We start from the raw sequence: 55314 nt of genomic DNA on the forward strand, positions 1-55314 counted from the left end.
GGCCGGTGAGGCGGTGCACCTCCACGTCCCGGTCCATCGCGGCCCGGCCGGCGCCGCCGGGTGCCCGCCGGGCGGCGTCGAGCTGGTCGGAGACCTCGGCGATCGCCTGCTCCAGGCTCGCCGCGACGGCCGCGAAGTGCCGCTCGTCCCGGGAGACCAGGGCCGGGTCGGCCTTGGCACGGAGGCGGTCGGGGAGGGCGAACGCGCTGGTGGCGAGGGAGGTCATGGCGGCGGCTCCGGTCCGGGATTCCGACAGAAGGGAAGGCACTACGTCAAACTCCCCGAGGGGCTGGTTTCGGTTCAGGTCGACGATTGTGCGCCAGGACCGGGGCCTTGCGGCAAGACCCCCCGTGCGCTATAAGTTGAGAGTGGCAAGAGGAGCGTGACGTTCCACCGCTTCCGCCGCCCCGCTCCCTCCCCTCTCTCCTCCGCTCACCCGGCTCACGTCCGCGCGCGGAAACCCGCCGGTGAGCGGCGTGACGACCGGTCATACTGGCTGGTGCCCAGGCCCGGGCGCCGACGCCGCGCGCTCCGGACCCGCGCCGATGGACCGCGCGACCGCGCAACGCCCGAGACCGGAGGACCTGATGAGCCGCGACCTGCCGACCACCGTTCCGCCGGTCCCCGTGCCGGCGCAGCCGTGGAACCGGCAGCGGTTGCGCAGCAACAACGAATGGCTGCTGCTCGAACGGCTGCGCCTCGGCGGCCCGTCCTCACGCGCCCAGCTCGCCCGCGACACCGGCCTGTCCAAGCCCACCGTCTCCGCCGCCCTGGCCTCCCTCGAACACGCCGGGCTGGCCCGCGAGGCCGGGCGGTTCATCCCCGAGCGCGGGCGCACCGCCGTCCTGTACGAGCCCGACCCGTGCGCCGGGCACGTCCTCGGAGTCGACATCGGCCGGGCCCGGCTGCGGGTGGCCGTCGCCGACCTCGCCGGGGACATCGTGGCCCGCCGGGACGTCCCCAACGAGGGGCGGACGGCGAACGCGGTGGCCGACGCGGTGGTGGCGGCGGCCCGCGAGGCCACCACCGAGGCCGGCCTGGCGCCGGTGGACATCGTGCACGCGGTGATCGGCACGCCCGGCGTCTGGGACGAGCAGCGGCGCGGCGTGCGGTACGCCACCAGCCTGCCGGGCTGGGGCAGGCCGGGGCTGTTCGACCGGATAGCGGACGGGCTGTCGACCACCATCACCGTCGGCAACGACGCCAACCTCGCCGCGCTCGGCGAGTACACGCTCGGCGAGGGCCGGGGGAGCGGCAGCCGGATGTTCGCCTACGTGCTCGTCGGCACCGGCCTCGGCGTCGGCGTCGTCAAGGACGGCGAGCCGCTGATCGGGGCGCACGGCGCGCTGGGCGAGGTGGGCCTGGTCCCGCTCCCGCCGTGCGCCGACGGGACACCGGGCGGCACCGTCGAACAGGCCGCGGCGGCCGACGCCGTCGTCCGCACGGCCCTGGACCTCGGCATGACCGGCCCGCTGACGGCCAAGGAGGTCTTCGACGCGGCGCGCTCCGGCGACCCGCTGGCCGCCACCGCGGTGAGCCGCGCGGCCGACCAGCTCGCCTACGCGGTGGCCGTGCTGTCGGCGGTGCTCGACCCGGACCTGATCGTCCTCGGCGGCGGCATCGGCGCCAGCGCCGACCTGCTGCTCGAACCCCTCGGACAGGCCCTGAACCACCTCAGCCCGATGCGGCCCACCCTGGCCCCGAGCCGCCTCGGCGACGAGGCCGTCCTGCTGGGCGCCGTCGCCACCGCCCTCGACCGCGCGCGCCCCGAGGTCTTCGAACGCCGCTCGGCCCTGGTGGACTGAGAGGTGGCGCAGGATCAGGCGGTGCACGAAGTCGCGGCGGGGCGCCGGCCGGCGGTGAACGCGGCCGGCGGAACGCCCATGAGGCGGCGGAACTCGGCCGTCATGTGGGACTGGTCGTAGTAGCCGGCCGTCGCGGCGATGTCCGCCCATGGGCCCGCACCGGCCGCGAGTACGGTGCGGACGCGGTCGATGCGGGCGAAGTGCTTGGGGGACAGGCCGGTGGCGTCGGTGAACAGGGCGTGCAGGCGGCGCTCACTGATGTGCAGCCGGGCCGCGGTCGCGGTGACGGTGCTGCCGGCCAGGAGACGCGCTGCCTCGTCGAGCCGCTCCGACGGCTCCGGGCGGTCGGCCAGTGCCTCTGCGAGAGCGGTGACCGGATCGGCGGCGAGCTGGTCGACGTCCAGGCCCGGTAGTTCACGCAGTGGCAGGGCGCCGTCGGCGAGACCCTTCAGCGAACGGCCGAGCAGGGCTTGGGCCCGGCCCGGCCGCATACGGACCCGCACGCACGAGCGGCCGGGCGCGGCGAGGTGATAGGCGGCCCGGGTGCGGGGGCCCATGACGATCAGTTCGCGCTCGTCCGCGCGCACGATCAGTGTGGTGGCGTGGTCGGGCGCGTCGACCGCCGCCGACCCGGCCGCCGTGGCGACATCGATCCCGGCCACCCACCGCAGAAGGGCGGGCGGCACGACGAGAGAACTCACGCGGCCCACGATAGTGGGCCCGCGACAGTGCCGAAACTTCCTATCACGGGCCGGGGGAGCGCTGTCATCGTCGGGACATGATCCTTGTAACCGGTGCCACCGGCACCATCGGAAGTCACGTCGTCCGCCTGCTCACCGAGCGGGGCCTGCCGTTCCGGGCGATGTCCCGCCGCGAGCGGCCCGGCGGGGTGCGGGCCGACTTCGGCGACCCGGCGTCGCTGGCGCGCGCGGTGGCCGACGTCGACACCGTCTTCCTCGTCACCGTGCCCCCCGTACCGACCGCGGACCACGACCTCGCCCTGGTCACGGCCGCGCGGGCGGCAGGCGTCCGTAAGATCGTCAAGCTGTCCGCCATCGGCAGCGGCGAGCGGTTCGACGGGGCGACCGTCGGCGCCTGGCACCTCGCCGCGGAGGAAGCGATCGAGGCCGGCGGGCTCGCGTGGACGATGCTTCGCCCGCCGAGCTTCGCCTCGAACCTCTTGTGGCACCGGGCCCTGATCCAGGCGGGAGAACCGATCCCGAACCTGGTCGGCGACTCCCGGCAGGCCGTCGTCGACCCGAGGGACGTCGCCGAGGTCGCCGTCGCCGCCATGACCGGCAATGCGCACGACGGGCAGCGGTACGACCTGACCGGGCCGGAGCTGCTGACGTTCGCGGACCAGGCGGCGATCCTGGAGGGCGTGCTGGAACGGCCGGTCAGGATCGCCGACGCGCCTGCGCTCGACGGGCTGCCGGCCGGGATGGTCACCGGTATCGGCTGGGCACGCGCCGGCGGTGCGGCCTACGTCACCGATCACGTGCCGCGGGTGCTCGGCCGGCCGGCGGGCACGTTCGAGCAGTGGGCACGCGACCACCGGGAGGCGTTCGCGGCAGTGCCGTAGCCCCCTGCTCCGCCGCCCAGGTCCGCAGCCGGGCCGTGGCCTCGTCCCGCGAGAGCGGGCCGCCTTCGAGGTGCAGGTCCTGCAGGTGGCGGGTGGCGGCACCGATCAGTGGGCCTGGGGGCAGGCCGAGCAGGTCCATGATCGCCTTGCCGTCCAGCGGCACCGGAACGTCCGGGAGCCTCCTGCGCTTCTCGGCCTCCGCGGCGGCCCGCGCCGCTCTCGCGTGCTCCTCGTGCCACTCGTCGTAGCTCGCCGCCCACCGAGCGGCCAGGCCGGCCGACCGCCAGCCGTCCATGTCCTGTTCCCGGCCGAGCCCCACCTCCAGGAACAGGTCACGGTGGCTCGCGTCCTCGGCGCTGGTCGGAACGACGCCGAGCAGGGCGAGCGCGGCATTGACCGGCCAGTCCTCCCGTGGACCGGTGAAGTCCCGGGTGTGGGCCGGGCCCCAGACCTTCGCGCCGGCCCGCCACACGGCAGCGGTCTGGTGCCCGCCCCCTCCGTGGAAGTCCGCCTCCACGTGGGCGATCGGCCCGCCCCGGGCCCAGTGGCCCAGGGTCTGCTCGAAGGCCGCCGGACCGGTCAACTCCTCGACGAGCCGTCCGGTGACGGGCAGCAGTCCCATGCGCTGCCGGAGCGGGGCGACGGCCGCCTCCCGAATCCCGGCGGTCCGGCTCCTGAGCAGGTCGAACCGTCCTATGACGGCGTTGAGCTCGTACGGCATTCCCGCAGCGTAGCCGCGGGTGCGACATCGGCACCTCGCCGTCACACTGAGGTTGTCGGCGAGCAGTGGGGTGAACACGATGCCTCTTGAGGGAGAGTACGAACCGAGCGCCGTGCCGTGGGTGCGCGAACAGGTCGAGCTGTACGAGAGCTCGGGCGGCGCGCAGGGCAACACGCTCTGGGACACGGGCCTGCCGGTCGTCATCGTCACGATGCGCGGCGCGAAGAGCGGCAGGATCCGCAAGACCCCGCTGATGCGGGTGGAGCACGACGGGCGGTACGCGGCGGTGGCCTCGAACGGCGGCGTCCCGACCCACCCGGGCTGGTATCACAACCTCAGGGCGGACCCGCGGGTCGATCTCCAGGACGGCGCCGAACGCCGGGGCATGACGGCCCGCGAGGTCACGGGGGAGGAGAAGGCCCGGTGGTGGCAGCGCGCGGTCGCGGCGTATCCGCCGTACGCCGAGTACCAGGCGAAGACCGACCGCGTGATCCCGGTCCTCGTCCTCGAACCCGACCCCCCGGCCGCCCCGGCGTGACGGTGGCGAGTCCTGCGGCCCCGCACCGGCCCGGTGCGGGGCCGCAGGGTGTCAGCGGCGGGAGGAGAAGTCCCCGGCGCGCACCCCGGCCACGAAGGCGAGCCACGCATCCCCGGAGAAGGCGAGCGCGGGCCCGTCGGAATCCTTGCTGTCGCGGACCAGAACGGAACCGCTCAGCTGCCCGAACTCCACGCAGTTCTCGTTCGGATTGCTCGCGCTTGCCTTCGTCCACGTGACCGGCAGGGCGGAAGCGATGGGGTAGTGGGTCACTTGAGCTGATCTCTCTTCTCTCGGATGACGTTGAGGGATTCGCCGAGGCTCAGGGCGGTCGCCATGATCTCGTCGAAAGCCGTTCGGTAGAGATCGACGTGACCGGGGCTCTCCACCCAGTTGCTGGCGAGCATGTCGCTGAGCAGGACGAGGTCCAGATCCCGCTGCCGGAATTCCAGGAGCGTGAACGGACCGCTCATGCCGGGGTGGGGAGGTGCGAACGCCGGCATGATCTGGATGCTGACATTGGGAAGGTCGCTCCACTGGATCAGCTTGTCGAGTTGGTCGGCCATGACACCGTCGGGGGCTCTCATCGTCAGGGCCGATTCGTGGATGACTGCCCATAGTTTGAGTGGCGATTCGGCCCGCGTCAGTACCGACTGGCGGTTGATCCGCACATCGACCCGGGCCTCGACACTGGGCGTGGTGAACACGCCGCTTGAGATGATGGCGTGCGCATACCGGCGCGTCTGCAGCAGGCCGGGGATGTAGGAGGACTCGTACGACTTGTTGCCGACTGCGGTCTCTTCGAGCCTGATCAGATCGTGGTAGAGCGAGTTGAGCTGGTCGAATCCGGCGGCCCAGCCCGGGCGGTGCTTGTCCCGGAGGATCTCGACGAGTACTTCCTTGAGCTCGGCCTCGCACTCGTAGAAGTCGAGGAGCTTCCTGACGACGTCGGGCTTCAGCTGGACCCTGGCGTTCTCGTACCTGCTCAGCTTCACCAGGTTGACGCCCTCGACCTGGGCCGCGACCTCCTCCGCCGAGAGGTTCCTCAGCTCGCGGAGCCTCCGCAGCTCTGCCGCGATGCGCCGGTATCGCACGGCCGGCACTGCAATTGCCATGTCTGTAGCCCCTCCTGAGCGGTGCGTAGACCAGTGTGCACGGTTGCGGCTGTGCTCCGCCACCGCCAACTCGACTCCAGGGGAGGCACCTTGCGCTAGAGGATGAAAGTTTTCATATTTGCTCGACATGGCTTGCGATGAAGCCCTCGCCTACTCCATGCTCATCGTGACGAGCTTATGACTCATCGTGACCGGGTGCTGCTGGAGCTGTTCGCCGACCCGGCCCGGCTGCGCATCGAGGTCCACGACGCGCGCGGCGACCGCGCGCCGCTCCTCCGGGACGTCGACCGGGACGACGAATCCGGGCGCGGCCTCGTCCTCGTCAAGTCGCTGGCCGAGAAGTGGGGTTGTTGCCCCCGAAGCGGCGTCGGGAAGATCGTCTGGTGCGAGATCGGTCCGGCCTCCGACTGCTCGGAGGGTGTGGCGTGAAGGACGACCAGCCGGTCACCGTCGAGATCACGGGCGGCATCGTGCCGCCGACGACGTACGTGCTGCTCCCGAAGGCGCTCACCGCGCTCTGGTCCGCCCTCCGGTTCCGGCCGATGAGCCGCAGTGGGAGTGGTTCGAGCGCTGTCTGACCGGTCCGTGCTCCGAGCGGCTCGCGCGCGAACACCTGGACGGCACCGGGCCCTTGTCGCTGCCGGCCATCCTTCCCGGCGCCGTGCACCACTTGCGCGTCCGGTGGACCGTCAGGGGGCGGACTCCGGGGATCGCCGGATGAAGACCCCGGTGCTCGGTCGGCGCTCCGCGAACAGGCCGGTGGGGGAGGCGTCGTGCAGCGGGTGGCGCAGGCCGCTCCGGCCGAGCGGCCGTCACGCGGGCGGCTTCCCGGGGTGTCCGATGCCGCCGGTGTGGGCGAGTGCGCTGGGGGTCAGGCGGCCGACGATCGCCGGGGCCTCCTGGACGAGGGCGTCCGTGGTCAGCGCTTCCACCATGAACAGCGCGAAGTCGATCCGGCGCGTCAGGTTGCTCGCCAGCACCGGGTCGCCCACGTGCTGGCTCCACACCGGCAGGCCCTGGCTCGCGCCCTCCTCCAGGTCGCTGCCGCGCACCACGGTCCACCGGGTGCCGCTGGCGAACACCCGCCGGCACGCCTCCACCTGGTCGTCGATCTCGACCGCGCGGACGAGCCTGCCCAGCACGGTGGCGATCCGCAGGCCCAGGCTGAACCGGCGCGAGTACCGGTCCCTGCCGTCGCGCGTGATGTGCCAGCCGCAGGAGAACACCAGACGCGCGCCCGGCCGGGCGTGGTCGAGGACCGCCTGCGCCGTGCCCGACGCGTACTGCCGCACGCCCCAGGGCATCAGCACCGTCAGCACCCCGTCGCACCCGGCGACCGCCCGGCGGATCACCTCCGGGTCGTTCGTCGCCCCGGGGACGACGGTGATCCGCCCCTCGAACGCGGCCAGCTTCGGCACGCTGCGCTCCCGGCAGACGCCGACCACCTCGTAGCCGCGTTCCAGCGCGTGGCCGACCATGTACTGCCCCAGCTTCCCCGAAGCCCCGATGATGCAGACCTTCTCCACGCGATCCCCGCCCATGGCGCAGCCCCCTCGCGGACCTGGCTACCTTATGTTGTAAGGCACGTTAGCCTTACCTTGTAAGGCAGTCAATGGACATGGAGGAGGGGCCGGGATGCCCGAGGGAGGCAAGGGCCGGCGCGGGACGCCGGACCGCGCGCCGCTGAGCCGTGAGCGCGTGATCCGGGCGGCGGTGGAGGTCGCCGACGAGAAGGGATCCGCCGCGCTCACCATGCGGGCCGTCGCCCAGCCGCTGGGAGTCCAGGCGATGTCGCTCTACCACCACGTGACAGGCCGCGAGGACATCCTCGACGGCATGGTGGACGCGGTGTTCGGCGAGATCGAACTCCCATCGCACGGCACCGACTGGAAGAGTGCCATGCGTCGGCGCGCTCTCTCCGCGCGCGCCGCCCTCCTGCGCCACCCGTGGGCGATCGGCCTCATGGACTCCCGCGCCCAGCCCGGCCCGGCGACCCTGCGCCACCACGACGCCGTCATCGGCGCCCTGCGCGCCGGGGGATTCTCCGTGCAGATGACCGCGCACGCGGTCTCACTGATCGACAGCTACCTGTACGGCTTCGTGCTCCAGGAGGTCGGCCTGCCCTTCAAGGACGGGGTGGAGTCGGCCGAGGTCGCGGGTGCCATCCTGCGCGGGACGCCCGCCGACACCTACCCCCATCTCGCCGAGCTGGCCACCGAACACGTCCTCAAACCCGGCTACGACTACGCCGACGAGTTCGCCTTCGGCCTCTCCCTCATCCTCGACGCCCTTCACCCGGACGGGACCGCGCACGCGTAGCCGGTCGGCGTCTCGTGTGCGGTGCCGACCGAGGCGGTCGGAGGTTTCGATCCGGCGGCGGGCGATGCGGGCGGCCTTCTGCTCAGGGTTGTCGCGGCGAACATGAAGGACGTCGGTGGAGGGAAGCACGTAAGGGACCGTCACCAGAACCCGGAGGCCCGATGCGCCCACGGTCCGCTCTCCTTGCCGCTGCCTCGGCGGCGCTGCTGCTCGGCTTCTCCGCCGCTCCCGCCTTCGCCGCGCCCGTCGTGCAGGTGGTGGACGTGGCCACCGCCGTGCAGTTGAGGGCCGCGCTGGCGGCGGCCGTGCCCGGGCAGACGATCCGGCTCGCGCCCGGGGAATACCACGGCGCCTTCGTCGCCCAGCGGGCCGGGACGGCGGCGCAGCCGGTCACGCTCACCGGGCCGGCCACGGCCGTCCTCGTCAACGACGGGCCGTCCGGCTCCGCGCCCTCCTGCCCCGCCCCGGCCTCCGGGTGGGATTCGGGTTACGGGCTCTGGCTCTACGGCGCGCCGTACTGGAACCTCACCGGGTTCACCGTGAAGGACTCCAAGAAGGGCGTGGTGCTGGACAGTTCGCCGCACGTGGTGATCGACGGCCTGTACGTGCACCATGTGGAGGACGAGGGCGTGCACTTCCGCCGCTCCTCCGCCGACGGGGTGCTGCGCAACTCGGTGGTGGAGTACACCGGCCGGGCCCAGCCGGGCTACGGCGAGGGGGTGTACCTCGGCTCGGCGAACTCCAACTGGGGCTGCCACGGCAACACCGGCGGCGCGGACCGTTCGGACCGGGTGCTGGTGGAGGGCAACCGGATCGGTCCGTACGTCACGGCCGAGGGGATCGACGTCAAGGAGGGCACCTCGGGCGGCACGATCCGGGGCAACACCTTCGACGGGCGCGGCATCAGCGGCGAGAACTCCGCCGACTCCTGGGTGGACGTCAAGGGCAGCGGCTACCTCATCGAGGACAACAGGGGTACCTTCGCCGCGCCCGGCACCTTCGCCAACGGGTACGAGACCCACAACCCGGCCACCGCACCCTCCTTCCCGAACGGCTGCGGGAACACCTGGCGCGGCAACACCTCGGACCTCGGCGGCGTCGGCGCCTACGCGATCAGGATCACCTCCGTGTCCGCCTGCGCCGGCCGGCCGAACGTGGTGTACGCCTCCAACACCGTGACCCGGGCGACCGCCGGCCTGACCAACATCCCCGTCACGCCGTGACGGTGGGCGTTCCCTTTCGGCGGAAAGTGATCGAAATCTTCCGGTGGACGACGCTCCGTGATTGCCAGATCTCGATCTGCTTACAAGTGTTTGAACTATGGACGGATCGTGTGACGGGCCTGGTTGAATCGCGAACCTCTTCCAAGCGGAACGGAGTGTTCACGTCCATGCCTTCACGGATGCGCGGCGGTCGTCGCGGCCTGGCCGCCGTCGCCGGACTCGTCTTCACCATCGGCCTCGCGCTGACCGGCTGCGACCCCACGACGGGTGACACCGCCACCGTCGCGGTCTCCTCGCCCGCCGTCACGGCCGAGGCCACCACCCCGGCCGCGCCCGCACCGGCGCCGCCGGCTCCGGTGGTCACCACGCCGCCGGCCGAGCCCGTCCAGACGCCGCCGCCCGCGCCCCCGGCGCCGGAGCCGACCGCCGCCGCGCCCGCGCCGACCGCCCCGGCGGCGGCCACGCCGAAGACGCAGCCCAGCAAGGCCGCCACCACGCCCAAGCCGCAGCCGACGCCGACCAAGGCCGAGCCGCAGCCCAAGGTGACCACCGCCCAGCCGCCGACCGACCCCGACCCGGCGCCCGCGGAGACCAAGCCCGCGGCGGCCACCGGCGACTGCGAGATCAAGTCGAACGCCGGCAACTGCTACAAGGCCGGCCAGTTCTGCCGCGACGCCGACCTCGGCAAGAGCACCCACGAGGCCGGCGGCCGGGTGATCACCTGCCGGATGGTCAGCGGCAAGCCGCACTGGCAGGCGTGAGCCAGGCCCGCGCCCCAAGCGGCCCGCGCCCCAAGTGACTCAGGGAAGTTCGGCGAGCGTGATCCAGAACAGCCGCTCGTACGCCTGGAGCAGCCGGCCGTACGCGCGGGCGGCGTCGAGGTCCGGACCGGCGGTCAGCCCCGCCGGTCCGAGGGCCTCGGCCGCCGCCCGCTCCAGCGCGGTCGCGGGCTGCGCGAAGAAGTCGAAGAAGGCGCACGCCTCCTCGCCGAACCCGTGGAACCGGCGCAGCGCCCCGGCCAGCGTCGCGCAATACCCGCCCCAGGCAGCGAAGTTGGCCACCAGTGCCGCCGCCACGGCGGCCGGCCGGCCGTTCAGCGCCAGCCAGGCCAGGTACGCCGGGTAGGCCTGGCAGCCGGGGAGGGGAGCCCCGTCGGGGACCGGTCCGCAGGCGGCCGCCAGGGCGGGCAGGGTGCGCAGCGCGGCGCTCTCGCCCTCGGCGAGGCCGGCGAACCACGCGCCCAGCGGGCCGTCGGCGCACCGGGTGGCGAGCAGCAGCAGACTGCGCCGGTCGGAGACGATGATCCGCTCCTGCTGCGCCGCCAGTTCGGCGAGCGCCGCGAGCCGCCCCCGTCCTGCCGCGAACTCGGTGACGACGACGGGGTCCGTCTCGCCCGCCAGGGTCAACTCGGCGCGCAGGTCGCGGAGCTGCTGCTCGGCAGCGAGCTCCGGCTGGTCGATCGGCATGGACGCCCTCCGTATCACTGGCCCGGTCCGCCCGGCTCCGGCTCCGCCCCGTCGGTCAGCCGCGGACGACGGCCCGGAGGCCGTGCTCGGCCACCGGCCGGGCCTGCGGGGCCCAGGCGTCGCCGTTCAGGGGCCGGCCGTGGCCGATCACGACCGGCCGGCCGCTGCCCCGGTCCTCGGAGAAGACCGGGGTGCCGTCCTCGGCGGTCGTGAAGGACATGGGCGGAGGATCCTCTCGCTGCGCGGGTCCGCCCGCGGCGGACGCGGGAGTCCGACCGCAGGGGCGGCTGCCGTCCTCACGCTAACCGAGCGGGCTGAGGCGGGCACTTCGTGGCGTCCGCCGTCTGCCGTCTGCCGTCCGCCGCGCGGCGCCCCGGCGGCGACGCGGATAGTCCGTGGTGGTCCGGACGGTGTTCCGTCTACGATCCGGTCATGTTCCACGCCGAGTTCCGTGATCCGCTGCTCGTGGCCGTGTACGACGCCGAGTTCCCGTGGTCGTACCGGGACGACTTCTTCCTCTCCGTCGTCGAGGAACCGGCGCAGCGGCTGCGCGTCCTCGACCTGGGCTGCGGCACGGGCCGGCTCGCCCTCGGCATCGCGGCCGCCGGGCACACGGTGACGGGAGTGGACCCCGCCACGGCATCGCTCGACGCGGCCCGCGCCAAACCCGGTGCCGAGAAGGTGACCTGGCTGGAGGGCACCTCGCGCGACCTTCCCGACGAGGCCTTCGACGTGGCCGTGATGAGCAGCCATGTCGCACAGTTCTTCGTGACGGACGAAGCGTGGGCCGAGGTGCTCGCCGATCTGCGGCGAAGCCTCGTCCCGGGCGGCCGGATCGTCTTCGACGCCCGCGATCCGCGGCCCCGGGAATGGGAGGAGTGGACCCCGGCCGGGTCGCTGCGCCAGGTCACCCTGCCGGACGGCCGCGAGGTCACGCTGTGGGACGACACGACCGAGGACCGGCCCGGCGTGGTGAGCTTCACCCAGCACTACCGCTTCCCGGACGGTGGGGAACTGCTGAGCACGGGCACGCTCGCCTTCCGGGGCGAGGACGACCTCCGCGCCTCGCTGCGGGACGCCGGCTTCACCGTCGAGCGGATCTACGGAGGATGGCACCGCGAACCCGTCGGCTCCGGCGACGGAGAGTTCCTGGTGGTCGCGCACACGTGAGCCGTCCGGTCCGGTCGCCCGTGGGGCCGTCGACAGGGCACCACGATGGTGCGACGTCGCACGGCCGGGGCCCTGCCCGTGACAGCCGGTCGCACCGGGTGATCGGTGCGCCATCACCGCAGCGCCGCAGAGCCGCAGAGTTCGCAGAACCGGCCGTCCGGAGGCCCCGTTCGGGTGACTCGGGCCGCGAGGAGCCGGCCCCTCGGCGATCCATGCCGTCGCCTCTACCGTCCTCCCGGGCGTCCCGGGCGGCTATCCCCGCCGCGTCCGTTTCCCCGCCGCGCCCGCCGGGCCGGGGAACTCACCGGGGGAGGGGGACCAGGCCGGACTCGTAGGCGAGGATCACCAGGTGGACGCGGTCGCGGGCGGCCAGCTTGGTGAGCAGGCGGGTCATGTAGGTCTTCACGGTGGCCGTGCTGAGGACGAGTTCGGCGGCGATCTCGGTGTTGGACAGGCCACGGCCGACGAGGGTGAGGATCTCGCGTTCGCGGTCGGTGATGCCGGTGAGGCGGTGGTCGGCCCGGGGCGCGGCGGCGGGGCGGGCGGCGAACTCGGCGATCAGGCGGCGGGTGACGCTCGGGGCGATGAGGGCGTCGCCGGCGGCCACCACGCGGATCGCGGCGAGGATGTCGTCCAGGGCCATGTCCTTGACGAGGAATCCGGAGGCCCCGGCGCGCAGGGCGGCGTGCACGTTCTCGTCCTCGTCGAAGGTGGTGAGCACGACGACCCGGGCCGTGCCCGGTGCGGCCGTCACCCGGCGGGTGGCCTCGATGCCGTCGAGGACGGGCATCCGCAGGTCCATCACCACCACGTCGGGCCGCAGTTCGCCGACGAGCCGGACGGCCTCGGCGCCGGTGGCGGCCTCGCCGACCACCTCCAGGTCGGGTGCCTCGGTGATCACCATCTCCAGGGCGGCGCGGACGAGCGGCTGGTCGTCGGCGAGGAGGACGCGCACCGGGGGAGTCATCGGGCCTCCTCCGGGACCGGCAGCCGGGCGGCGACCCGGAAGCCGCCGCCCAGGCGCGGCGCGGCGTCGAACTCGCCGTGCAGCAGGGCGACCCGTTCGCGCAGGCCCGCCAGGCCGTACCCGGCGCCGGGTGCAGGGGCGGTGCCCCGGCCCCGGCCCCGGTCGGTGACCTCGATGGCGAGTTCGGCCGGCCGGTGGTCGACGGTGACCCGGCAGGACGGGGCGCCGGCGTGGCGGACCACGTTGGCGACCGACTCCTGGACGATCCGGAAGGCCGCCAGGTCGATCTCGGCGGGCAGCGGCCGCCGTTCGCCGCGCCGGCGGACGTCGACCCGGACGCCGGCGGCCGTGGTGGCGGCGGTCAGCCGGTCGAGGTCGGCCAGGCCGGGCGGATGGAGGGAGGCGGCCGCGGCGGTGCCGGGGTCGTCGGCCCGGCGCAGCGCGCCGAGCATCCGGCGCAGCCCGGCCAGCGTCTCCCGGCCGGCGGACTCGATCTCGGCGAGGGCCTCGCGCGCCCGGTCCGGCCGGGTGTCGATGACCCGGCGGGCCGCGCCCGCCTGGAGGGCGACGATGCCGATGCTGTGCGCCACGGTGTCGTGCATCTCGCGGGCGATCCGCAGCCGTTCGGCGGTGACCGCCTCCGTCGCCGCCCGGGCGCTCAACGCCTCGGCGTGCACCCGGGACTGGTGCACCGAACGGCCCACCAGCCAGGCGATCACGGCGATCAGCACGCCGGCGTCGTTGGCGCCGATCCGGGTGCCGGTGAGCAGCAGGCCGCCGCCGAGGGCGGGGGAGAGGATCAGATGGAGGATCAGCACGCCGAGCACCATGGTGAGCACGGCGCGCGAGGTCCGGCGCGGTTCGGCGGCCGTGACCAGGCACAGGGCGGCGGCGACCGCGAGCAGCGCGGTCGGCGGCAGTTCGAGCTCCCAGCGCCAGGCCTTGGTCTGCGCCACGGTGGCGGCGAGCAGGAGGGCGACGGCCGTGCGCGGCCGGCGGCGCAGCAGGGCGGCGGCGAGGAACGCGACGGGGGTGGTGAGGGCGGCGCTCGCCCAGTCCTGCCGGACGGCCGGCGCGGGGCCGCCGTCCGGGGCGGTCCCGCGGAGGGAGCCGGCGCCGGGGGCGAGCGACGGGTAGAGCAGCGAGACGCACCACGCGAGCGCCGTCCAGGCGCCGGGCGGCACCTGTCGTAGGCGGGGCGGGAGGATCGGCGGGGACGGGGGCGCTTCGGACATGCGGTGATCGTAACGAGGCGGCGTGCGGCGCGGCATCGGACCACGGGTGTACGACCACGGGTGACAGCGGGGCCCGTCACGGTGTCGGCCCTGGTCCGATGCGCCGCCCGGCCGTCCGGCGGCACCGTGGACGGCATGATCGAAGTGCACCGACTGACGAAGCGTTACGGCCGCACCACCGCCGTCGACGACCTCACCTTCACCGTCCACCCGGGCCAGGTCACCGGGTTCCTCGGCCCGAACGGCGCCGGGAAGAGCACCGCGCTGCGGCTGATCCTGGGCCTGATCGAGCCCACCGGCGGGACCGCGACCGTCGGCGGACGCCCGTTCCGCGAGCGGCCGCGCGGTCTGCGGCACGTCGGCGCGCTGCTGGACGCGGGCGACGTGCACGGCGGTCGCAGCGGACGCGCCCATCTGTGGGCACTCGCCCGGGGCAACGCCCTGCCGCGCGGCCGGGTGGACGCGGTGCTGGAGGAGGTCGGGCTCGCCGGGGCGGCCGGACGGCGCATCGCCGGGTACTCGCTCGGCATGAAGCAGCGGCTCGGCATCGCGGCGGCGCTGCTCGGCGATCCGCCGGTGCTGCTGTTCGACGAGCCGTTGAACGGGCTGGACCCGGAGGGTGTGCGCTGGGTGCGCGGCCTGTTCCGCCGACTGGCGGCGGAGGGGCGGACGGTGTTCGTCTCCAGCCACCTGATGAGCGAGATGGAGCACACGGCGGACCGCCTGGTGGTCATCGGGCGCGGCCGGCTGATCGCCGCCGAGACGGTGACCGAGTTCGCCGCCCGGGGCGCGGGGCCGGACGGCGCCCGGCCGGGGGCGAGCGTCCGGACGACCGAACCCGGGGCGCTGGCGGACGTCCTGACGGCGGCCGGGGCGGCGGTGGCACCGGGTGACGGCGAGGGCGCGCTCGTCGTCACGGGCCTGGACGCGGCCCGGATCGGCGCGCTCGCCCTCGACCACCGGATCCCGCTGCTCGAACTGACCGCCCGCACGGCCTCCCTGGAGGAGGCGTTCATGGCGCTGACCGCCGACCGCGTCGACCACCCCGCAGGAGGAGCACGATGACAACGAGCACGACGACCGGCAGTACCGCGACCGGCAGCGCGGCGACCGGCGCCGCCACCGACCCCCGGCCGCGCTTCGGCGACCTCCTCGCCGCCGAGTGGATCAGGTTCCGGTCGCTGCGCCCGATGCCCTGGGTGCTCGGCGCCGGCGCGCTCGTCCTCGTCGCCGTCAACCTCAACGCCGCGCGCTACACCTACCAGCACACCGGGCCCGACGGCCCGCCGCCCGGGTCCGGGTACGTCGGCGTGGCGGTGAACGTCTCGTTCACCGGGATGTCCGCCAACCTCCTGATGCTCCTCGCGGGCGGCGTCGGCGCGGCGGTGATCGTCGGCGAGTACACGACCGGGATGATCCGCACCACCTTCGCCGCCGTCCCGGACCGCCGGGCGGTGCTGCTGGCCAAGGCGGGCGTGCTGGCGGTGGTCATGCTCGGCTTCGGCGTGCTCGTCTCGGGGGTCTCCTTCGGGCTCGCCCAGGCGCTGCTGGGCCGGCGGCACGCCGGGGTGTCGCTCGCCGATCCCGGCGTGCTGCACGCCGTCGCCGGGGCCGCCGCCCTCGCCCCGGTCTGCGCGCTGATCGGGTTCGGGCTGGGGACGCTGGTCCGGCACGCCGCGGCGAGCGTGGTCACCACCGTGCTGGTGCTGTTCCTGCTGCCCGCCTCGTTCAACGAGGACCACCGCTGGTCGGCGGCGATCGCGCACGCCATGCCGTTCACCGCGTGGCGCCGGCTGGCCGAGGCCGACCCGACCCACGTCCTCCAGCCGCCGTACCCGGCGACGGTGACCGGATCCTGGCTCGCCTTCGCGGGCTGGGCGGTGGCCTCCGTCCTGGCAGCGGCGGCCGTCGCCCACCGCCGGGACGTCTGACCGCCCGCCGGCACGGACGGCCGGGAGAAGCGTGCCGCACCGCCGCGCGGCGCGGCCGGACGATGACCCCGGGGCGCCCGGGCCCGCGGTGCGGCCCCGTGCGCTCGCGGGGCACCGCCCGTGCGCTCAGGGGCATGCCGGGGTACCCGGCCCGTCCTAGCCTGCGGAGCACCGACGCAGGGCCGCCGCACCCCCCGGCCGCCGTACCGTCGGGCCCGCGCCCCCCGCCCCCACCCGCAACGGACCGGTATGAGCACAGAGACGACCACCCCCGCCCGACGCCCGGCGGACGACTCGGCGTGGGCCCCGCTCGCGTCCCGGGTCTTCCGCGCCCTGTGGATCGCCCAACTCGTCTCCAACGTCGGCAGCTGGATGCAGACCGTCGGCGCCCAGTGGCTGCTGGTCGGCCACGACGCGGCCCTGCTGGCCCTGGTGCAGACCGCCGCGAGCCTGCCGGTCGTCCTGCTGGCACTGCCCTCCGGCGTGCTCGCCGACCGCCACGACCGGCGCTCGGTGCTGGTCGCCGCGCAGCTCGCGATGCTCGCCGTCACCACCGCGCTCGCGGTGCTGGCCTTCGCGGACGCGCTGACCCCCGGCCCGCTGCTCGGCCTCACCTTCCTGCTCGGCTGCGGCACCGCCGTGATGGGCCCGGCCTGGCAGGCCGTCCAGCCGGAGCTGGTGGAGCGCCGGCAGCTGGGGCAGGCGGCCGCGCTCGGCGCCGTCAACATGAACCTGGCGCGGGCGGTCGGTCCGGCGGTCGGCGGCGCGGTGGTCGCGGCGGCCGGCGCGGGCTGGGTGTTCGCCTTCAACGCCGTCTCCTACCTCGGCGTCCTCACCGTGCTGCTGCGCTGGCACCGGAGCGCGCCGCAGGACGGGCCGGCCGGCGGGGACGAGGGACTGCTGGCCGCCGTCCAGGCCGGCCGCCGCTACATCCGGCACGCGCCGGGGGTACGGCGGGTGCTGCTGCGCACCGCGCTGTTCGTGCCCGGCGCGGGCGCGCTCTGGGCGCTGCTGCCACTGGTCGCGAGCCGCTCGCTCGGCCTCGGCTCGGGCGGCTACGGGCTGCTGCTCGCGGCGGTCGGCGTCGGCGCGGTGGGCGGGGCGTTCGCGCTGCCGCTGCTGCGGCGCCGGCTCGGGGCCAACGGCACCCTGGCGGCGGGCACGGTCGTGCTCGCCGGGGTGCTGGCCGTCCTGGCGACCGTCCGGCTGCCCTGGCTCGTCGGCCTCGCCCTGCTGCCGGCCGGCGTGGCCTGGATCGGTGTGCTGTCCACCCTCAACGCGGCGGTCCAGACCCGGCTGCCCGGCTGGGTGCGGGCCCGCGGCCTGGCCGTCCAGCTGCTGGTGTTCCAGGGCGGCCAGGCGCTGGCGGCCCCGCTCTGGGGCGTGCTGGCCGACCGTCACGGGCCGGGCACCGCGCTGCTCGCGGCCGGCGCGGTGCTGCTGGCGGGGGCGCTGGGCGCGCGGCGGCTGCCGCTGTACGACGGCGACGGGGTGGACCCGACGCCCTCCGACCACTGGCCGAGCCCCCCGCTGGTGGTCGAACCGGACCGCGCCGACGGACCCGTGCTGGTCACCGTCGAGTACCGGGTGGAGCCGGAGCAGCGGGCCGCCTTCACCGGGCGGATGCGCCGGGTCGCCGCCGCGCGCCGCCGCACCGGGGCGCTCAGCTGGGGCCTGTTCCAGGACGGCGGCGAACCCGAGCGGTTCGTCGAGACCTATCTGGTCTCCTCCTGGGCGGAGCACCTGGCCCAGCACGGCGGCCGGCTCACCGCCGCCGACCGCCGGGACGAGGAGGCCGCCCGGGCCCTGCTGCGCCCGGGGACCGCACCCGAGGTGACGCACGCCTTCGACGTCTCGGCGGGGCCACTGGCGCCGGCGGCCTCCGCCCCACCGCTCCCGCGGTGATCGTCGCCCGGCCGCTCTCCCCGCCTCCCCGGCCCTGACTGACGACCGTCGGGGGACGTCAGTCGTCCCGCACAGGGACGGCCCGGGCGGCTGCGCCGCCACCGGCCCGGGCATCCGCCGCGTCCGGCCCGCGCCGCAGCCGGCGCAGCGCGCCGACGGCGACCACCAGCCACACCGCCGCCGCCACCCACAGCAGCGCCCGGCCGAGCGGGTCCAGCCAGTCCACCCCGGCGGCCGCCGAGGCCGACAGCGAGGCGACCGCCGTCATGCCCAGCGGGAAGACCGTCGACCAGCGGCGCAGGTCGTAGCGGAGCCGGGGCCGCAGCACCTCGGCGACGGCCAGCACCGCGTACCAGGCCAGCGCGACGCCCAGCAGCACCAGCGTCACCACCCGCAGCGCGGTGTGCCCGCCGCCGTCCCACACCCCGGAGGCGAGCAGTTTGGAGGCGGCCAGCGCGGAGATCGCCATCGCTCCGCCGGCCACCCAGTGGTCGCCCGAACCCGCCGTCACCTGGCGCAGGTCGAAGCGGACGAGCGCGTCCCCGTACAGCACCAGGCCGAGGGCGAACACCGGCAGCGCCGCCCAGGCCAGCCAGTCGGCGGTGTGCGGGGCGAGGGTGGCGGCGAGCACGGCCAGGCCCTGGGTGGCGACGCAGATCAGGAACGCCGCGCCCGGCAGCCGCCGGCCGAGGTGGCGCAGCACGGAGGTCAGCAGCACCGGCCAGGAGGCGGCGGCGGCGACGAGCAGCGCCGCGGCGGCGGCCGTCCAGCCCAGCTGGTCGAGGCGGACCCCGAGCACCGTGGTGGCGGCCACCGCGGTGAGCGCGGGCGGGGTCTGCGCCCGGGCCGTCCAGCCGCGCCGGTCGCCGAGCAGCAGGGCGGTGAAGGCGAGGGCCAGCAGCAGCCAGAGCAGCCCGGCGATCCAGAGGTCCGCGACCGACAGGGCGTCGAAGCCGGCGAGGTGGAAGCCGACCGAGACGATGCCGGTCGCCATCACGGCCGCGCCGGTCGCGGGCGGGACCGCGTCCCAGCGCAGGCCCCGCCGCCCCGCCGGGGCCGGGCCGGTGCGTTCGTCCATGGCTCCATGGCACCGCCCGGACCCGGGCCCGGCCACCGGGCGGCGCCGGACCGGGGCCCCGGCGGCGGCCGGGTCACCCGGTGGAACCCCTTCCGGGTGCGGCGGCGCACCGGCGCGGTTTCGATGGGCAGACGGTCCGGCCCGGAAGCGGAGGGTGTCAACGTGCGCGAGCCGACGAGCGAGCCCGGTGCCGCGTTCCTGAAGGCGGGCCGCTTCTTCCGCCCCGGGACGCCCGCGCCCGACCTGCACAGCGTCCGGCTCACCGGCGGGCGGGCGGCCGACGCCTTCTACCGGGACCGCTGGAGCCACGACAAGGTCGTGTACTCCACCCACGGCGTCAACTGCACCGGCTCCTGCCGCTGGAAGGTCTTCGTCAAGGACGGCGTCATCACCTGGGAGACCCAGGCCACCGACTACCCCTCCGTCGGCCCCGACCGCCCCGAGTACGAGCCGCGCGGCTGCCCGCGCGGCGCAGCCTTCTCCTGGTACACCTACTCGCCGACCCGGGTGCGCTACCCGTACGTGCGCGGCGTGCTGCTGGAGCTGTACCGGGAGGCGCGGGCCCGGCTGGGGGACCCGGTGGCGGCCTGGGCGGAGCTCACCGGCGACCCGCGGCGCCGCCGCGCCTACCAGCAGGCCCGCGGCAAGGGCGGCCTGGTGCGCACCGGTTGGGACGAGGCGGTGGAGATCGTCGCCGCCGCGCAGGTGCACACCGTGAAGGCCTACGGCCCGGACCGGATCGCCGGGTTCTCGCCGATCCCGGCGATGTCGATGGTCTCGCACGCGGCCGGCGCCCGCTTCCACTCGCTCATCGGCGCCACCATGCTCTCCTTCTACGACTGGTACGCGGACCTGCCGGTGGCCTCCCCGCAGGTGTTCGGCGACCAGACCGACGTGCCCGAGTCGGGCGACTGGTGGGACGCCGCGTACCTGATGATGTGGGGCTCCAACGTGCCCGTCACCCGCACCCCCGACGCGCACTGGATGGCCGAGGCCCGCTACCGGGGCCAGAAGGTGGTGGCGGTCTCCCCGGACTACGCGGACAGCACCAAGTTCGCCGACGAGTGGCTGCACCCCCACCCGGGCACCGACGGCGCGCTCGCCCTCGCCATGGGCCATGTGATCCTGCGGGAGTTCTTCGTCGAGCGCACCACCCCGTTCTTCGACGACTACGTCCGCCGCTTCACCGACCTGCCCTTCCTGGTCACCCTGACCGAACGGGACGGCGCGTACACCCCCGCCAAGTTCCTGCGCGCGAGCGACCTCGGCGACACCGGCGAGGGCGCCGACTGGAAGCTCGCCGTCCTGGACGGGGCGACCGGCCGCCCGGCCGTGCCCAACGGCTCGCTCGGCTTCCGCTGGACCGCCTCCGGCGAGGGCCGCTGGAACCTCGACCTGGAGGAGCTGCGCCCGCGGCTGACCCTGCACGGGGAGGCGGGCACCACCCCCGTCGAGGTGCTGCTGCCGCGCTTCGACACCGACGGCGGCGCGCACGGCCAGGGCCGCGGCGACACCGTCCGCCGGGGGGTGCCCGCGCTGCGCCTGGAGGGCGGCGCGCTGGTCACCACCGTCTACGACCTGCTGCTCGCCCAGTACGGCGTCGGCCGTGAGGGGCTGCCCGGCCGCTGGCCCGCCTCCTACGACGACCCGGACACCCCCGGCACCCCCGCCTGGCAGGAGCGCCACACCTCGGTGCCCGCCGCCCAGGCCGCCCGGGTGGCACGGGAGTTCGCCCGCACCGCCGAGGAGTCCCGGGGCCGCTGCATGATCCTCATGGGCGCCGGCACCAACCACTGGTTCCACTCCGAGACCATCTACCGCACCTTCCTCGCCCTGCTCGCCCTGACCGGCTGCCAGGGCCGCAACGGCGGCGGCTGGGCGCACTACGTCGGCCAGGAGAAGTGCCGGCCGATCACCGGCTGGGCGACCCTCGCCGGGGCCTCGGACTGGTCCCGCCCGCCCCGGCAGGCGATCGGCACCGGCTGGTTCTTCCTGCACACCGACCAGTGGCGCTACGACACCTACCCCGCCGACGTGCTGGCCTCCCCGCTCGGCACCGGCCGCTTCCGCGGCCTGGCCACCGTCGACCTGCTGGCCCGCTCCGCCCGCCTCGGCTGGATGCCCTCCTACCCGACCTTCGACCGCAATCCGCTCGACCTCGCCGACGAGGCCCGCGCCCTCGGCCGCGACCCCAAGGACCACGTCGTCGCCGAACTGCGCGCCGGGCGCCTGAAGTTCGCCTGCGAGGACCCGGACGCCCCGGCCAACTGGCCCCGGGTGCTGACGCTGTGGCGGGCCAACCTGCTCGGCTCCTCCGCCAAGGGCGCCGAGTACTTCACCCGGCACCTGCTGGGCACCCACTCCTCGCTGCGCGCCGAGGAGGCCGGCGAGGACGTCCGCCCGCGCGACGTCCGCTGGCACGCCGAGGCCCCCGAGGGCAAGCTCGACCTGCTGCTCTCGCTGGACTTCCGGATGACCTCCTCCACCCTGCTGTCCGACGTCGTGCTGCCCGCCGCCACCTGGTACGAGAAGCACGACCTCTCCTCCACCGACATGCACCCTTACGTGCACTCCTTCGCCCCCGCCGTCGACCCGCCGTGGCAGGCCCGCACCGACTTCGACGCCTTCCACGCGATCGCCGCCCGCTTCGGCGAACTCGCCCAGGGCCACCTGGGCACCCGGCACGACCTGGTCGCCACCGCCCTGCAGCACGACACCCCCGGCGAGACCGCCCAGCCCGGCGGCACCGACCTGGACTGGCGGGACGGCGCCTGCGAGCCCGTCCCCGGTGTCACCATGCCGAACCTCGCCGTCGTGGAACGCGACTACACCGCGGTGGCGGCCAAGATGGCCTCCCTCGGCCCGCTCGTCGAGCGACTCGGCCTGCCCGCCAAGGGCGTGGTGCTGCACCCGGGGGAGGAGGTCGAGCAGCTGAAGGCCCGCAACGGCGTGGTGCGCGGCGGCCCCGCCGACGGCCGACCGGCCCTGGACACCGCCGTCAAGGCCGCCGACACCGTGCTCGCCCTCTCCGGCACCACCAACGGCCGGCTCGCCACCCAGGGCTTCCGCACCCTGGAACGGCGCACCGGACGGGAGCTGGCGCACCTGGCCGCCGAGCACGAGGGCCGCCGGATCTCCTACGCCGACACCCAGGCCGCCCCCGCCCCGGTCATCACCTCGCCCGAGTGGTCCGGCAGCGAGTCCGGCGGGCGCCGCTACAGCCCGTTCACCCTCAACACCGAGCACCTCAAGCCCTGGCACACCCTCAGCGGACGCCAGCACTTCTTCGTCGACCACGACTGGATGCACGAACTCGGCGAGGCCCTGCCGGTCTACCGGCCGCCGCTCGACATCCGCCGCCTGTTCGGAGAACCGGCCCTCGGGCCCGACGGACAACGCGAGGTGACGGTCCGCTACCTCACCCCGCACAACAAGTGGTCCATCCACTCCGAGTACCAGGACAACCTGTTCATGCTCGCGCTCTCCCGGGGCGGGCAGGTGATCTGGATGTCGGTCGAGGACGCCGCCGCGATCGGCGTCGCCGACAACGACTGGATCGAGGCGGTCAACCGCAACGGCGTCGTCGTCGCCCGCGCCGTCGTCTCGCACCGCATGCCGCCCGGCACCGTCTACATGCACCACGCGCAGGAGCGCACCGTGAACGTGCCCCGCGCCGAGACCGGCGGGCGGCGCGGCGGCATCCACAACTCGCTGACCAGGGTGCTGCTCAAACCCACCCACCTGATCGGCGGCTACGCCCAGCTGTCCTGGGCGTTCAACTACCTCGGACCGACCGGCAACCAGCGCGACGAGGTGACGGTGATCCGCCGACGCGGCCAGGAGGTGCGGTACTGATGCGCGTGATGGCCCAGCTCGCCATGGTGATGAACCTCGACAAGTGCATCGGCTGCCACACCTGTTCGGTCACCTGCAAGCAGACCTGGACCAACCGCCGGGGCACCGAGTACGTCTGGTTCAACAACGTCGAGACCCGCCCCGGCCTCGGCTACCCGCGCCGCTACGAGGACCAGGAGAAGTGGCGCGGCGGCTGGCGGCTCGACCGGCGCGGCCGGCTCAAACTGCGCCAGGGCGGGCGGCTCCACAAGCTCGCCTCGATCTTCGCCAACCCCGTGATGCCCACCCTCCAGGACTACTACGAGCCCTGGACGTACGACTACCGCGCCCTCACCGACGCCCCGCTCGGCGAGGACTACCCCGTCGCCCGGCCGCACTCGCTGATCACCGGCCGGCCGATGGCCGTCGAGTGGTCGCCCAACTGGGACGACGACCTCGGCGGCGCCCCCGAGCACGCGGCCGCCGACCCCAACGTCGAGCGGATGCGCCGGGAGGTCGGCGAGCGGATCCGCTTCCAGTACGAGCAGAGCTTCATGTTCTACCTGCCCCGGATCTGCGAGCACTGCCTCAACCCGGCCTGCGCCGCCGCCTGCCCCTCCGGCGCGATCTACAAGCGGGCCGAGGACGGCATCGTCCTCGTCGACCAGGACGGCTGCCGGGGCTGGCGCCAGTGCGTCACCGGCTGCCCGTACAAGAAGATCTACTTCAACCACCGCACCGGCAAGGCCGAGAAGTGCACCTTCTGCTACCCGCGCACCGAGGTCGGCCTGCCCACCGTCTGCTCCGAGACCTGCGTCGGGCGGCTGCGCTACCTCGGCGTGCTGCTCTACGACGCCGACCGGGTCACCGCCGCCGCCTCCGTCGAGGACGAACACGACCTCTACGAGGCGCAGCTGGGCGTCTTCCTGGACCCCGGGGACCCGGAGGTGCGGCGCGCCGCCGAGCGCGACGGCGTCGCACACGACTGGATCGAGGCCGCCCGCCGCTCGCCCGTGCACGCGCTCGTCAGCACCTACCGCGTCGCGCTGCCGCTCCACCCCGAGTACCGCACCCTGCCGATGGTCTGGTACATCCCGCCGCTCTCCCCGGTGGTCGAGGAGGTCGCGGCGGCCGGGCACGACGGCGAGGACGCCGGGAACCTCTTCGGCGCGATCGACGCCCTGCGCATCCCCGTCGAGTACCTCGCCGGACTCTTCACCGCCGGCGACCCCGGCCCGGTGCGCGCCGCCCTCGACCGGCTCGCCGCGATGCGCGCCCACCAGCGCGCCGTCAACCTCGGCCAGGAGCCCGACCACGCCGCCGCCGAGGCCGTCGGACTCGACGCCACCTCGATCGAGGGCCTCTTCCGGCTGCTCGCGATCGCCAAGTACGAGGACCGCTACGTCATCCCGACCGCCGCCCGCGCCGACGCCGAACGGCTGGAGGAGTCCACGCTGCCCGCCGGCTGCGGCCTCGACCACGCCGACGGGGAACCCGGCGGCGCCGACGGCCCGTTCGGCGCCGGATCGGGACGGCGCTCGCTGCCGCTGGTCACCGTCGAGACCTTCCACGGGCTGCGCCGGCGCCAGAACGCCGACCGCCCGGCGCCGCCCGGGGACGCCGCCGACTCGCGCGAGGAGCCCTCGCTGTGAGCGCCGACCCGCGGGCGCTGGTGCGCCGGGCCGCCGCCGACTGCCTCTGCTACCCGGACGCCCCGCCGCACCCGCTCGCCGAACTGCTCCGGCCGGTCCGCCACACCGCCGCCGCGCCGCTGCGGGCCTTCCTCGGCTGGGCCGGCGGCCGCCCGCTCGGCGAACGCGCCCGCCACTACGTCGAGGTCTTCGACTTCACCCAGCGGCACAGCCTGCACCTCAGCTGGTGGACCGACGGCGACACCCGGCGGCGCGGCGAGGCCCTGCTGCGCTTCAAGGCCGCCTACCGGGCGCACGGCCTGGAGTTCACCGGCGAGGACCTGCCCGACTTCCTGCCCGCCGTCCTGGAGTTCACCGCCGCCACCGGCGACGAGACGCTGCTGCGCGGGCACCGGCCCGCCCTGGAACTCCTGCGGCTCGCCCTCACCGAGCACGGGACGCCGTACGCGGACGTGCTCACCGCCGTCTGCGCCACGCTGCCCGGGGCCTCGCCCAGGGACCGCGCCGCCGCGCTGGCGCTGGCCCGCGGCGGGCCGCCGCGCGAGGAGGTCGGCCTGGACGTCCCGCCCTACGGGCACCTCGGCCTGCTGCCCGTCCTGCCCACCTGACCGGAGAACCACCGATGGACACCTTCCTCTGGGGCGCGCTGCCGTACATCGCGGCCGCCCTGCTGGTCTCCGGACTCGTCTGGCGCTACCGCTACGACAAGTTCGGCTGGACCACCCGCTCCTCCGAGCTCTACGAGTCCCGGCTGCTGAACATCGCCTCCCCGGTGTTCCACTACGGCATCCTGTTCGTGCTGGCCGGCCACCTCATGGGCCTGTTCGTGCCCGCCTCCTGGACCGACGCCGTCGGCCTCGACGAGCACGCCTACCACCTGCTCTCGCTCTTCGCCGGCTGCGCGGCGGGCTTCCTGGCGGTCGCCGGCATCCTCGTGCTGCTCTACCGCCGGCGCCGCAACCCCGCCGTGCTGCGCGCCACCACCCGCAACGACAAGCTGATGTACGTGGTGCTGCTGGCGGCGATCGTGCTCGGCCTGGTCGCCAAGCTGATGCACTCCTCGCTCGACTCCGGCTACGACTACCGCTCCACCATCGCCCCGTGGGCCCGCAGCCTGTTCACCCTGAGCCCCGACGTGGACCGGATGGCGGACGTGCCGGTCGCGTTCCAGGTGCACGCGGTGGTCGGCCTGCTGCTGTTCGCGCTGCTGCCCTTCACCCGCCTGGTGCACATGTTCAGCGCCCCCGTGCAGTACCTGTTCCGCCCGTACATCGTCTACCGCGGCCGCGATCCGCGGCAGCCCGCCGGCAGCCCGGTGCGGCGCGGCTGGGAGCAGATCGACGACTGACCGCCGCCCGTTGTCGGTGGCGTGTGCCACGATCCGTTCCGAACACACCGCGCACGGACCGGAAGCGACCATGAGCACCACCATCGACCGGGCAGGGGTGGCCGAGCTGCCCTGGGCGCGGTTCTGGCAGCTGATCGGCCTGATCGGCGTGGGACCACGACACCGCTACGACAACGAGTCCTGCTCCAACCGGGAGGGATGGCCGAACCTCTGAAGCGCACGGGAGCGCGCCCGGGACAGCTCCACCGTCCTCCGGTACCACCTGTGAGTGCACGACTTCTTGCCCGGGAGTGCCCCCCTCCGCCCTGGAAGTCCGCCGCGGCCGAAGGCGCCGGCCGGTGCGGCAGACTGGCTGGAAACGATCTTCCAGGGGAGACTGTGTGCTGCTGCTCGACCTCGACACCGTGCCGCCGCGTGAACGGGTGGAGGCGTTCCATCACGCGCTGACGGACTCGCTGGTGCCCAACGACGTCGCCCACGAGGAGCCGGAGCGCGGCATCCACGCGCGCATGGAGCTCTGGCGGGTCGGCGGGCTGGACCTCTTCGCCACCCGGAACTCGGGCTTCGAGGTGCGGCGGACGGCCCAGCACGTACGCCACCACCGGAGCAGCCCGGTGGTCTCGGTCTCGCTCCAGCCCCTGGGTGTGCACCGGGCCCAGATCGCGGGCCGCCGGGAGATCCTGGGCTCCGACGACATCTGCGTCTTCCACGAGCTGTCGCCCCGGGTGTACGGCTGGTCCGGCGACGGGGCGTCCCAGTCCGTCATGTTCGACATGCACCGCCTCGGCGTGCCGGTGGACACGGTGGTGAGGGCGTCCCTGCAGCTGCGCGCGAGTCCGATGTACGGCCTGGTGCTGCAGCACCTGCGGGGTGTGTGGCGCGATCCCGGCCGGCTGGAGGCCGATCCCGGCGCGCAGGCGCTGGCGTCCGCGACGACGGAACTCGTCCGCGCCCTGCTCCTGTCGGCCGCGCACGCCGAGGAGAGCGCCGAGGTGAGGTCGACGATGGACGACACCCTGCTCACCCGGATCATGGCCTTCGCGCGCTCCCACCTCGCGGACCGCGACCTGACGCCGGAGCGGATCGCGGCCGAGCACGCCGTCTCGGTCCGCCGGCTCTACGCGCTGCTCAGCGGGGCGGGGATCAGCCTGGAGCAGTGGCTCATCGCGGAGCGGCTCGGGAAGGCGCGGCGCATGCTGGCCTCCGCGCGGTACGACCGGCTGACCATCGCCGCGGTCTCCGCCCGGTGCGGGTTCGGCAGCCCGAGCCACTTCAGCCGCCGCTTCCAGGCGGCCTACGGGGTGTCCCCGAGCGAGTGGCGGCGGCTCGGCGGCACCCTCCCCGTCGACGGGCCGGCGTGACCTGACGGGAGGGCGCCGTCAGGTGTGCAGGGCGGTGTGCAGGGTGTCCGTGATCTGAATGCGGGCCGCCCCGGACGCCTCCGTGCCCCGGAGCAGGTCGAACAGGACGAATCCGTGGATCGTGCCGTGATAGCGGACCGACACGACCGGCACGTCCGCCTGCCGCAGCCGCGCCGCGTACGCCTCGCCCTCGTCGCGCAGGACGTCGGCCTCGGCGGTGATGACCAGCGCGGGCGGCAGGCCGGCGAGGCACCGCAGGGGCGCGCGCAGCGGTGAGACGGCGCCCTGCGCGCGGTCCCGCGGGTCCGGGGCGTACCGCTGCCAGTAGTCGCGCATGACGGCGCGGCTCAGGAAGTACCCCTCCGCGAACCGGTGGTAGGAGGGCGTGTCCATCGCCGCGTCGGTCACCGGGCAGACCAGCACCTGGTGACGAAAGCCCGGCCCGCGGCGCTCCCGCGCCACGAGGGCGAGCGCGGCCGCGTGCTGGGCGCCCGCGCTGACGCCGACGACCGCGAGCCTGCTGCCGTCCAGTCCGCACCCCGCGCCGTCGCGCGCCAGCCACCCGGCCACGGCGTAGGCCCGCTCGACGGCGGCCGGGTGGCGGGCCTGCTCCGGTGCGTCGTACTCGGGTACCACCACGGCCGCGTCCGCTCCGAGGGCCAGATCCGTCACCAGCTGCCGGTGCGCGTGGGCGTCGGTGAGCATCCAGCCGAGCCCGTGCAGGTAGAGCACCACCGGCAGCGGCCCGGGAGCACCCGCGGGACGCAGGATCCTCACCCGGATGCGGCTCCCCTCCTCTCCCGGCAGCGCCAGCCACTCCTCCTCGACCTCGGGCTCCTCCGGGCCGCCGTTCCAGAGGGCCGCCATGCGGGCCCTGGACGCGGCGCCGTCGGCGCCCGGGGGAGCGGGCCAGCGACAGGACTCCAGGAAGGCACGGGTCTGCCACCCGAGGACGGGCGGCACCCAGGGAACCTGAACGTCTTCTTGCACGAGCACTCCTCGACAGGGGGCGGTTCACGCTCCGGTCCACGCCTCCCCCGGGAGACCGGGGCGGTGCCGGCGACACGACCGGGCGACACCGCGGCCATCAGCCTGAGGCAGGTCCGCGCCGGATGCACCCCGGCCCGGCATCCCCCGCAGAGACGGACAAGAACCGTGCACCGTGGGGCATCGCGCCAGTGCCACCGTGTCCCCAGGAGACGCGGAACCGGAGGGACGACGACGACATGAGGACTGCCATGACCGACCAGCGGTGGCGAGCCCCCGTCCGCAGTGCCGCGCTGCAGGAACTGGTCGAGGAGCTCGCGGAGTCGCTCCACCGCTCCGTGACGCTGACCGACCCGTGGTGCCGGCGCATCTGCTCCAGCCGGCACTTCGGCGACGCGGACCCGGCGCGCCTGCACAGCCTTCTGCAGGGACGGGCGAGCAGCGAGGTCGCCCGCCACGTCCTCGACCAGGGCGTCGCGCGGTGGGCCGGGCCGGGCTTCCTCGAAGGCCGGGACGATCTCGGGCTGCTTCCCCGCTACTGCGTGCCGCTGCGCGAGCGCGGCCACTTCCTCGGCCTGCTGACGGTCATCGCACCGGAATCGGCACTGGCTCCGGAGGAGACCGAGGCCATCGCCCGGGCGACGCCCGCCGTGATCGGCCAGCTGTACGCCGACCATGTCTCGGCCGACGCCGGCACGGCCAGGGAGCAGGAACTCGTCCTGTCGCTGCTGGACGCGAGCCCCGCCGCCCGCGCCGAAGCCCGGAAGCGGCTCGTGGGCGACGCGCTGCTCCCGGACGCCCCCCACGCGGTGGTCAGCGTCGTGCAGGTGACGGGCTCCCGGGTGCCTCCCGGGCAGGTGGCCACCGCACTGCGCGGGGCACTGGAGGGATTGCGCCGGACCCGGTCGGCGGACGGCGCCATCGCGGTCGCCGCGGACCGGGCCGTCCTGCTCCAGCTCGCCGACCGGCCGTTGCACGAGGACGTGCTCCGGGAGCAGTCCGCGCACATCCTGCGGGCCCTCGCTCCCCGGCTGGACGCCTCGGCCGCCCCCGTCATCGGCATCGGCGCCCGGCAGCCGGGCCTCGCCGACGCCCGGACCTCCTACGAGCAGGCCCTCGTCGCGGCGCGCGCGGCGCAGCGGATGCCCGGACTGCGGGGCGTCGGCTCCTGGGAGGAGCTCGGGGAGTTCGCCGTGCTGCTGCAACTGCCCGACCGCGCGCTGAACGGGTCGCTCGTCCCCAAACCGCTGAGCGCCCTGCTGGACTGCGCCAACGGACCCCGCCTGGAGGCGACCCTGCGGTGCTTCCTGGACCATGCCGGATCGATCCCCAGGACCGCCGAAGCACTGGAGATCCACCGCACCTCGCTGTACTACCGGCTGCGGCAGATCCAGGAGATCACCGGGCTCGACCTGGACAACGGCGCGGACCGCATCACCCTGCACCTGGGCCTGCGGGTGCGGGAACTCCTCGCGTCCCTGGACGTGTTCGGCGAGGACGGCGGGCTCCAGGGACCGGCCACCGCGCCGGGCGAGGACCGCGTCCCGCTCCAGGCGCGGCGAACTCCTGCCGGGAGCGGCCCGGCCGGACGGTCCGTCACGGCCGGTCACCACCGCCAGGTCGAGGCCGCGTAGTCCCACACGGGTGCGCCGGGCGCGCAGCCCCGCGCGGGTGCGCCGGGGCAGCGGCCGGCGGCCGGCGGAAACCCGCTGGTGACGGCTGGTCCGGCCACCGTAGACTCCGGTGCTCGTGACCACCGACACCAGCACCCCGCCCGACGTCCGCCGCGCCGCGCTCCGCACGGACGCCGAACAGGTCGGCGCCGCCGTCGCCGCGGCCGGGCACGGCATGGTCGACCGCGAGACGGTCGCCGAAGTGGTCGCGCTCTGCGCCGTCGCCGGGGAGCACCTGCTCGTCGTCGGCCCGCCCGGCACCGCCAAGTCGCAGGCCGTGCGCCGGGTGGCCGGGCAGCTCGGCGGCCGGTACTTCGAGTACCTGCTCGGCCGCTTCACCGAACCCAACGAGCTGTTCGGCCCCGTCGACCTGCGCGGCCTGCGCGAGGGCCGGGTCGAGTTCGAGACGGCGGGCATGCTGCCCGAGGCCGAGATCGCCTTCCTCGACGAGGTCTTCCTCGGCTCCACCGCCGTCCTCAACACCCTGCTCGGCCTGCTCAACGAGCGGGTCTTCCGGCGCGGCGGCACCGTCCTCGCCAGCCCGCTGCGGGTCTGCGTCGGCGCGGCCAACCACCTGCCCGAGGACCCGGCACTGGACGCCTTCGCCGACCGCTTCCTCGCCCGGGTCTTCGTCGAACCGGTCGCCGACGCCCGGCTGGAGGAACTGCTGGAGGCCGGCCGGCGCCCGGCCGCTCCCGCTCCCGTCGCCGCTGGCGACGTGCTCGGCGCGCTCGACCGCCTCACCGCCGCCGCCGGCGCCTGCGACCTCGACGGCGTCACCCCGCTGCTCGCCACCGCGCTGCGCCGGCTGCGCGCCGCCGGCGTCCCCGTCGGCGACCGGCGGGCCGTGCGCTCGCAGCGGCTGGTCGCGGCCGCCGCCGTACTGGACGGCCGGGACACGGCCACCGCCCGCGACCTGTGGGTCCTGCCGCTGATCGCCCCCACCGCCGACACCCAGGCGCTGGCCCGCGACACCCTCGGCGACCTCATCGAGAAGGCCGCCAACGACTCCCTCGCGCACGCCGCCGAGGAACTGTCCCGCAGCACGGCCGCCCGCGCCGAACGGCTCGCCCGCACCGGCGCCGCCCTGCTCGCCGAACACCGCGACCTGCCCGAGGGCCGCGACTCCCGGCTGCGGCTGGAGGCCGCGCTGCGCGAGATCGACGCCGGATTCGCCCCCGCCGACCTGCCCGCCGCGCTCGCCGGCATACGCGCCGAACTGGTCGCGGCGGTCGCGCCCCGATGACCGCCGACCGCGTTCCGCCCGCGCCGCCGCCGGTGGCCCTGCGCTGGGAGCGCCGCGAGCCGCCGCTGGCCGCCGCCGCGGTGCTCGCCGTCGGCGCCGCCGTCCCCGCGCTGGCCGCCGCCACCCGCGAGCGGCTCACCGACGGCGCCCGGCTCGGCGTCCTCGCCGACGACACCACGCTGCTCGTCCTCGGGGCGGAGCGCGACCTCCCGTGGTCGGACGGCGCCCGCTACCTCGGCCACGACGGCGAGCTGCTCGTCCCGACCACCGCCCGCCCCTGGCCCGCGCCCGCCCTGTGGCGCACCGCCCTGGGCGCCGAGCCCGGCGAGCTCTGCGTGCTCGTCCCCGGCCACGCCCTCGTCGCCGCCCCGCCCGCCCCGGCCGCCGACCCGGAGGCGCTCACGCCCTACACCCGGCGGGCCGGGTGAACGCCGCCGGCCGGCTGCCGGCCCCACTCGCCTCCTGGGCCGGGTCGCTCTCCGCGCTCAGCCCCGAACTGGCCGCCGCCCTCGGGCCGTTGCTGCGCCGGCTCGACACGCTGGTCGGCGCGCGCGAACCCGTGGCCGACGGACCGGGGGAGCCGGACGGCGTCGGCGGGATCGGCCGGGCCGGGCGGCCCGACCACCTGCTGCCCGCCGAGTGGCTGCTCGCCGAGGAACACCCCGAGGAGTTCCTGCGGCGCTACGTCGACCGCGAACTTCTCTACCTGGCGCCGGAGTTCACCACTCCCGCCGTCCGGGGCCGGACGGTCGCGATGGTGGACGCCGGGCCCTCGCAGGCCGGGGCCGGCCGGCTGGTCCAGCTGGCCGCCCTGCTGGTGCTGCACCGCCGGGCCGCCGCCCGTGGCGGTGAACTGCTGGTGGGCGTCCTCGGCGACGAGCCCGTGCACTGGTTCGGCGGCGAGCCCGCCGAACTGCTGCCCGCCTGGCTCGCGGCCCGCCGCACCGCCGAACCGACCCCCGAGGACGTGGAGTTCGCCGCCGCCACGCTGGAGGCGGCCGACCGGGCCTGGCTGCTCACCTCGCCCCGGCTCGCGGACCGGCTCGCCGAGCGGAGAGCCGAGCGGCTCGCCGACCGCCTCCCGGGGGACGGCTTCGGCCGTCCGAGCGTGCTGGTGAGCGAGCCGACCCGCTGGGGCCCGGCGGGCGCCGGCCACGTCACCGTCCGCCTCGACGGCACGGAGTTCGAACTGCCGCTGCCCGCCGCCGACATCGCCGTCCGGGCGCTGCGCGGCGCGGAGTTCCGGCGCGGCGGCCCGACGGCCGTCACCCCACCGCCCCGGGAGACCGGCGCGCTCGGGCGCGGCCTGCCCGCGTTCACCACCGAGGCGCCGTTCCTGCTCACCCGGGGCCGGGACGCGCGGACGCTCGTCGCCGTGGACGTGCGCGACGTCGAGCAGCGGCACCGCACCGCCGTACAGTCCAAGGCGCACCGCCCGGGCGGCCAGGTGATCGCCGCCGGACGGTTCGGGCGCCGGCTGATCGCCCTGCACCTCGTCCGCGGCCGGGTGCACCGGTACGTCAGCGGCCGTCCGCTCGCCGGCCCCGAGGACCTCATCGTCGACCCGGCCGAACTCGGCCTCGACGAGGGCCTGGTGGAGCGGCTGGCGGCACGCCCGGTGCTGCCGCTGCTGCGCGCCGGGGGCGACCTGCTCGTCCCGGCCGCCGGACGCTGGCGGCGGATCGCCCCCGACGGCACCGTCACCGACGACGGGCCGGTGGGGCGCGGCACCGAACGCGAGCGCGGTTTCGACCGGTTCCGCGAGCCGCGCCTGTTCGAGCGCACCCCGCAGCCGGACGCCGTGCGGGCCCGGCACCTGCTGCACGCGGGCGGCACGGCCGCCTGGTCGGAGGACGGCAAGCGGTGGACGCTGTGGAGCAGGCTCGGTGACGAACGGCGGCTGACGTTCCGGGAGCAGGCCGAGGTGATCGGCCTGGTCCACGCGGGCCGCGAGCCGATGCTGATCACCTGGTCGCCCGGCGGCCGCATGGTCCGGGCGATCCGCGCCGACGGCGTGCGCACCCTGAGCCGGTTCTCCGGCGGTACCACCGCGCCCGCCGTGCACCCCACCCTGCCGCTGATCGCGGCCGAGACCCACTTCGGGCGGATCGTGGTCGGCGACGCCACCACCGGCCGGGTCCACCACCTGTTCGGGAGAGACGAGTGAACGCCGCAGGCTTCGTCCTCGACGTGCCGCTGATCGGTGCGGCGGAGGCCGCGGACCGCGTCCTCGCGCTGTGGCGCGACGGTGCCCGGCTGCGTGAACTGCCCGACGGCTGCTGGCTGTTGACGCTGCCTGAGCCGGTCCCCACCCGGGCCGGCCGGGCCCCCGGCCTGCCGCTGGAGCGCACCGGGCACGGCGCCCTGACCGCGCCGGGGGTGCCGGCCGGCGCCGCCGGTCCGGGCCGGGCCGTCCTGGGCCGCGCCACGCATGTGCTGGACGAACTGCCCGAGGTGGACCCGTCCGGCTGGCTGCTGCTGACCGGCGTCACCCCGCACCGGCCGCGCCCGCTCGGCGTCGCCCCGGTGCCCGAGGCGGCGCCCGTCGAGGAGTCGCTGCCCGCGGTTCCCCGGCCGGACCTGAGGGCGGCGGCCGGCATCCGGCCGACCTCCGAGCGCGCCCGGCGGCTGACCGCCGAGGAGCCGCCCGCCGAGGCGCCGACCGCCACCGGCGCGCGGTCCCGGCGGCGGGGTGGTCCGCAGATCGCCATGGACCCGCGCAGCGCGACCGTCGTCGTCGTCCTGATGGTGGTGCTGCCGCTGCTGCTCGTGGTGCTCTACGGCCTCGGACTGATCGCGGACCGGGGCTTCGACCCGACCGGCGTGGTGGTCGCGTGCGCCGTCGCGGCCCTCGCCCACCGCGTGGTCTTCGGCAGGGCTGCGGCCGACGACGGGAGCGCCGGGAGCGCCGGGAGCAGCGGTGCGGCCGGTGGCGCGGCCGGTGGCACCGGGGGCGCCGCCGCCGGTGGCACGGCCGCCCCGCGCCGCCGCCGCGGCGTCCGCGTCCCCTGGCTGGGCGACCTGCTGGCCCGCCTCGCCCTGCGCACCCCCGCCGCCCACCTGCTCCACGAACGGCACGCCCGCTACCTGCGCGAACTCACCCGCGCGTTCGAGCAGCACCGCTGGGAGGACGCCCTGCGCGACGCCCTCCCGCTGGCCTCCGCGCGGCGGAGCGGCGCGGCCACCCGCACCTGGCTCTCCCTCGCCCTGCCCAAGCGCTTCGCCGGCCCGCTCCGCGCCACCCCGGCCACCGGCCGCCCGGCCGCCCAGGCCGCGTTCCACGGCCGCACCGCCCATCAGCACCTCACCGCGCTCTACCGGGGCGCCGCCGAACGGCTGGAACAGCAGGGGCGGATCGACGAGGCCGCCTTCGTCCTCGCCGACCTGCTCGACGCGCCCGCCGAGGCCGTCGCCCTGCTCGACCGGCACGACCGCCGCGCCCAGGCCGCCGAACTCGCCGAGGGCCGCGACCTGGCCGCCGACCTGGTGGTCCGCCTCTGGTGGCGGGCCGGCGAGCACGAGCGCGCCGTCCGCATCGCCCACCGCCGCGGCGCGTTCGCCACCGCCGTCGACCGCCTGGCCGCCACCGACCCGCAGGCCGCCCGCGCCCTGCGCGCGGCCTGGGCCGAGCACTGCCGCGCGGCCGGCGACCGGCTCGGCGCCGTCGAGGCGGCCTGGCCGGACGCGGGGCTGCGTCCCACGATCGTCGCCGACCTGCGCGACGCCGTCGCCCTCGGCGGTCCCACCCGCGGCCGGGCCCTGCCGTACCTGCTGGCGCTGGACGCCGGCGACGCCACCCGCGCCCTGGCCCGCGCCGTCCTCGACGGCGACGGCGACCCGCACACCACCGGCCGCTCCGCCCTGACGGCCGCGCTCGCCGACCTGCCGGCCGCCGACGAGGCCACCGACCGCGAACTCGCCACCGCCGCCGCCCGGGCCGCCGTCCGCGACGGCGGCTTCGGCGGCGCCCACGGCGGGCGCGGGGAGGCGGTCGAGAAGACGCTGTTCGACCGGCTGCTGCGCCGCGCCGACCCCCTGGTGGCCGCCGACCTGGCCCGCCCCCGTCCGCTGCCCCGCCTGAGCACGGCCGCCCCCGCGTACACCGCGGCCGACCGGCCGGGCACGCTTCCGGTCCTGGACGCGGCCCTGCTGGCCTCCGGCTCCCTGCTGGTCGCCTGCGGCCAGGCGGGCGTGCGGCTGCTCGCCCCCGACGGCCGCACCCGCGCCCACTGGGACGCCCCCGCCGACCGGCTCGTCCTCGCCGACCACGGCGGCAGCGCGCTGCTGGTCGCCGACCACGGCCCGGAGCTGCGCGGGTTCGCCCGCCTCGACCTCGTGACCCGCACCGTCCGGCCGTGGACCACCCTGCGGGCCCGGCAGCTCGCGCCGTCCTTCGACGGCCGGCACCTGGTCGCCTCGGACGAGGACGGGATCGTCGTCCTCGACACCCTGACCCCGCGCCCGACCGTGGTGTGGCGCGAACTCGGCCGCGACCAGCGGCTGGTGTTCGGCATCGCCCGCACGCCGGACAGCTGCGCGGCCGTCGTGTACTCGGGACTGGTCGGCGGTATGCCGTTCACCGAGGTGTGGCGCTGGGACCTGCCGGGCTGGGAGCTGCGCGGGCGCCGACGGGTGGACGACGTGCTCACCGACCTGATGTCCCGTTCGCTCCTGGAGGACCTCTTCGACCTCGCCGCCCTCGCCGACGGCAGCCTGCTCAGCACCGAGCCGGAGACCGGCCCCGGTCACGGCGGGCCGGAGCACACGGTCCTGCGCTGGTCCTCCGATCTCCCGCCCGCCGAACTGCGCGTCGACGGCTTCGCCCGCTCCGCGCCCGCCACCGACGGCGACCATTGGGCGCTCACCGTCCCCGAGGGCGCGGACCTGCGCGTCCACGCCGGCACGGGCCCGTCCGCCGACCCCGCGCTCTCCCTGCTCTTCCCGGAGGCCTCGGGCCCCGGGATCGGCGTGCGCCGCCACGCGGGCGCCGTCACCTACTGGCACCGCTCCGGCCGCGTCCTCGCCACCTCCGCCGACGGCACCACCCTCCTCGCCAACCTCCGGGTGACGGCCCGCTAGACGTTCAGCCGGAGCTGCAGCCGGCACCCGCCGGGGCGGTTGCCGGTGTCGACGGTGAGCGCCACCGGGTGGCCCGGTGACGCGGTGAAGAGGCGTTCGGGAGCGCGCCGCCGCAGGATCCGGACGGACAACTCGCCGGAAGGGGCGGCGGGCCGTCAGCCGGGGGCGTCTTCCGGCTCACCCCGCCCGGCGCGCGATCAGCACTTCCAGGCCGTCGAGGATCCGCTCCAGGCCGAAGTCCAGTGCCTGGTCCCGGCCGTCCGGTGAGGCCAGGGCGGCGGCGAGCGCGGGGAAGCGGTCGGCGTGGCGGTGGACGAGCGGGCCGAGGAGGGAGAGGAGTTCCGCCTCGGGCCGGCCGTCCGGGCGCGTCGCGCGGGCCTGCTGGGCGATGCTCCGGATGTGGCCGGTCAGCAGCACGGCGGCGTCCATCCGCTCGGCGCCGCTCAGTCCCGAGCCGTCCAGGGCCACCATCACCCGTTCCAGCCAGCCGAGTTCCCGGGGGCCCATCACCCGGGGGCCGACGGTGGCGTCGAGCAGCCACGGGTGCTCGTCGAAGGACGCTGCCAACTGCTCTGCCCAGTAAGTCAGTTGTTCTCGCCAGCCGAGCCCGTCCGCAGCCGCCGGCGGTTCGCCGACGGCCGACTCCACCATGAGCGCGACCAGTTCGGCCTTGCCGGGCACGTAGCGGTAGAGCGACATCTTGGTGAAGTCGAGCAGTCCCGCCACCTTCTGCATCGAGACGGCGCCGAGGCCCTCGGCGTCCGCGACCTCGATGCCCGCCGCGGCGATCCTCGCCAGGCTCAGCGCGGGCTTCGGCCCCCGGGACGGCTTCGCCGGCGGCCCCCAGAGCAGTCGCACCGCCGCGTTCACTTCCTCGCCCACTGTCCGCTCCGTCCCGTCTTCCCGCCCGCTCCCGCCCGGCCCTTGCGGGGCGGCCCAACTGTGTCTACCGTACACAGCAATAAACAGTGTCCGTCGGACGCAGTTATCCGGCGGCCCCGTGGACGGAGTGGTTCCCATGAGCACCAGGGTCCTGATCTCGGGCGCGAGCATCGCCGGCCCCGCGCTGGCCCACTGGCTGGGGCGGTACGGCTTCGAGGTCACCCTCGTCGAGCTGGCGCCCGCCCTTCGCGGCGGCGGCCAGGCGGTTGACTTCCGCGGCGACACCCACCTGACCGTGCTGGAACGGATGGGTGTGCTCGACGAGTTGCGCGCGCTCGACACCGGCGGCAGCCCGATGACCTTCGTCGACCCGCGCGGCCGCCGGCTCCTTCACCTGCCGGCCGACTTCGCGGGCGGGGACATCGAGGTCCCGCGCGGCGAACTCGCCCAGGTGCTGTACCGGCACAGCCTCCCGCGCGCGGAGTACCTCTTCGGCGACACGGTCACCGCCCTGGAGGAGACGCCCACCGGCGTCCGGGTGACCTTCCGCCACGGCGCGCCCCGCGAGTTCGACCTGGTGATCGGCGCCGACGGGCTGCACTCCGCCGTCCGCCGGCTCGCCTTCGGCCCGGAGGAGCGCTACGTGCGCCACCTCGGCTACTACGCCGCCACCTGGCAGCTGCCCAACGACCTCGGCCTGCCGCCTGGCTCGGTCGGGCTCAACGTCCCCGGCCGGCTCGCCGCCGCCGGCGCCGACCACCGCGACCCGGCGCGAGCGGGTGCCTTCTTCCTCTTCGCCTCGCCCGAACTCCGCTACGACCGCCACGACCCGGCCGGGCAGAAGGCGCTGATCCGGAACGCCTTCGAGGGCCTCGGCTGGGAGGTGCCAAGGCTGTTGGCGAGCCTGGAGCAGGCCCCCGAGCTGTACTTCGACTCGATCAGCCGGGCCGATGTCCCCACCTGGTCCACCGGCCGGATCGCGCTGCTCGGCGACGCCGCCTGCGGGGCCACCATCGGCGGCATGGGCACCGGTACCGCGGTCGTCGCGGCCTACGTCCTGGCCGGCGAACTGGTCCGCTCCCGCGGCGACCACCGCACCGCCTTCGCCCGCTACGAGCAGATCCTGCGTGCCTACGCCCGCGGCTGCCAGAAGGGCGGCGACCGCACCGGCCCCTTCCTGGCCCCCGCCACCGCCACCGGTCTGAGGGTGCGCAACGGATTGCTGAACCGCCGCTGGATCCTCGACCGGATGCTGGAGTCGGGCAAGCGGGTCAGCACGCTCGACCTGCCGGACCATCCGGCCGGGCGGGAGAATCCGGCCTATCGCCCATCCGGGGAGGACTACCCTACGAACACGCGCCGCTACCCAGTGCGGCCGGTTGAGGAGGACTCCTGTGACGTCGCCCTGTGACCCTTCCTACGCCCGTGCCGGTGACGTGGCCACCGCCGTCATGGTGATGGACTCGCGGCTCAAGGCCATCTACGACGGCAAGGCCGGGAGCGATCCCGAACGGCAGCGGATGGCCGACGACTTCGTCCGGTCGATGACCGCGGCGGACGCCGACGCGCTGCTCGACGGCGTCTGCACGCTGATCTACATGTACATGGACTGGCTGCGGACGGTCTGCGCGCGGCACGACAAGGAGGTCATCGAACACGTGGTGCCCACCCTGGTGGCCACGATGCGCATGATGCCCAACACCTTCCGCCCCGAGGTCATCCCCACCATGGCCGCGCTGCTGATCGCCTCCGGCACCGGTCTGAGCCCCAACCTCTGGCGGGCCCAGTACGGCGACTGGACCCGCGCCGAGATGAACCCGCTGGAGGCGACCGCCGTCCTGCTCGCCGAGCAGATCAACCGGATGGCCGGCGACGACCAGGAGTTCGCCACCCGCCTGATCACGGACGCGCTGGCGATGACGGACGACAACTGACCCTGCGGTCGGCCCGTTGGGTGCCCGGCCGGTCCGGCCTTCGCTCAGCTGGTCAGATCCAGTGAGCCGTCGCCCGGCCAGGCCCGCGCGGGACTGGCCTGCCTGCGGGACATCATCGCCGAATACACTGACGCCTGACCAGTGGGGCCGGCTGCGAAGCGGCCGAGCCCGACATGGACCAGATCCGTGCCGACCTCACCGCCGTGACCGGCATCGCGGCGCTCACCGGCTTCGCCGATACGGTGCCGTGTCACCTGCTGTTCACGTTGCCGCGGGGGGTCGCACGGGCGCACCGAGGGGGTCAGTATGGCGACGATCACGGTGGACGTGGCAGTTCCCGACGCGCTGCGGCCGGTCGTGGATGTGGCAGCGTTGCCGGCGGCCCTCGGTGACGCGGGGCCGGCGTGGCTGGTGCTGTCCGAGGACGGACGGCTGGCGCGGTGGACGCCGACGACCGGCGAGGTGCGGGACGTGGCCCGGTATCGGGAGGAGAGGCCGGCGTCCGAATACGGTGGCGGCGTTCGACTGCGGCTTCATGTGTCCCGATGCGGCCGTTGGGCGGCGGTGGTTCAGGACCGCGGTCGGTACGGCACCGTCGTCGATCTCACCACCGGCTCGCCGGCGTTGACGTTGGACGGCGGGGACTACTGCTGTGAAACCGTCCCGTTCGCGTTGGCGTTCGCCGAACACGCTGGCCGGCCGGTTGTCGTCCATCGCACGGACTGGAACCGGTTGGATGTCACCGATCTCGCGTCCGGCGAGGTGCTTACGGCGCGGGACACCCCGGACGGGGATGAGGAAGACGCGGAGTACGACCTCGACTACTTCCACGGCGCGCTGTCGCTGAGTCCTGACGGGACGCGTGTCTACGACGGCGGTTGGGTGTGGCAGCCGTGCGGGATGCCGGCGGTGTGGAGCCTGACCGCCTGGCTGCACGACAACCCGTACGAGTCCGAGGGCGGGCCCAGTTATGCGGTGTATCCCGAGGTCTCGGACTGGAACCGGCCGGCGGTGTGGATCGACGACGGGCGGATCGCGGTGTACGACCGGGACGATGCCGGCAGCGGTACCGTCCACGTCCTCGACCCCACCTCGATCGAACTGCGCTCGCCGGGCGTCCGATGGATCAAGGCGGTCGCGACGTTCCCCTGGCCGGTCGGCGATTTCGGCTTCTTCACCGACGGAGAGCATCTGCTGATCTCCGACGAGGCCGGTCTGCAGGGCGTCGACATCACCAGCGGACAGCAGGTGTTCGCGATCGACGGGTTCCGCCCGGCGCGTCAGGATCGGCATGCCGGAACGCTGATCCAGGTCGGCAGCGCCGATGCCCGGTTGTGGACGCCGCCGGAGTGGACCGCGCGCGCCGGCTGAGCCGCCATTTCCCGCAGGGTGCCGAGCGGGAGAACATCCGCGAGTCCACACTGGCAGGGCCCGACACCGCCTCTCGCAAGGGGCGCAACCCCTCGGTGAACGGGCATCTACCGGGCACTGGGTGCAGATGGCCGTCCTTCCAGGACTGTCGCCACCGGGGGCACGGAGTTGGCGTGAAGCCACAGTGCCGGCCGGATACTTCGCCGCCGGGTGTGTGGCTGCCGCCGTTCGGGGTGACGAGAGATATGGGGATGTGTAGTATCCCGATTGTGCTGATGGGTGAAGGCGTGGAGTGGGGCCTGCACTGCTGTCTGGCGTTGGCGTGGCTCGACGAGCAGGCGCCGATTCCGGCCGGGCGGCTGGCGGAGATCTTCGAACTCCCGCCGGTGTATCTCAAGAAGCGGCTGCAGCCGCTGGTCAAGGCCGGGGTGCTCACCTCGGTGGCGGGCGCGCGCGGCGGGTACCGGCTGGGGCGGGCGCCCGAGCGGATCACGCTGATGGACGTGGTCGCGGCGGCCGAGGGGACGACCGAGGCGTTCCGCTGCACCGAGATCCGGCAGCGCGGCGCGGGGGTGGAGGCGCGCGAGGGGGAGTTCGCCAAGCCGTGCGGCGTCGCGGGGGCGATGCGGCGCGCCGAACTCGCCTGGCGGCGCGAGCTGGCCGCGCAGACGATCGCCGACCTGCTCGCCGCCGGCCCGCCCGGCGCCCCGGCCCGGATCCGCCGCTACCACGAGCGCCTCGGCTCCTGACGGCACATCGCTTCGGCCCGGCCCTCCTCGGTCGGGCCTGTTCACGGAGGGGAATCGGGATGTCTGATGTCTCGTTAAGGGGGAGGGGTGCGCGCGGCGCTGTCCCGGCGCTGGCGCTCGGCACCTTCGCGGTGGGCACCGACGCCTTCGTGGTGGCCGGCTTCCTGCCCGAACTCGCGGCCGACCTCGGCGTTCCGACGGCCACCGCCGGCCAGGCCGTCACCGTCTTCGCGGCCGCGTACGCGCTGCTGTCACCGGTGCTCGCCACCCTGACCGCCCGGCTGCCGCGCCGCCGGCTCCTGGTCGGCGCGCTCGTCGGGCTGGGGGCGGCGAACCTCGCCTCCGCGCTGGCACCGGACTTCGGCGTGCTGCTCGCGTCCCGGGTGGCCGCCGCGGCCGCCGCGGCGGCGTTCACGCCCAACGCGGGCGCGGTGGCGGCCTCCCTGGTCCGGCCGGAACGGCGGGCCCGGGCGCTGGCGGTGGTGGTGGGCGGGCTGACCGTCGCCACGGCGCTGGGTGTGCCGCTGGGCGGGGTGGTCGGGGAGTGGACGGGGTGGCGGTGGGCGCTCGGCGCGGTGGCGGGGCTGGCGCTGCTGGTCGCGGGGGCGGTGGCGGCGCTGCTGCCGTACCTGCCCGGAAACCCTCGGGTCCCGCTGCGCGAGCGGCTCGCCGTGCTGCGGCACCCGGCCGTGCGGGCGATCCTGCCGCTGACGGTGCTGGGGATGGCGGCGGCGTACACCGTGTACGCGTACAGCGTGCCGGCCCTCGCGGCGGTCGGCCTGACGGCCCGCGACACGGCGTGGGCGCTGGGCCTCTACGGCATCGGCGCGGTGCTGGGGAACCTGGGGGCCGGCCTCGCCACCGACCGGGTGGGCGGCGTACGGGTGCTGCGGGTCGGGTACGTGCTGATGGCCGCCGGGCTGGCCGGCCTCGGCGCCCTGGCGGCGGGCGGGGTGCGGATGCCGGTGCTGGTCGGAGTGCTCATGGTGGCCTGGGGAGCGGGCAGTTGGTGCCAGACGCCCCCGCAGCAGCACCGCCTGATCGCGGCCGCCCCGGGGGAGGCGCCGCTGGTGGTCGCCCTGAACTCCTCCGCCATCTACGCGGGTATCGGCGCCGGTACCCTGACCGGCGGCCTGACCGCCCGCTCGGGGGCGGTCACGATGTACGCGACGGCCGCCGGTCTGGCCGTTCTCGCTCTCGTCTACCTGCTGCTCACAGCGGGAGAACGGACTGCGTCCTGGTGAACCACGATCTGGGCCTCCCCGCCACCCAACTCGCGCGGCGCACCCTGGCCCATGCGCGGAGTCTGTTGCCGGCCGCGCTCTTCCACCACAGCGTGCGGACGTATCTCTACGGACGTCTCCTCGGCGAGCAGCGCGGTCTGCGGCCCGACCACGACTACGACGACGAACTCCTGTTCCTGGGCTGCCTGCTGCACGACAGCGGGCTGAGCGCGGAGGGCAACGGGGACCAGCGGTTCGAGCTGGACGGCGCTGACCTGGCCGTCCGCTTCCTGCGGGAGGAGGGGGTGGCGTCGGATCGCAGGGAGGTGGTGTGGGACGCGATCGCGTTGCACATGGACCGCGAGATCGCCGAGCGCAAGCGCCCTGAGATCGCCCTCGTCGCCCTCGGCGCGGGCTTCGATCTGGGCGGCGGACCGAACAGGCTCCCGCCCGGCTACGCGGACCGTGTCCACCGGGCCCACCCCCGCTTGCGAGCGGCGGCGGTGCTGCACGACAGCATCGTGAACCAGGCGTTGGAGAATCCCCGGAAGGCGCCGCCGTTCACCATGCAGGGCGAACTCGTCCGCCAGGCCACCGGCGGGAGCCGGCCGACCTGGGAGCAGTTCGCCCGATCGGCGGGATGGGACGACTACGAGGGCTCCCCGTGACGGCTTTCAGGCGGCTTCGAGCCGGTCGAAAGCGGCGACGCCGGGCTGCGCGAGCCGGACGAGTCCGGCGGAGAGGCCCGGCCGTCTCGCGACGATGCGAAGAGCCCGCTCCGGCGACGCGAGCGTCATCCGGGTGTGCCCATCGACGACGAAGAGGTGTGTCGGGGGTCGTCGTAGGCGAGTCCCCGGGCCACGACCCACCCCGCTCCGTGGTTGTCACACTCTCCCGTCGGGTTCCGTCAGTGCGGTGACCGAACAGGAACCCGAACGGGAGAGTGGTGGACCCATGAACGACGCGCGTATGGCCAATCCGGCGGTCGTGATCCCCGAGGCCATGCCGGCGATCCTCGGCCTGGTCAAGGCGGCGAAGAAGGGCGGCGTGCCCGAGAGCGTCCTCGAACTGGTGCACCTGCGGGCGAGCCAGATCAACGGGTGCAGCTACTGCGTCCTCGCCGGTATCACGAGTGCCAAGAGGAACGGCGAGAGCGACGAGCGGCTGCACGCGGTGGCGGCGTGGCGGGAGGCGCCGTTCTTCACCGACGCCGAGCGGGCCGCGCTGGAACTGGCCGAGTACGTGACCCGGCTCGCCGACCGGGCCGTCGTCCCGGACGACGTCTGGAACGCGGCGGCCTCGCACTTCTCCGAGCCCCAGCTGGCCTCCCTCGTCCTCTGGATCAGCCTGACCAACTTCTTCAACCGCATCAACGCCACCACCCGCCAGCCCGCCGGCACCACCTGGTAGGCGCGAGGACGGCACCACGGCCGTGGGGTGACCCGGCCGCGGCTACTCGGTGAGGGCGAGGGCCGCGGCCGGGCAGCCGCCGACGGCGAGGCGGACGGCCGGGTGGGAGTCCTGCGGTGGGTGAGCCGCCAGCAGGACGACGAGGCCCTCCTCCTCGTCCTGGTCGAACACCGCCGGGGCGGTCAGGGCGCACATGCCGGCACCGATGCAGCGGGTGCGGTCGGCGTGGAGTTCCATGGCGGTCAGCCCTCGTCCCAGGTCACCGGCAGGCGGTGCACGCCGTAGATGTTCATGTTCGTGCGCAGCGGCACCTCCTCGGCCGGCACGGCGAGCCGCAGCGTCGGGAAGCGTTCGAACAGGGCGGGAAGGGCGACCGTCAGCTCGACGCGCGCGAGCTGCTGGCCCAGACACTGGTGGATGCCGTGGCCGAAGCCCAGGTGTCCCGTGGCCCTGCGGCCCAGGTCGAGCGAGTCGGGGTCGGGGAAGCGCTCCGGATCGCGGTTGGCCGCTTCGAAGGAGAGGGTGACGCTCTCGCCCGCCCTGATGAGCCGGCCCTCCAGCTCGACGTCCTCCAGCGCGGACTTGATACCGGTGTGGGCGATCGTCAGGTAGCGCATCAGCTCCTCCACGGCCTCGGGTGCCAGGTCCTGGGCCCCGCGCAGGGCCTCGGCCTGGGCCGGGTGGCTCAGCAGCGCGAAGGTGCCGTGGGCGATCATGTTGGCCGTGGTGTCGAGCCCGGCGGCGAGCAGGAAGCCGCCGACGCCCACGAGTTCCTCGTCGGTGAGGTCGGAGTCGCGGGCGAGCTCGCCGAGCAGGTCGGTGGAGGGCCCCTCGCCGGAGGGCTCCTCGTCGGACGGCTCCGCGCGCTTGGCGGCGACCAGCTCCGCCATGTACTCCTGGAGCCCGGTCATCGCGGCGTACCGGTCCTCCGGTGCCGCGTCCATGGACATGAGCGTGTGGGCGTGGCTCTGGAAGCGCTCGCGGTCGGCGTAGGGCACGCCGAGCAGTTCGCAGATCATCAACGCCGGGATGGGCCGGGCGAAGGCCTCGACCAGGTCGGTGCCCGGGCCTCCGCGTTCCAGCGCGTCCAGGCAATCGGCGGTGATCTCCTGGACCCGGTCGGTCAGCCGGCGCATCCGGCGGACGGTGAACCTGCCCGCCAGGAGCCGCCGGAAGCGGGTGTGCTCGGGCGCGTCCATCCCGGTCATGTCGCCGACGGGGGCGGGCGGGATCGGGCCCTCGGGGCCGCCGGGGAACGGGTAGTGCATCAGCTCGTACCGGGAGCTGAAGCGCGGGTCCGCCAGGATCGTCCGGACGACGGCGTAGCCGGTGGCCAGCCAGCCGACATGGCCGTCCGGGTAGGTCATCCGGGCCAGCGGGTCGCGCTCGCGCACCTCCGCCAGCCCGGCGGGCGGGTCGAAGGGGCAGCCGGCGGCGCGCTGGGTGGGGATCGTCACCGGGGCGGTGGTCGACGGTTCGTGCTGCATGGTGTCCTCCGAGGGGAGCGGGACGCGGCGTGAATCGTGGGGTGCATGTGTGGTGCATGTGTGGTGCAGCTGTGGTGTGGATATGGCGCCATTGGCGTCACGCATGACGCCATGGCCGTGTGGCGGCAACTACCTCGTCGACACGCCGGCTTGTGGGCGCGGCTCCGCTGCGCCGACCTCCAGTGCGACCGGTTCGGGAAGCCGCCCGGAGCCATCATGGCGCCATACTGGCGCCGCCGCAACCGTATTTGGCGCCGCCCTGGCATCGAGGTGCTGTCGCCGGGGCCGCATCTACCGTGAGCCGCCCCGCTCGCCGCCCAAGTGGCCCTCCCGTCGGCCGGGTTGGGCGGCGGATCGGTGTTGCCTGATCGTCCGACTGTACGTAAATATACGTACAGTCGATCAGGACCTCACGCCACCGAGGAGCACCTCCGCATGCCCGTCACACCACCGCTCAGCGCCGCCCGTTCCGGCTGGACGCTCGCCCTGCTGGCCCTGGGGCAGGCCGTCTTCGCACTGGACCTCAACATCGTCTTCGTCGCCTTACCCGAGATCGGCACCGACCTCGGGTTCCCCGGCCAGACCCAGCAACTCGTGGTCAGCGCCTACGTCGTGTTCGCCGGCGGATTCCTGCTGCTCGGCGGCCGGGCCTGCGACCTGCTCGGGCGGCGGCGGGTCTTCGTCGCCGCCCTCGCCCTCTACGGGCTCTCCTCGCTCGCCGGCGGGCTCGCCCGCTCGCCCGAGGTCATCGTGGGCGCCCGGATCGTCCAGGGCGTCGGCGGCGCGCTGCTCGGCGGGGTGCTGACCGAGGGCTTCGGCTGGCCCGCCGTCTTCTTCGTCAACGTGCCGCTGGCCGCCGCGATCGCGGTCGCCGCCGTGTTCGTCGTGCCGCCCGACCCGGCCCGCACCGAGCGCCGCCGCTTCGACCTGCCGGGTGCGCTGACCGTCACCGCCGGTGCGACCCTGCTGGTGTTCGCGCTGGTGCAGGCCCCCGAGCGCGGCTGGGCCGACCCGTGGATCCTCGGCGCCCTCGCGGCCGCGCTCGTGCTGCTCGCCGCCTTCGCCCTCGTCGAGACCCGCAGCGCCGATCCGCTGATGCCGTTCCGGCTGTTCCGCAACCGCAGCCTGAGCGCCGGTGCGGCGATCACCTTCCTCTACATGGCCACCTTCGGCGTCCTGCCGTACTTCCTCACCGTCCTCCTGCGGAGCGTGCACGGATACAGCGCCCCGCAGACCGGCCTCGCCTTCCTCGTCCCCTCGCTGGCGATCGCCGCCGGCACCCAGCTCGGTGAGCGGCTGACCACCCGGGCCGGCCTGCGGTCCACCCTGCTGGGCGGGTTCGCGCTCGGCGCGGTCGGCACCGCCGCGCTGGCCGCGGGCTTCGACGCCGACGCCGGCTATCTCGCGCTGGTGCCGGGCCTGGTGGTCTCGGGCGTGGGTCAGGGCGTGGTCTGGACGGCCATGTGGATCGCGGCGGCCGCCGGCACCGCCGCCCGTGAACAGGGCATCGCCGGCGGGGCGGCCTCGACCACGATGAACCTCGGCAACGCGATCGGCCTCGCGCTGTTCACCGCCGTCGCCGACGCGGGCACCGACGGCCCGGGCGGCGAGGGCCTGGCCCGCGCCACGGCGGACGGCGGGTTCCTGGTGGTCCTGCTCGCCGCCGCCGCGGTGCTGCTGGGCCTGCTGCTCGCCCTGGTCCTGCGCCCGGCGCGCGCGGACGCCCCTGCGGCCGTCGCCCCCGACTGCCCCCTGGCCGTGTCGGGTTGACCGACCCTCGCGTGAACGGCCCGGGGGCGGACGGCGCTTCCGCCGCCCGCCCCCGGGCCGCTCGTCGTCCCCGGGCCCGCCCGGTGGCCGAGCCCGGGGACCGGGTCAGGAGAGGGCGAGTTCCGTGACGTTCTCGCCCTCCAGGGTCCACGCGGCCCAGAGGGGGCCTTCCTTGACGTAGGCGGTGCCGTTGTCCTTGACGATGCCGATGCGGTTGCCGGACAGGGCGAGCTGGCTGGTGTCGGCGGCTTCCAGGGTCCACTCGGCGCCCAGCGAGCCCTCCTTGACCAGGGCGTTGCCGTCGTCCGTCAGCACGCCGATGCGGTCGCGGGAGAGCTCCAGCTGGGCGGCGCCGTCGGCCTCCAGGGTCCACTGCGCACCCAGTGATCCCTCCTTGACCAGGGCGGTGCCGTTGCCCCTGAGCACGCCGACGCGGTTGCCGGACAGGGAGAGGTGGAGCGTGTGGTCGGCCTGCCCGGTCCACGCGGCGTCGAGGGGCCCCTCCTTGACCAGGGCGTTGCCGTTGCCCTTGAGGATGCCGATGCGGTTGCCGGAGAGCTGGAGCTCCTTGACGCTGTCGCCCTCCAGGGTCCACGCGGAGTGGAGGGGGCCTTCCTTGACGTAGGCGGTGCCGTTGTCCTTGACGATGCCGACGCGGTCGCCGGACAGGGCGAGCTGCTTGACGTTGGCGGCCTCAAGGGTCCACGCGGCGGAGAGGTCTCCCTCCTTCACGAGGGCCGACCCGTTGTCCTTGAGGATGCCGATGCGGTTGCCCGCGATCACGATCTGCTTCACGCCCTCGCCCTCGACGGTCCACGCGGCGGAGAGCTCGCCCGCCTTCACGAGGGCGGTGCCGTCGCCCTTGAGGAGGGCGATGCGGTCGCCGCCGTCGCCGGAGACGGTGCCGGGAACGGCCGCGCCGGCCGCGGTGGCCGCGAGGGCCGTGGCGGTGAGCGCCGCGAGCGCGGCGGCGGTGAACGACTTCTTCATGGGGGCCTCCGTACGGGGAAAGAGGATGACCTGGGCATGCCAGGCCGTGGACTGTGCGGTGCCGAGGAACAGGAGATCACCGGCATCCGGGGACCCGGTGCGGCGCACCGCAAGCGCACGGGAGCATTTCTTCACGCGGAGAACACATCCGCCGCCGCGCGCGGGATCGGCCGGGGGCGCTCGTGATGACCTGTCCGGATCGCGCGATCACCGGACGATCCGGTTCCGTCGATACACATGTGACATGTCACAGGCTATTGATGTGCAATCCGTCCTGTGAGACGGTTCGTCCCACACCTCGGCACCCTCACGCCCCCATGCCCGAGGCATCCCCTTTTCCCTTCCCCCACGAAGGAATGACGATGCGTCCGCTCTCACGCATGCCCGGACTGCTGGTCGCAGTCGCCGCGGCAGGCGCCACCCTCCTCGGTATAGCCGCCGGTCCGGGCCAGGCGGCGACCGCCGCCCCCGCACCGGCCATCGCGAGCCCGCACCGGGCCGCCGACGGCCCGTCGGGGGTGACGGGAAGCCCGTTCGCCGACCCCGAGAGCCCCGGGGCGCCGCAGGCCCGCCGGCTCACGGCCGATCAGTTGCCCCTTCTCACCGCGCCGGTCCCGTCCGGGACGGCCCCGGCCGGGACCGGCTCGCCCCTGGCCCCGGCGCGCTCGCTCGTGGCGGGGCCGGCCGCCGCCGCGTCCTGCACCCCGGCCGACTTCGCCGGCCGGACCGGGGCGGCCCTGGTCTCCTACGTCACGGCCTCGACGCCCGAGTGCATCGGCTCGCTGTTCCTGCTGGCCGGAGGCCCCTACGCCTCGGGCGTGTTCCGCCAGAGCCAGATGGCGACGATGGCCGACGCCTTCCAGAGCGCCGCCGCCACCTACCCCGGCGACAACTCCGCCGGCACCTGGCAGGTCGTCCTCTTCCTGCGCGCGGGCTACTACGTGCACGAGAAGGACCCCGCCCGCGTCGGCACCTACGACTCCTCGCTCACCGCCGCCGTGGCACGCGGCCTCGACACCTTCGTGGCCGGCCCGCACTTCGCGGACGCCACCGACGCGAACGGCCCGGTCGCGGCCGAGGCCGTCATCCTCACCGACAGCGCGGACCTGCAGCACCGCTACCTGGACACCTACCGGCAGGTGCTCGACGGCTACAACGCTTCCTACAACACGTCCAAGCACCTGCTCAACTTCGTCAACAGCGTCCTCAGTGCGCTCGACCGCGGCCACCAGAACAAGGCCTACACCACCGCCGTCGCCGCGGACCCGCGCATCGTCGACACCCTCGCCGCGTTCACCCGCGACCACCGCGACCTGCTCGGCACGGACAACTCCTTCCTGGAGTCCAACGCGGGCATCGAACTGGCCCGCTACGTGAAGTACCCGGCCCTCCAGGCCAAGGTCCGCCCGCTGATCAAGGAGCTGCTCGACGGCTCGTCCATGACCGGCCCCACCGCCCCGCTCTGGGTCGGCGCCGCCCATACGGCCTGGTACTTCGACGAGGGCCAGTGTGCCTCCTACGGCGTCTGCGACCTGCCCCGACGGCTGGCCGAGGCGGCGCTGCCGATCACCCACACCTGCAACGCGACCGTCACCCTCCGGGCCCAGGACCTCACCGCCGCCGAACTCGCGGCCGTCTGCGCCGACCTCAAGGGCGAGGACGCGTTCTTCCACAACCTGGTCCGCGACAACGGTCCCGTCCCCGGCCAGTACCAGTCGTCCGTGCAGGTCGTCGTCTTCGCGAGCCAGGCCGACTACCGGACGTACGCCGGCCCGATCTTCGGCGCGAACACCGGCAACGGAGGCATCACCCTCACCGGTGACCCGAGTGACCCGGCCAACCAGCCCGTCTCGATCATGTACCGGCACCCGAAGGAGAACGGCTTCACCGCCCGGATCTGGAACCTCAACCACGAGTACGCCCACGCCCTGGACGCCCGCTACGACTTCAAGGGCGACTTCTACGACCAGACCAGCGTGCCCAACCTGTGGTGGCTGGAGGGCGTCGCCGAGTACGTCTCCTACACCTACCGCGGCATCACCGACGCCAACGCGGTGGCCCAGGCGCCCAAGCACACCTACGCGCTCAGCACCCTGTTCCAGAGCACCTACCTCAACAGCGATGTGGTCCGCACCTACCACTGGGGCTACCTCGCCACCCGCTTCATGATCGAGCGGTACCCGAGCGTCGTCCAGACCATGCTCCACTACTTCCGCACCGGCAACTACGCGCAGGGCTACGCCTACTACAACGGCATCGGCACCCGCTACGACGCCGGCTTCACCAGCTGGCTCGACTCCTGTGCCACCGACCTCTGCCTGACGGCGGGCACCCCGAAGGCCGCCTTCGACGCCACGGTCCGCGACCTGAACGTCCAGCTGACCGACCGCTCCACCGTCACCAACGGGAAGGGCGGCATCACCACCCGGTCCTGGAACTTCGGCGATGGCACCACCTCCACCACGGCCTCCCCGTCGAAGTCGTACCGCACGCCCGGCACCTACACGGTCACGCTCACCGTCACCGACAGCAACGGCAAGGCCGCCACCGCGAGCAATTCCGTCACCGTCACCGCACCCGCCGCGCCCGTCGCCTGCGCCAACCCCGATCCCCGGGCGATGGACTACAACTGCTACCGCACCGGCCGCTCCGCCGACGCGGGCAGCGTCGACCAGCTCTACATCCACCTCCCGGCGGGCACCACCACGCTCACCGTCTCCACCAGCGGCGGGACCGGCACGGCCCACCTCTACTACAACGCCGACCGCTGGGCCTCCAGCACCTCCTACACGGCCGCCTCCACCGACAGCGGCACCACCCAGACCCTGACCGTCACCAACGCGACCGAGGGCTACCGCTACATCAGCCTCTACGGCAAGACCGCCTTCAGCGGCGTCACCGTCACCACCCGGTACTGACACCCGCGCGAAACGACGGGTCCGGGGCGGACGGCGCGATCACCGTCCGCCCCGGACCCGTCCGGCGTCACTCGGCGACGACGTGCCGCTCGTCGTCGCGTGCGCCCGACAGGACGGCGTCGAGGAGGCCGGGGTAGCGGGCGTCGAGGTCCTCGCGGCGCAGGTGCAGCAGGTTCTCCCGGCCGGAGGGCTGCTGGTGGATGACGCCGCTGTCGCGCAGCACCCGCCAGTGGTGGGTCATCGTCGACTTGGCGGTGATGCCGATCGCGGCGAGTACGCTCCCGCAGTTGTGCGCTCCGCCGCCGTCCAGGACGCGGACGGCGGAGAGGCGGACGGGGTTGCCGAGGGCGGTCAGGACGTGCTCGATCCGGATCTGCTCGCGGGCGGGGTGGCGGTAGCTCATGGCCCCACCGTAACGCGAGGGTTGACGGGAGCGGCCCGCCCCGGGCACCGGGGCGGACGACCGGTATGCTGTAATGCATGCAGAGCAGTAATGACCCTTACGAGATGCGGACGGGCGTGCCCGACGTCGCGACCTTCCGGCACCTGCGGACCGCCTCCGGGATGAGCGACCGCCCGGCCGAGGCGGTGGCCGCGGGCCTGCCGAACAGCTGGTTCGGGGTGACCGCGCACCACGACGGCGAACCCGTGGGCATGGGCCGGATCGTCGGCGACGGGGGAGTGGTGTTCCAGATCGCCGACGTGTGCGTGCTCCCGGCCCACCAGGGCCGCGGGCTGGGCGGGCGGATCATGGCGCGGCTGACCGCCGAGCTGGAGGAGCGCGCTCCCAAGGGCGCCTACGTCTCGCTGATCGCCGACGGGGAGGCGCACCGCCTCTACGCCAGGTACGGCTTCGTCGGGGCGGCCCCGGCCTCGGTCGGCATGCACCGGCGGGTGTGAGGCCCGCCCGTCGCGCCCCCGGGCGGGGAGCGCGACGGGCGGGAGGGTGTCAGGAGTGGATGCCCTGCCCCGGGGTCAGGATCCCGGCCGGGTCGAAGCGGTGCTTCGCCGCCACCGCGCGCCCCCACCGGGTGCCGTAGTGGCGGCGCCAGTCGGAGCGGGTCACGTCCGGGATCGCGCCGATCAGGTACCGCTTGCCGCCCAGCGCCACTGCCCGGTCGTACAGCCGGCGGTTGCGCCGCAGCGCGGCGGCGTGGTCGGCGCCCGGGAACGGGAAGGAGAGCAGGTCGAAGTGGAAGCCGACCGGCTCCTCCGGCATCACCGTCATCGGGCGGGTGAACACGCTGGTGCGGTAGGGGTAGAAGAGCAGCAGGCCGGCGCCCAGGTCCTCCGGCGTCAGCAGCTCCATGGCCTCGCGCATGAACGTTTCGGTGGTCGAGGCGGGCAGGAACAGGCTCATCCACGGCTTGGGCAGCGACCACAGGCCGGCCGCCTGCAGGTACCCGGCGAAGCCGTCCACCCGGAACGCGTACTCGCGCGCGGTCTGGTCCGTGAACGTCGTGTCGGCCGCCACGCAGCGCAGGCCGCGCACCAGCTTCGCCCGGTCCGGCGCGGCGGCGCCGTCGTAGTGGACGACGCCCTCGATCTTGTACCGCCAGCCGGTGCCCGCGGCGTTCCGCGAGACGTCGCCGACGTGGAGGTCGAAGCGCCGCTCCAGCATCACCTTCTCGTGGTCCGCGAGGTAGGCGGCCAGGTCGTCGTAGTACAGGTTGAGCACCAGGGCGCGCTCGCGGGCCCGCACCAGGCGCAGGGTGGCCCGGACGATGATGCCGGCCTGCCCGCCGCCGCCCAGCACGGCCTCGAACAGCTCGCGGTTGGCGCTCGCGGAGGCGGTCACCAGCTCGCCGGTGCCGGTCACCACGTCCACCGACTCGACCGTGTCCGTCTGGAAGCCGTGGCGCTGCACGCCGCCGCCGATGCCGCCGACGCTCAGCGTGCCGCCGACCGACAGGTGGAGGTAGTCGGTCAGGCTGGGCGGCATCCAGCCCTGGGCGAGCGCGGCGTCGGTCAGCTGAGCCCAGGTGACGCCCGCCTCGACCACGGCGCGGCCGGGGGTGATCCGGACGATCCGGTCCAGTCCGCGCGCGTCGATCGCGACGCCGCCGCGCGCGGCGGCCTGGCCGTAGCTGGAGTGCGACTCCAGCTCGGCGGTGCTGCCGGTGCCGCTCTGGCCGTTCATCGCGACCGGGATGCGGTGGCGGTGGGCGAAGCGGATCAGGGTGGCGACGTCGCGCACCGAACCCGGGCGCAGGACGGCGCGCGGCGCGGCGGTCACCAGGTGCCCGAAGTCCCCGCCGAACCGGGACAGCGTCGCGGCGTCGGCCACCATCGTCCCGTCCAGCGGGGGCAGCGCCGCGAGGGAGGCGTCGGCCGGGGCGTCCGCCGCGGCTTCGGCGGGCGCGCCGACGGCCCAGGAGCGGCCGACGGTGTTCCACCCGATGACGGTGGCCGCCGCGCCGACGAGCACGCTGCGGCGGGGCAGGGCTGACTTGCTCATTACAGATATCTCCGATCAATCGTCATATGAGCAGTGTTGTATCGCAGTCGGCACGTACACGCGCAATAGGCCGGACCCGACCACTTCGGTGACGGCCGGTCGGGCCCGATCGCTCCGGCCCCCGCCCTTGGCCGAGAGCGGTCTATACCAATGGCCGGAATCCCTGTTGTCCGGCCCCGCCGATCGGGAGAGGGTGGAGCTGTCGGGATCAAGGAACACAAGGAAGACACCGAGGGCGAGCTGGGCCTGGGAGAGCCCAAGGGCCTGTAAAGCCCCCGCTTCGGCTGTGGTGGTTCGAATCCATCCTCGCCCACCTCGGACGACCGCCCCGGGCCGCACCACGGCCCGGGGCGGTCGGCGTCCGGCCCCCGCCGGTCTCCCGCCGGCCGCCGGATAGGCTCGGACGCATGTTCGTCCTGGAGCTGACCTACACCGCCCCGCTCGACCGCATCGAGGCCCTGCTGCCCGCCCACGTGGAGTGGCTCGGCCGCCACTACGAGGCGGGCACCTTCCTGGCCTCCGGCCGCAAGGTGCCCCGGGACGGCGGCGTCATCCTCGCCGTCGGGGAGGACCGGACGGCCGTCGAGGCGCTGGTGCGCACCGACCCGTTCGTCGTCGAGGGCCTGACCGAGTACCGGGTGACGGAGTTCCTCGCCACCACCGTCGCCCCCGTCCTGGAACCCCACCGGCAGCAGTTCCCCGCCTGATCGCCCGACCGGCCCACCGGCCGGTCCACCCCCGGGCCCGGCCGGGCGCCCCGGTTCGGCGCCCGGTCGTGCAGTGGCTACGATCGGTGAGCACGGGGCAAGGAAGCGTCGGGCCGCGAACCGGCGCACGGCGAGAAATCCAGTGGGAGTAGACGATGGCACACGCACGGGCCGGGCAGCCGGCGCAGCCGGGCGACCTGGTGGACGTGGCGCGGCTGGTGACGGCGTACTACACGCTGCACCCGGACCCGGAGGAGCCGGGCCAGCGGGTCGCGTTCGGCACCTCGGGCCACCGCGGCTCCTCGCTGGACGCCGCCTTCAACGAGGACCACATCGCCGCCACCACCCAGGCGATCTGCGAGTACCGCGCGGCCCGGGGCATCACCGGCCCGCTGTTCCTCGGCGCCGACACCCACGCGCTCTCCGAGCCCGCCAAGGCCACCGCGGTCGAGGTGCTGGCGGCGAACGGCGTGACCGTCCTGCTGGACAGCGCCGACGGCTACACCCCGACCCCCGCCGTCTCGCACGCGATCCTGACGCACAACCGGCGCAGCCCGCAGTCGCTCGCCGACGGCATCGTCGTCACGCCCTCGCACAACCCGCCCCGCGACGGCGGCTTCAAGTACAACCCGCCGAGCGGCGGCCCGGCCGGCTCGGAGGCCACCGGCTGGATCCAGGACCGTGCCAACGCCCTGATCCGCGAGGGCCTGCGCGGCGTCAAGCGGGTCCCGTACGCGCGCGCGCTGGCCGCGGCCACCACCGGCCGCCACGACTACCTGACCACCTACACCGAGGACCTGGTCTCCGTCCTCGACCTGGACGCGGTCCGCGCGGCCGGCCTGCGGATCGGCGCCGACCCGCTGGGCGGCGCGTCCGTCGCCTACTGGGGCCGGATCGCCGAGACCCACCGCCTGGACCTGACCGTGGTCAATCCGGTCACCGACCCGACCTGGCGCTTCATGACGCTGGACTGGGACGGCAAGATCCGGATGGACTGCTCCTCGCCCGCCGCGATGGCCTCGCTGATCGCCCGCCGCGACGAGTACGCCATCGCCACCGGCAACGACGCCGACGCCGACCGGCACGGCATCGTCACCCCGGACGGCGGCCTGATGAACCCCAACCACTACCTCGCGGTCGCCGTCGACTACCTCTACCGCCACCGCGCCGAGTGGCCCGTCGA

Annotated in this window: 55 protein-coding genes and 1 tRNA gene (2 of these 56 running past the window's edge); 36 read left to right on the forward strand and 20 right to left on the reverse strand. The window is 74.5% G+C overall.

The annotated features are described in order from the left end of the window. Nucleotides 1–226, reverse strand: partial view of an RNA polymerase recycling motor ATPase HelR gene (gene helR / locus ABT238_RS12620; RefSeq protein WP_350757038.1) — the 5' end (the start) only. 1973 nt of this gene lie to the left of the window's left edge; only the first 226 of its 2199 coding nucleotides appear in the window; its start codon is at nucleotides 224–226; its stop codon lies beyond the left edge, outside the window. A gap of 361 nt (nucleotides 227–587) precedes the next feature. Here helR and ABT238_RS12625 point away from each other — a divergent pair, with 361 nt between their 5' ends. Beyond that, nucleotides 588–1805 carry an ROK family transcriptional regulator gene (locus ABT238_RS12625; RefSeq protein ID WP_350563016.1) on the forward strand — a complete coding sequence of 406 codons (1218 nt, stop codon included), beginning with the start codon at nucleotides 588–590 and terminating at the stop codon, nucleotides 1803–1805. A gap of 14 nt (nucleotides 1806–1819) precedes the next feature. Here ABT238_RS12625 and ABT238_RS12630 read toward each other — a convergent pair whose 3' ends face one another. Next, nucleotides 1820–2506, reverse strand: a complete 687-nt coding sequence (locus tag ABT238_RS12630; protein ID WP_350563018.1) for a helix-turn-helix domain-containing protein — start codon at nucleotides 2504–2506, stop codon at nucleotides 1820–1822. 77 nt (nucleotides 2507–2583) lie between these two features. Between ABT238_RS12630 and ABT238_RS12635 the strand changes: the two genes are divergently transcribed. Next, entirely contained in the window at nucleotides 2584–3387 is an 804-nt protein-coding gene (locus tag ABT238_RS12635; RefSeq protein WP_350757041.1) for an NAD(P)H-binding protein, read from the forward strand. Here ABT238_RS12635 and ABT238_RS12640 read toward each other — a convergent pair. Next, nucleotides 3293–4108, reverse strand: a complete 816-nt coding sequence (locus ABT238_RS12640; protein ID WP_350563022.1) for a hypothetical protein — start codon at nucleotides 4106–4108, stop codon at nucleotides 3293–3295. The two genes, ABT238_RS12635 and ABT238_RS12640, sit on opposite strands and share 95 nt — an antisense overlap. Before the next feature lie 79 nt (nucleotides 4109–4187). Between ABT238_RS12640 and ABT238_RS12645 the strand changes: the two genes are divergently transcribed. Beyond that, nucleotides 4188–4646 carry a nitroreductase family deazaflavin-dependent oxidoreductase gene (locus tag ABT238_RS12645; RefSeq protein ID WP_350563024.1) on the forward strand — a complete coding sequence of 153 codons (459 nt, stop codon included), beginning with the start codon at nucleotides 4188–4190 and terminating at the stop codon, nucleotides 4644–4646. A 51-nt stretch (nucleotides 4647–4697) separates the two neighbouring features. Here ABT238_RS12645 and ABT238_RS12650 read toward each other — a convergent pair whose 3' ends face one another. Further along, a complete protein-coding gene (locus ABT238_RS12650; RefSeq protein WP_350563026.1) occupies nucleotides 4698–4916 on the reverse strand; it encodes a DUF397 domain-containing protein in 219 nt (72 codons plus the stop codon). Next, entirely contained in the window at nucleotides 4913–5758 is an 846-nt protein-coding gene (locus ABT238_RS12655; RefSeq protein WP_350563028.1) for a DUF5753 domain-containing protein, read from the reverse strand. Before ABT238_RS12655 ends, ABT238_RS12650 begins: the two co-directional genes overlap by 4 nt. A gap of 177 nt (nucleotides 5759–5935) precedes the next feature. Here ABT238_RS12655 and ABT238_RS12660 point away from each other — a divergent pair, with 177 nt between their 5' ends. Both ABT238_RS12660 and ABT238_RS12665 read left to right on the forward strand, forming a co-directional pair. Continuing rightward, complete coding sequence (locus ABT238_RS12660; RefSeq protein WP_350757044.1) at nucleotides 5936–6187, forward strand: ATP-binding protein; 252 nt, start codon at nucleotides 5936–5938, stop codon at nucleotides 6185–6187. Further along, nucleotides 6184–6336 (forward strand): hypothetical protein, encoded by a 153-nt coding sequence (locus ABT238_RS12665; RefSeq protein WP_350563032.1) that lies wholly within the window; start codon nucleotides 6184–6186, stop codon nucleotides 6334–6336. Before ABT238_RS12660 ends, ABT238_RS12665 begins: the two co-directional genes overlap by 4 nt. 234 nt (nucleotides 6337–6570) lie before the next feature. On the opposite strand, the gene ABT238_RS12670 is transcribed toward ABT238_RS12665, so the two are convergent. After that, on the reverse strand, nucleotides 6571–7299 hold the full coding sequence (locus ABT238_RS12670; RefSeq protein WP_350757046.1) for an NAD(P)-dependent oxidoreductase: 729 nt from the start codon (nucleotides 7297–7299) through the stop codon (nucleotides 6571–6573). A gap of 94 nt (nucleotides 7300–7393) precedes the next feature. On the opposite strand from ABT238_RS12670, the gene ABT238_RS12675 reads away from it, so the two are divergent. From ABT238_RS12675 to ABT238_RS12685, 3 genes are all read left to right on the forward strand, one after another. Continuing rightward, a complete protein-coding gene (locus ABT238_RS12675) occupies nucleotides 7394–8077 on the forward strand; it encodes a TetR/AcrR family transcriptional regulator (RefSeq protein ID WP_350563036.1) in 684 nt (227 codons plus the stop codon). A gap of 161 nt (nucleotides 8078–8238) precedes the next feature. Next, complete coding sequence (locus ABT238_RS12680; RefSeq protein WP_350757049.1) at nucleotides 8239–9300, forward strand: right-handed parallel beta-helix repeat-containing protein; 1062 nt, start codon at nucleotides 8239–8241, stop codon at nucleotides 9298–9300. A gap of 167 nt (nucleotides 9301–9467) precedes the next feature. Continuing rightward, nucleotides 9468–10061, forward strand: coding sequence for a hypothetical protein (locus ABT238_RS12685; protein WP_350563040.1), 594 nt, complete (start codon nucleotides 9468–9470; stop codon nucleotides 10059–10061). Nucleotides 10062–10100: 39 nt separating this feature from the next. Here ABT238_RS12685 and ABT238_RS12690 read toward each other — a convergent pair whose 3' ends face one another. Together ABT238_RS12690 and ABT238_RS12695 are read right to left on the reverse strand one after the other, a co-directional pair. Then, on the reverse strand, nucleotides 10101–10766 hold the full coding sequence (locus tag ABT238_RS12690; RefSeq protein WP_350757051.1) for a transcriptional regulator: 666 nt from the start codon (nucleotides 10764–10766) through the stop codon (nucleotides 10101–10103). 55 nt (nucleotides 10767–10821) lie between these two features. Next, a complete protein-coding gene (locus ABT238_RS12695; protein WP_350757054.1) occupies nucleotides 10822–10986 on the reverse strand; it encodes a hypothetical protein in 165 nt (54 codons plus the stop codon). A gap of 212 nt (nucleotides 10987–11198) precedes the next feature. Between ABT238_RS12695 and ABT238_RS12700 the strand changes: the two genes are divergently transcribed. Further along, entirely contained in the window at nucleotides 11199–11936 is a 738-nt protein-coding gene (locus ABT238_RS12700; protein WP_350563047.1) for a class I SAM-dependent methyltransferase, read from the forward strand. Nucleotides 11937–12237: 301 nt separating this feature from the next. On the opposite strand, the gene ABT238_RS12705 is transcribed toward ABT238_RS12700, so the two are convergent. After that, nucleotides 12238–12903: a response regulator gene (locus tag ABT238_RS12705; RefSeq protein WP_350757057.1), complete on the reverse strand. Its 666-nt coding sequence runs from the start codon at nucleotides 12901–12903 to the stop codon at nucleotides 12238–12240. Continuing rightward, nucleotides 12900–14138: a sensor histidine kinase gene (locus ABT238_RS12710; protein WP_350757060.1), complete on the reverse strand. Its 1239-nt coding sequence runs from the start codon at nucleotides 14136–14138 to the stop codon at nucleotides 12900–12902. The genes ABT238_RS12705 and ABT238_RS12710 overlap by 4 nt, the downstream gene beginning before the upstream one ends. 135 nt (nucleotides 14139–14273) lie before the next feature. Between ABT238_RS12710 and ABT238_RS12715 the strand changes: the two genes are divergently transcribed. From ABT238_RS12715 to ABT238_RS12725, 3 genes are all read left to right on the forward strand, one after another. Next, a complete protein-coding gene (locus ABT238_RS12715) occupies nucleotides 14274–15203 on the forward strand; it encodes an ABC transporter ATP-binding protein (RefSeq protein WP_350757063.1) in 930 nt (309 codons plus the stop codon). After that, complete coding sequence (locus tag ABT238_RS12720; protein WP_350757066.1) at nucleotides 15200–16069, forward strand: ABC transporter permease; 870 nt, start codon at nucleotides 15200–15202, stop codon at nucleotides 16067–16069. The genes ABT238_RS12715 and ABT238_RS12720 overlap by 4 nt, the downstream gene beginning before the upstream one ends. Nucleotides 16070–16318: 249 nt before the next feature. After that, a complete protein-coding gene (locus tag ABT238_RS12725) occupies nucleotides 16319–17974 on the forward strand; it encodes an MFS transporter (protein WP_350757069.1) in 1656 nt (551 codons plus the stop codon). A gap of 58 nt (nucleotides 17975–18032) precedes the next feature. On the opposite strand, the gene ABT238_RS12730 is transcribed toward ABT238_RS12725, so the two are convergent. Then, complete coding sequence (locus ABT238_RS12730) at nucleotides 18033–19052, reverse strand: tellurite resistance/C4-dicarboxylate transporter family protein (RefSeq protein WP_350757072.1); 1020 nt, start codon at nucleotides 19050–19052, stop codon at nucleotides 18033–18035. Nucleotides 19053–19175: 123 nt separating this feature from the next. Here ABT238_RS12730 and ABT238_RS12735 point away from each other — a divergent pair, with 123 nt between their 5' ends. The 6 genes from ABT238_RS12735 (at nucleotide 19176) to ABT238_RS12760 (ending at nucleotide 27247) form a co-directional block, all read left to right on the forward strand. Next, nucleotides 19176–22907 carry a nitrate reductase subunit alpha gene (locus ABT238_RS12735; RefSeq protein ID WP_350757165.1) on the forward strand — a complete coding sequence of 1244 codons (3732 nt, stop codon included), beginning with the start codon at nucleotides 19176–19178 and terminating at the stop codon, nucleotides 22905–22907. Further along, a complete protein-coding gene (gene narH, locus ABT238_RS12740) occupies nucleotides 22907–24538 on the forward strand; it encodes a nitrate reductase subunit beta (RefSeq protein ID WP_350757075.1) in 1632 nt (543 codons plus the stop codon). Before ABT238_RS12735 ends, narH begins: the two co-directional genes overlap by 1 nt. Next, on the forward strand, nucleotides 24535–25146 hold the full coding sequence (narJ, locus tag ABT238_RS12745; protein ID WP_350563065.1) for a nitrate reductase molybdenum cofactor assembly chaperone: 612 nt from the start codon (nucleotides 24535–24537) through the stop codon (nucleotides 25144–25146). The genes narH and narJ overlap by 4 nt, the downstream gene beginning before the upstream one ends. Before the next feature lie 14 nt (nucleotides 25147–25160). Beyond that, on the forward strand, nucleotides 25161–25886 hold the full coding sequence (narI, locus tag ABT238_RS12750; RefSeq protein ID WP_350563067.1) for a respiratory nitrate reductase subunit gamma: 726 nt from the start codon (nucleotides 25161–25163) through the stop codon (nucleotides 25884–25886). Between the two features lie 70 nt (nucleotides 25887–25956). Then, entirely contained in the window at nucleotides 25957–26100 is a 144-nt protein-coding gene (locus ABT238_RS12755; RefSeq protein WP_350757078.1) for a hypothetical protein, read from the forward strand. A 166-nt stretch (nucleotides 26101–26266) separates the two neighbouring features. Next, on the forward strand, nucleotides 26267–27247 hold the full coding sequence (locus ABT238_RS12760; protein WP_350563071.1) for a helix-turn-helix transcriptional regulator: 981 nt from the start codon (nucleotides 26267–26269) through the stop codon (nucleotides 27245–27247). A gap of 18 nt (nucleotides 27248–27265) precedes the next feature. Here ABT238_RS12760 and ABT238_RS12765 read toward each other — a convergent pair whose 3' ends face one another. Next, on the reverse strand, nucleotides 27266–28237 hold the full coding sequence (locus ABT238_RS12765; protein WP_350563073.1) for an alpha/beta hydrolase: 972 nt from the start codon (nucleotides 28235–28237) through the stop codon (nucleotides 27266–27268). 248 nt (nucleotides 28238–28485) lie between these two features. Here ABT238_RS12765 and ABT238_RS12770 point away from each other — a divergent pair, with 248 nt between their 5' ends. The 5 genes from ABT238_RS12770 to ABT238_RS12790 all read left to right on the forward strand — a co-directional run bounded on the left by ABT238_RS12770 (nucleotide 28486) and on the right by ABT238_RS12790 (nucleotide 36232). Next, entirely contained in the window at nucleotides 28486–29868 is a 1383-nt protein-coding gene (locus tag ABT238_RS12770; protein ID WP_350757080.1) for a PucR family transcriptional regulator, read from the forward strand. A gap of 115 nt (nucleotides 29869–29983) precedes the next feature. Then, nucleotides 29984–31153, forward strand: coding sequence for an AAA family ATPase (locus tag ABT238_RS12775; RefSeq protein WP_350563077.1), 1170 nt, complete (start codon nucleotides 29984–29986; stop codon nucleotides 31151–31153). Further along, nucleotides 31150–31581, forward strand: a complete 432-nt coding sequence (locus tag ABT238_RS12780) for a bpX5 domain-containing protein (protein WP_350757083.1) — start codon at nucleotides 31150–31152, stop codon at nucleotides 31579–31581. The genes ABT238_RS12775 and ABT238_RS12780 overlap by 4 nt, the downstream gene beginning before the upstream one ends. Then, nucleotides 31578–33320, forward strand: coding sequence for a hypothetical protein (locus ABT238_RS12785; RefSeq protein WP_350757086.1), 1743 nt, complete (start codon nucleotides 31578–31580; stop codon nucleotides 33318–33320). Before ABT238_RS12780 ends, ABT238_RS12785 begins: the two co-directional genes overlap by 4 nt. Further along, nucleotides 33317–36232 (forward strand): bpX6 domain-containing protein, encoded by a 2916-nt coding sequence (locus tag ABT238_RS12790; RefSeq protein ID WP_350757089.1) that lies wholly within the window; start codon nucleotides 33317–33319, stop codon nucleotides 36230–36232. The genes ABT238_RS12785 and ABT238_RS12790 overlap by 4 nt, the downstream gene beginning before the upstream one ends. On the opposite strand, the gene ABT238_RS12795 is transcribed toward ABT238_RS12790, so the two are convergent. Together ABT238_RS12795 and ABT238_RS12800 are read right to left on the reverse strand one after the other, a co-directional pair. After that, complete coding sequence (locus ABT238_RS12795) at nucleotides 36229–36363, reverse strand: hypothetical protein (protein WP_350757092.1); 135 nt, start codon at nucleotides 36361–36363, stop codon at nucleotides 36229–36231. The two genes, ABT238_RS12790 and ABT238_RS12795, sit on opposite strands and share 4 nt — an antisense overlap. A 46-nt stretch (nucleotides 36364–36409) precedes the next feature. After that, the gene (locus ABT238_RS12800; protein WP_350563085.1) at nucleotides 36410–37114 is read right to left on the reverse strand and encodes a TetR/AcrR family transcriptional regulator; all 705 of its coding nucleotides are present in this window, start codon (nucleotides 37112–37114) and stop codon (nucleotides 36410–36412) included. Between the two features lie 136 nt (nucleotides 37115–37250). Between ABT238_RS12800 and ABT238_RS12805 the strand changes: the two genes are divergently transcribed. Further along, nucleotides 37251–38525, forward strand: a complete 1275-nt coding sequence (locus tag ABT238_RS12805; protein ID WP_350757095.1) for an FAD-dependent monooxygenase — start codon at nucleotides 37251–37253, stop codon at nucleotides 38523–38525. Further along, nucleotides 38509–39048 (forward strand): hypothetical protein, encoded by a 540-nt coding sequence (locus ABT238_RS12810; RefSeq protein WP_350563089.1) that lies wholly within the window; start codon nucleotides 38509–38511, stop codon nucleotides 39046–39048. The genes ABT238_RS12805 and ABT238_RS12810 overlap by 17 nt, the downstream gene beginning before the upstream one ends. A gap of 44 nt (nucleotides 39049–39092) precedes the next feature. On the opposite strand, the gene ABT238_RS12815 is transcribed toward ABT238_RS12810, so the two are convergent. Beyond that, the gene (locus ABT238_RS12815) at nucleotides 39093–39368 is read right to left on the reverse strand and encodes a hypothetical protein (protein WP_350563091.1); all 276 of its coding nucleotides are present in this window, start codon (nucleotides 39366–39368) and stop codon (nucleotides 39093–39095) included. Between ABT238_RS12815 and ABT238_RS12820 the strand changes: the two genes are divergently transcribed. From ABT238_RS12820 to ABT238_RS12840, 5 genes are all read left to right on the forward strand, one after another. Next, on the forward strand, nucleotides 39355–40419 hold the full coding sequence (locus tag ABT238_RS12820; protein WP_350757097.1) for a hypothetical protein: 1065 nt from the start codon (nucleotides 39355–39357) through the stop codon (nucleotides 40417–40419). The genes ABT238_RS12815 and ABT238_RS12820 overlap by 14 nt on opposite strands. A 275-nt stretch (nucleotides 40420–40694) precedes the next feature. After that, nucleotides 40695–41168, forward strand: a complete 474-nt coding sequence (locus tag ABT238_RS12825) for an RrF2 family transcriptional regulator (RefSeq protein WP_350757168.1) — start codon at nucleotides 40695–40697, stop codon at nucleotides 41166–41168. A gap of 59 nt (nucleotides 41169–41227) precedes the next feature. After that, nucleotides 41228–42412, forward strand: coding sequence for an MFS transporter (locus ABT238_RS12830; protein WP_350757100.1), 1185 nt, complete (start codon nucleotides 41228–41230; stop codon nucleotides 42410–42412). Then, nucleotides 42409–43059, forward strand: coding sequence for an HD domain-containing protein (locus ABT238_RS12835; protein WP_350757103.1), 651 nt, complete (start codon nucleotides 42409–42411; stop codon nucleotides 43057–43059). Before ABT238_RS12830 ends, ABT238_RS12835 begins: the two co-directional genes overlap by 4 nt. 286 nt (nucleotides 43060–43345) lie before the next feature. Further along, nucleotides 43346–43801: a carboxymuconolactone decarboxylase family protein gene (locus tag ABT238_RS12840; RefSeq protein WP_350757106.1), complete on the forward strand. Its 456-nt coding sequence runs from the start codon at nucleotides 43346–43348 to the stop codon at nucleotides 43799–43801. A gap of 42 nt (nucleotides 43802–43843) precedes the next feature. Here ABT238_RS12840 and ABT238_RS12845 read toward each other — a convergent pair whose 3' ends face one another. After that, nucleotides 43844–44038 (reverse strand): ferredoxin, encoded by a 195-nt coding sequence (locus ABT238_RS12845; RefSeq protein ID WP_350563103.1) that lies wholly within the window; start codon nucleotides 44036–44038, stop codon nucleotides 43844–43846. Between the two features lie 5 nt (nucleotides 44039–44043). After that, on the reverse strand, nucleotides 44044–45288 hold the full coding sequence (locus ABT238_RS12850; protein ID WP_350563105.1) for a cytochrome P450: 1245 nt from the start codon (nucleotides 45286–45288) through the stop codon (nucleotides 44044–44046). 435 nt (nucleotides 45289–45723) lie between these two features. Between ABT238_RS12850 and ABT238_RS12855 the strand changes: the two genes are divergently transcribed. Then, the gene (locus ABT238_RS12855) at nucleotides 45724–47058 is read left to right on the forward strand and encodes an MFS transporter (protein WP_350757109.1); all 1335 of its coding nucleotides are present in this window, start codon (nucleotides 45724–45726) and stop codon (nucleotides 47056–47058) included. 105 nt (nucleotides 47059–47163) lie between these two features. Here the strand turns inward: ABT238_RS12855 and ABT238_RS12860 are convergent, their stop codons facing one another. Beyond that, nucleotides 47164–48048, reverse strand: coding sequence for a peptidase S1 (locus ABT238_RS12860; RefSeq protein WP_350757112.1), 885 nt, complete (start codon nucleotides 48046–48048; stop codon nucleotides 47164–47166). Between the two features lie 362 nt (nucleotides 48049–48410). On the opposite strand from ABT238_RS12860, the gene ABT238_RS12865 reads away from it, so the two are divergent. Continuing rightward, on the forward strand, nucleotides 48411–50966 hold the full coding sequence (locus tag ABT238_RS12865) for a collagenase (RefSeq protein WP_350563111.1): 2556 nt from the start codon (nucleotides 48411–48413) through the stop codon (nucleotides 50964–50966). A gap of 67 nt (nucleotides 50967–51033) precedes the next feature. On the opposite strand, the gene ABT238_RS12870 is transcribed toward ABT238_RS12865, so the two are convergent. Further along, nucleotides 51034–51369, reverse strand: a complete 336-nt coding sequence (locus ABT238_RS12870) for an ArsR/SmtB family transcription factor (RefSeq protein ID WP_350563113.1) — start codon at nucleotides 51367–51369, stop codon at nucleotides 51034–51036. Nucleotides 51370–51446: 77 nt separating this feature from the next. Between ABT238_RS12870 and ABT238_RS12875 the strand changes: the two genes are divergently transcribed. After that, a complete protein-coding gene (locus tag ABT238_RS12875) occupies nucleotides 51447–51866 on the forward strand; it encodes a GNAT family N-acetyltransferase (protein ID WP_350757115.1) in 420 nt (139 codons plus the stop codon). 49 nt (nucleotides 51867–51915) lie between these two features. Here the strand turns inward: ABT238_RS12875 and ABT238_RS12880 are convergent, their stop codons facing one another. Continuing rightward, nucleotides 51916–53424 (reverse strand): FAD-binding protein, encoded by a 1509-nt coding sequence (locus ABT238_RS12880; RefSeq protein ID WP_350563117.1) that lies wholly within the window; start codon nucleotides 53422–53424, stop codon nucleotides 51916–51918. Nucleotides 53425–53657: 233 nt separating this feature from the next. Here ABT238_RS12880 and ABT238_RS12885 point away from each other — a divergent pair. From ABT238_RS12885 to pgm, 3 genes are all read left to right on the forward strand, one after another. Further along, nucleotides 53658–53737 (forward strand) — tRNA-Tyr (locus ABT238_RS12885). Between the two features lie 94 nt (nucleotides 53738–53831). Further along, nucleotides 53832–54131 carry a YciI family protein gene (locus tag ABT238_RS12890; protein ID WP_350757118.1) on the forward strand — a complete coding sequence of 100 codons (300 nt, stop codon included), beginning with the start codon at nucleotides 53832–53834 and terminating at the stop codon, nucleotides 54129–54131. 155 nt (nucleotides 54132–54286) lie between these two features. Continuing rightward, on the forward strand, nucleotides 54287–55314 hold the 5' portion of the coding sequence (gene pgm / locus ABT238_RS12895) for a phosphoglucomutase (alpha-D-glucose-1,6-bisphosphate-dependent) (RefSeq protein ID WP_350563121.1). The gene runs 625 nt beyond the window's last position; 1028 of the gene's 1653 nt are visible here — the first part of the coding sequence; it begins with the start codon at nucleotides 54287–54289; the stop codon falls past the right edge of the window.

Source organism: Kitasatospora sp. NPDC001527 (assembly GCF_040298605.1).
Taxonomy (GTDB): Bacteria; Actinomycetota; Actinomycetes; order Streptomycetales; family Streptomycetaceae; genus Kitasatospora.

Bases quoted from the DNA above. Each gene is read 5' to 3' on its own strand.
- ABT238_RS12680 (WP_350757049.1), top strand. From the start codon at position 8,239: ATGCGCCCACGGTCCGCTCTCCTTGCCGCTGCCTCGGCGGCGCTGCTG.
- ABT238_RS12840 (WP_350757106.1), top strand. From the start codon at position 43,346: ATGAACGACGCGCGTATGGCCAATCCGGCGGTCGTGATCCCCGAGGCC.
- ABT238_RS12735 (WP_350757165.1), top strand. From the start codon at position 19,176: ATGGGCAGACGGTCCGGCCCGGAAGCGGAGGGTGTCAACGTGCGCGAG.
- ABT238_RS12870 (WP_350563113.1), bottom strand. From the start codon at position 51,369: ATGAGCTACCGCCACCCCGCCCGCGAGCAGATCCGGATCGAGCACGTC.
- ABT238_RS12850 (WP_350563105.1), bottom strand. From the start codon at position 45,288: ATGCAGCACGAACCGTCGACCACCGCCCCGGTGACGATCCCCACCCAG.
- ABT238_RS12770 (WP_350757080.1), top strand. From the start codon at position 28,486: ATGACCGACCAGCGGTGGCGAGCCCCCGTCCGCAGTGCCGCGCTGCAG.
- ABT238_RS12890 (WP_350757118.1), top strand. From the start codon at position 53,832: ATGTTCGTCCTGGAGCTGACCTACACCGCCCCGCTCGACCGCATCGAG.
- ABT238_RS12865 (WP_350563111.1), top strand. From the start codon at position 48,411: ATGCGTCCGCTCTCACGCATGCCCGGACTGCTGGTCGCAGTCGCCGCG.
- ABT238_RS12695 (WP_350757054.1), bottom strand. From the start codon at position 10,986: ATGTCCTTCACGACCGCCGAGGACGGCACCCCGGTCTTCTCCGAGGAC.
- ABT238_RS12880 (WP_350563117.1), bottom strand. From the start codon at position 53,424: ATGAGCAAGTCAGCCCTGCCCCGCCGCAGCGTGCTCGTCGGCGCGGCG.
- ABT238_RS12830 (WP_350757100.1), top strand. From the start codon at position 41,228: ATGTCTGATGTCTCGTTAAGGGGGAGGGGTGCGCGCGGCGCTGTCCCG.
- ABT238_RS12635 (WP_350757041.1), top strand. From the start codon at position 2,584: ATGATCCTTGTAACCGGTGCCACCGGCACCATCGGAAGTCACGTCGTC.
- ABT238_RS12700 (WP_350563047.1), top strand. From the start codon at position 11,199: ATGTTCCACGCCGAGTTCCGTGATCCGCTGCTCGTGGCCGTGTACGAC.
- ABT238_RS12690 (WP_350757051.1), bottom strand. From the start codon at position 10,766: ATGCCGATCGACCAGCCGGAGCTCGCTGCCGAGCAGCAGCTCCGCGAC.
- ABT238_RS12655 (WP_350563028.1), bottom strand. From the start codon at position 5,758: ATGGCAATTGCAGTGCCGGCCGTGCGATACCGGCGCATCGCGGCAGAG.
- ABT238_RS12710 (WP_350757060.1), bottom strand. From the start codon at position 14,138: ATGTCCGAAGCGCCCCCGTCCCCGCCGATCCTCCCGCCCCGCCTACGA.
- ABT238_RS12715 (WP_350757063.1), top strand. From the start codon at position 14,274: ATGATCGAAGTGCACCGACTGACGAAGCGTTACGGCCGCACCACCGCC.
- ABT238_RS12705 (WP_350757057.1), bottom strand. From the start codon at position 12,903: ATGACTCCCCCGGTGCGCGTCCTCCTCGCCGACGACCAGCCGCTCGTC.
- ABT238_RS12670 (WP_350757046.1), bottom strand. From the start codon at position 7,299: ATGGGCGGGGATCGCGTGGAGAAGGTCTGCATCATCGGGGCTTCGGGG.
- ABT238_RS12660 (WP_350757044.1), top strand. From the start codon at position 5,936: ATGACTCATCGTGACCGGGTGCTGCTGGAGCTGTTCGCCGACCCGGCC.
- ABT238_RS12640 (WP_350563022.1), bottom strand. From the start codon at position 4,108: ATGCCGTACGAGCTCAACGCCGTCATAGGACGGTTCGACCTGCTCAGG.
- ABT238_RS12730 (WP_350757072.1), bottom strand. From the start codon at position 19,052: ATGGACGAACGCACCGGCCCGGCCCCGGCGGGGCGGCGGGGCCTGCGC.
- ABT238_RS12625 (WP_350563016.1), top strand. From the start codon at position 588: ATGAGCCGCGACCTGCCGACCACCGTTCCGCCGGTCCCCGTGCCGGCG.
- ABT238_RS12825 (WP_350757168.1), top strand. From the start codon at position 40,695: ATGGGTGAAGGCGTGGAGTGGGGCCTGCACTGCTGTCTGGCGTTGGCG.
- ABT238_RS12725 (WP_350757069.1), top strand. From the start codon at position 16,319: ATGAGCACAGAGACGACCACCCCCGCCCGACGCCCGGCGGACGACTCG.
- ABT238_RS12645 (WP_350563024.1), top strand. From the start codon at position 4,188: ATGCCTCTTGAGGGAGAGTACGAACCGAGCGCCGTGCCGTGGGTGCGC.
- narH (WP_350757075.1), top strand. From the start codon at position 22,907: ATGCGCGTGATGGCCCAGCTCGCCATGGTGATGAACCTCGACAAGTGC.
- ABT238_RS12675 (WP_350563036.1), top strand. From the start codon at position 7,394: ATGCCCGAGGGAGGCAAGGGCCGGCGCGGGACGCCGGACCGCGCGCCG.
- narI (WP_350563067.1), top strand. From the start codon at position 25,161: ATGGACACCTTCCTCTGGGGCGCGCTGCCGTACATCGCGGCCGCCCTG.
- ABT238_RS12805 (WP_350757095.1), top strand. From the start codon at position 37,251: ATGAGCACCAGGGTCCTGATCTCGGGCGCGAGCATCGCCGGCCCCGCG.
- ABT238_RS12855 (WP_350757109.1), top strand. From the start codon at position 45,724: ATGCCCGTCACACCACCGCTCAGCGCCGCCCGTTCCGGCTGGACGCTC.
- ABT238_RS12720 (WP_350757066.1), top strand. From the start codon at position 15,200: ATGACAACGAGCACGACGACCGGCAGTACCGCGACCGGCAGCGCGGCG.
- ABT238_RS12685 (WP_350563040.1), top strand. From the start codon at position 9,468: ATGCCTTCACGGATGCGCGGCGGTCGTCGCGGCCTGGCCGCCGTCGCC.
- ABT238_RS12755 (WP_350757078.1), top strand. From the start codon at position 25,957: ATGAGCACCACCATCGACCGGGCAGGGGTGGCCGAGCTGCCCTGGGCG.
- ABT238_RS12780 (WP_350757083.1), top strand. From the start codon at position 31,150: ATGACCGCCGACCGCGTTCCGCCCGCGCCGCCGCCGGTGGCCCTGCGC.
- ABT238_RS12875 (WP_350757115.1), top strand. From the start codon at position 51,447: ATGCAGAGCAGTAATGACCCTTACGAGATGCGGACGGGCGTGCCCGAC.
- ABT238_RS12860 (WP_350757112.1), bottom strand. From the start codon at position 48,048: ATGAAGAAGTCGTTCACCGCCGCCGCGCTCGCGGCGCTCACCGCCACG.
- ABT238_RS12845 (WP_350563103.1), bottom strand. From the start codon at position 44,038: ATGGAACTCCACGCCGACCGCACCCGCTGCATCGGTGCCGGCATGTGC.
- ABT238_RS12820 (WP_350757097.1), top strand. From the start codon at position 39,355: ATGGCGACGATCACGGTGGACGTGGCAGTTCCCGACGCGCTGCGGCCG.